Source organism: Mesorhizobium sp. B2-6-2 (assembly GCF_006440615.1).
Taxonomy (GTDB): Bacteria; Pseudomonadota; Alphaproteobacteria; order Rhizobiales; family Rhizobiaceae; genus Mesorhizobium.
In genome coordinates this window covers 1-56,300 of sequence record NZ_VFUG01000012.1, presented here as the reverse complement: position 1 = coordinate 56,300, position 56,300 = coordinate 1, and the positions used below count along the sequence as shown (strand labels likewise).

The 56,300-nt window shown below is 64.7% G+C and carries 50 protein-coding genes, 1 tRNA gene and 2 pseudogenes (1 of these 53 running past the window's edge); 33 read left to right on the top strand and 20 right to left on the bottom strand.

What is annotated here, in order from left to right:
- A protein-coding gene (locus FJ419_RS21655; RefSeq protein WP_140698015.1) for a heparinase II/III family protein crosses the window boundary here: on the bottom strand, nt 1-905 show its 5' portion. 820 nt of this gene lie to the left of the window's left edge; 905 of the gene's 1,725 nt are visible here — the first part of the coding sequence; the start codon lies at nt 903-905; its stop codon lies off the left edge, out of view.
- Nucleotides 906-1,066: 161 nt separating this feature from the next.
- Nucleotides 1,067-1,891, bottom strand: coding sequence for an AraC family transcriptional regulator (locus tag FJ419_RS21650; RefSeq protein ID WP_140698011.1), 825 nt, complete (start codon nt 1,889-1,891; stop codon nt 1,067-1,069).
- A 92-nt stretch (nt 1,892-1,983) separates the two neighbouring features.
- Between FJ419_RS21650 and FJ419_RS21645 the strand changes: the two genes are divergently transcribed.
- Nucleotides 1,984-2,919 (top strand): phytanoyl-CoA dioxygenase family protein, encoded by a 936-nt coding sequence (locus tag FJ419_RS21645; protein ID WP_140698009.1) that lies wholly within the window; start codon nt 1,984-1,986, stop codon nt 2,917-2,919.
- 381 nt (nt 2,920-3,300) lie between these two features.
- Here FJ419_RS21645 and FJ419_RS21640 read toward each other — a convergent pair whose 3' ends face one another.
- Together FJ419_RS21640 and htpX are read right to left on the bottom strand one after the other, a co-directional pair.
- Nucleotides 3,301-4,683 (bottom strand): RsmB/NOP family class I SAM-dependent RNA methyltransferase, encoded by a 1,383-nt coding sequence (locus tag FJ419_RS21640; protein WP_181170779.1) that lies wholly within the window; start codon nt 4,681-4,683, stop codon nt 3,301-3,303.
- The gene (gene htpX / locus FJ419_RS21635) at nt 4,674-5,711 is read right to left on the bottom strand and encodes a zinc metalloprotease HtpX (RefSeq protein ID WP_140698003.1); all 1,038 of its coding nucleotides are present in this window, start codon (nt 5,709-5,711) and stop codon (nt 4,674-4,676) included. Before htpX ends, FJ419_RS21640 begins: the two co-directional genes overlap by 10 nt.
- Before the next feature lie 104 nt (nt 5,712-5,815).
- On the opposite strand from htpX, the gene FJ419_RS21630 reads away from it, so the two are divergent.
- On the top strand, nt 5,816-6,037 hold the full coding sequence (locus FJ419_RS21630) for a DUF1674 domain-containing protein (protein ID WP_140544206.1): 222 nt from the start codon (nt 5,816-5,818) through the stop codon (nt 6,035-6,037).
- 354 nt (nt 6,038-6,391) lie between these two features.
- Here the strand turns inward: FJ419_RS21630 and FJ419_RS21625 are convergent, their stop codons facing one another.
- The gene (locus FJ419_RS21625) at nt 6,392-7,057 is read right to left on the bottom strand and encodes an HAD-IA family hydrolase (RefSeq protein ID WP_140697997.1); all 666 of its coding nucleotides are present in this window, start codon (nt 7,055-7,057) and stop codon (nt 6,392-6,394) included.
- 114 nt (nt 7,058-7,171) lie between these two features.
- On the opposite strand from FJ419_RS21625, the pseudogene FJ419_RS21620 reads away from it, so the two are divergent.
- The 3 genes and pseudogenes from FJ419_RS21620 to FJ419_RS21610 all read left to right on the top strand — a co-directional run.
- Nucleotides 7,172-7,330: pseudogene (locus FJ419_RS21620) on the top strand (transglutaminase family protein); the annotation flags it as partial.
- Nucleotides 7,331-7,622: 292 nt separating this feature from the next.
- Entirely contained in the window at nt 7,623-9,038 is a 1,416-nt protein-coding gene (locus FJ419_RS21615; RefSeq protein WP_140697994.1) for a pilus assembly protein, read from the top strand.
- A gap of 403 nt (nt 9,039-9,441) precedes the next feature.
- A complete protein-coding gene (locus tag FJ419_RS21610; RefSeq protein ID WP_140697991.1) occupies nt 9,442-10,710 on the top strand; it encodes a cyclopropane-fatty-acyl-phospholipid synthase family protein in 1,269 nt (422 codons plus the stop codon).
- A 12-nt stretch (nt 10,711-10,722) separates the two neighbouring features.
- Here the strand turns inward: FJ419_RS21610 and FJ419_RS21605 are convergent, their stop codons facing one another.
- Both FJ419_RS21605 and acs read right to left on the bottom strand, forming a co-directional pair.
- Nucleotides 10,723-11,490, bottom strand: coding sequence for an MOSC domain-containing protein (locus FJ419_RS21605; RefSeq protein WP_140697988.1), 768 nt, complete (start codon nt 11,488-11,490; stop codon nt 10,723-10,725).
- Nucleotides 11,490-13,445 carry an acetate--CoA ligase gene (gene acs / locus FJ419_RS21600; RefSeq protein WP_140697985.1) on the bottom strand — a complete coding sequence of 652 codons (1,956 nt, stop codon included), beginning with the start codon at nt 13,443-13,445 and terminating at the stop codon, nt 11,490-11,492. The genes FJ419_RS21605 and acs overlap by 1 nt, the downstream gene beginning before the upstream one ends.
- A 302-nt stretch (nt 13,446-13,747) precedes the next feature.
- Here acs and FJ419_RS21595 point away from each other — a divergent pair, with 302 nt between their 5' ends.
- Nucleotides 13,748-14,020, top strand: a complete 273-nt coding sequence (locus FJ419_RS21595) for an usg protein (protein WP_140697982.1) — start codon at nt 13,748-13,750, stop codon at nt 14,018-14,020.
- A gap of 287 nt (nt 14,021-14,307) precedes the next feature.
- Here FJ419_RS21595 and FJ419_RS21590 read toward each other — a convergent pair whose 3' ends face one another.
- The gene (locus tag FJ419_RS21590) at nt 14,308-15,342 is read right to left on the bottom strand and encodes an aldo/keto reductase (RefSeq protein ID WP_140697979.1); all 1,035 of its coding nucleotides are present in this window, start codon (nt 15,340-15,342) and stop codon (nt 14,308-14,310) included.
- A 40-nt stretch (nt 15,343-15,382) separates the two neighbouring features.
- Complete coding sequence (locus FJ419_RS21585; protein WP_140697976.1) at nt 15,383-16,570, bottom strand: MFS transporter; 1,188 nt, start codon at nt 16,568-16,570, stop codon at nt 15,383-15,385.
- 123 nt (nt 16,571-16,693) lie between these two features.
- Between FJ419_RS21585 and FJ419_RS21580 the strand changes: the two genes are divergently transcribed.
- On the top strand, nt 16,694-17,599 hold the full coding sequence (locus FJ419_RS21580; RefSeq protein WP_140697973.1) for a LysR family transcriptional regulator: 906 nt from the start codon (nt 16,694-16,696) through the stop codon (nt 17,597-17,599).
- Between the two features lie 58 nt (nt 17,600-17,657).
- Here FJ419_RS21580 and FJ419_RS21575 read toward each other — a convergent pair whose 3' ends face one another.
- The 3 genes from FJ419_RS21575 to FJ419_RS21560 all read right to left on the bottom strand — a co-directional run bounded on the left by FJ419_RS21575 (nt 17,658) and on the right by FJ419_RS21560 (nt 20,140).
- Nucleotides 17,658-18,707, bottom strand: a complete 1,050-nt coding sequence (locus FJ419_RS21575; protein WP_140697970.1) for an aldo/keto reductase — start codon at nt 18,705-18,707, stop codon at nt 17,658-17,660.
- Between the two features lie 207 nt (nt 18,708-18,914).
- Nucleotides 18,915-19,169, bottom strand: a complete 255-nt coding sequence (locus FJ419_RS21565; protein WP_140697967.1) for a type II toxin-antitoxin system Phd/YefM family antitoxin — start codon at nt 19,167-19,169, stop codon at nt 18,915-18,917.
- 308 nt (nt 19,170-19,477) lie between these two features.
- Complete coding sequence (locus FJ419_RS21560) at nt 19,478-20,140, bottom strand: YggS family pyridoxal phosphate-dependent enzyme (RefSeq protein ID WP_140697964.1); 663 nt, start codon at nt 20,138-20,140, stop codon at nt 19,478-19,480.
- A gap of 287 nt (nt 20,141-20,427) precedes the next feature.
- On the opposite strand from FJ419_RS21560, the gene leuS reads away from it, so the two are divergent.
- Nucleotides 20,428-23,055, top strand: coding sequence for a leucine--tRNA ligase (gene leuS, locus FJ419_RS21555; protein WP_140697960.1), 2,628 nt, complete (start codon nt 20,428-20,430; stop codon nt 23,053-23,055).
- Nucleotides 23,042-23,620, top strand: a complete 579-nt coding sequence (gene lptE / locus FJ419_RS21550) for an LPS assembly lipoprotein LptE (protein WP_140697957.1) — start codon at nt 23,042-23,044, stop codon at nt 23,618-23,620. The genes leuS and lptE overlap by 14 nt, the downstream gene beginning before the upstream one ends.
- Nucleotides 23,621-23,993: 373 nt before the next feature.
- Here lptE and fsa read toward each other — a convergent pair whose 3' ends face one another.
- Nucleotides 23,994-24,650 (bottom strand): fructose-6-phosphate aldolase, encoded by a 657-nt coding sequence (gene fsa / locus FJ419_RS21545; RefSeq protein ID WP_140547111.1) that lies wholly within the window; start codon nt 24,648-24,650, stop codon nt 23,994-23,996.
- Between the two features lie 90 nt (nt 24,651-24,740).
- On the opposite strand from fsa, the gene FJ419_RS21540 reads away from it, so the two are divergent.
- From FJ419_RS21540 to FJ419_RS21505, 8 genes and pseudogenes are all read left to right on the top strand, one after another.
- Entirely contained in the window at nt 24,741-26,924 is a 2,184-nt protein-coding gene (locus FJ419_RS21540) for a primosomal protein N' (protein ID WP_140697954.1), read from the top strand.
- A 32-nt stretch (nt 26,925-26,956) separates the two neighbouring features.
- Nucleotides 26,957-27,652: an aspartate/glutamate racemase family protein gene (locus FJ419_RS21535; RefSeq protein WP_140697951.1), complete on the top strand. Its 696-nt coding sequence runs from the start codon at nt 26,957-26,959 to the stop codon at nt 27,650-27,652.
- 93 nt (nt 27,653-27,745) lie between these two features.
- Nucleotides 27,746-28,140, top strand: a pseudogene (locus FJ419_RS21530) (DUF4345 family protein).
- A 235-nt stretch (nt 28,141-28,375) separates the two neighbouring features.
- A complete protein-coding gene (locus FJ419_RS21525; protein ID WP_140697948.1) occupies nt 28,376-28,936 on the top strand; it encodes a F0F1 ATP synthase subunit delta in 561 nt (186 codons plus the stop codon).
- The gene (gene atpA / locus FJ419_RS21520) at nt 28,936-30,465 is read left to right on the top strand and encodes a F0F1 ATP synthase subunit alpha (protein WP_140546138.1); all 1,530 of its coding nucleotides are present in this window, start codon (nt 28,936-28,938) and stop codon (nt 30,463-30,465) included. The genes FJ419_RS21525 and atpA overlap by 1 nt, the downstream gene beginning before the upstream one ends.
- A gap of 29 nt (nt 30,466-30,494) precedes the next feature.
- Nucleotides 30,495-31,376 (top strand): F0F1 ATP synthase subunit gamma, encoded by an 882-nt coding sequence (locus FJ419_RS21515; RefSeq protein WP_140697945.1) that lies wholly within the window; start codon nt 30,495-30,497, stop codon nt 31,374-31,376.
- Nucleotides 31,377-31,440: 64 nt separating this feature from the next.
- Nucleotides 31,441-33,024, top strand: coding sequence for a F0F1 ATP synthase subunit beta (gene atpD / locus FJ419_RS21510; protein ID WP_140697942.1), 1,584 nt, complete (start codon nt 31,441-31,443; stop codon nt 33,022-33,024).
- Nucleotides 33,025-33,124: 100 nt separating this feature from the next.
- Nucleotides 33,125-33,532: a F0F1 ATP synthase subunit epsilon gene (locus FJ419_RS21505; protein WP_140634255.1), complete on the top strand. Its 408-nt coding sequence runs from the start codon at nt 33,125-33,127 to the stop codon at nt 33,530-33,532.
- Nucleotides 33,533-33,652: 120 nt separating this feature from the next.
- On the opposite strand, the gene FJ419_RS21500 is transcribed toward FJ419_RS21505, so the two are convergent.
- The gene (locus FJ419_RS21500; RefSeq protein WP_140697939.1) at nt 33,653-35,167 is read right to left on the bottom strand and encodes a mannitol dehydrogenase family protein; all 1,515 of its coding nucleotides are present in this window, start codon (nt 35,165-35,167) and stop codon (nt 33,653-33,655) included.
- A 164-nt stretch (nt 35,168-35,331) separates the two neighbouring features.
- Between FJ419_RS21500 and uxaC the strand changes: the two genes are divergently transcribed.
- The 8 genes from uxaC (at nt 35,332) to FJ419_RS21460 (ending at nt 42,439) form a co-directional block, all read left to right on the top strand.
- A complete protein-coding gene (gene uxaC / locus FJ419_RS21495) occupies nt 35,332-36,735 on the top strand; it encodes a glucuronate isomerase (protein WP_140697925.1) in 1,404 nt (467 codons plus the stop codon).
- A 37-nt stretch (nt 36,736-36,772) separates the two neighbouring features.
- Nucleotides 36,773-37,750, top strand: coding sequence for a TRAP transporter substrate-binding protein (locus tag FJ419_RS21490; RefSeq protein ID WP_140697922.1), 978 nt, complete (start codon nt 36,773-36,775; stop codon nt 37,748-37,750).
- The gene (locus FJ419_RS21485) at nt 37,747-38,337 is read left to right on the top strand and encodes a TRAP transporter small permease (RefSeq protein ID WP_140697919.1); all 591 of its coding nucleotides are present in this window, start codon (nt 37,747-37,749) and stop codon (nt 38,335-38,337) included. The genes FJ419_RS21490 and FJ419_RS21485 overlap by 4 nt, the downstream gene beginning before the upstream one ends.
- Nucleotides 38,338-38,340: 3 nt before the next feature.
- The gene (locus tag FJ419_RS21480; RefSeq protein WP_140546130.1) at nt 38,341-39,621 is read left to right on the top strand and encodes a TRAP transporter large permease; all 1,281 of its coding nucleotides are present in this window, start codon (nt 38,341-38,343) and stop codon (nt 39,619-39,621) included.
- Nucleotides 39,622-39,632: 11 nt separating this feature from the next.
- Nucleotides 39,633-40,406, top strand: coding sequence for a FadR/GntR family transcriptional regulator (locus FJ419_RS21475; protein WP_140697916.1), 774 nt, complete (start codon nt 39,633-39,635; stop codon nt 40,404-40,406).
- 20 nt (nt 40,407-40,426) lie between these two features.
- Nucleotides 40,427-41,272: a 5-dehydro-4-deoxy-D-glucuronate isomerase gene (gene kduI, locus FJ419_RS21470; RefSeq protein ID WP_140697913.1), complete on the top strand. Its 846-nt coding sequence runs from the start codon at nt 40,427-40,429 to the stop codon at nt 41,270-41,272.
- Nucleotides 41,269-42,036, top strand: coding sequence for a 2-dehydro-3-deoxy-D-gluconate 5-dehydrogenase KduD (kduD, locus tag FJ419_RS21465; RefSeq protein ID WP_140697910.1), 768 nt, complete (start codon nt 41,269-41,271; stop codon nt 42,034-42,036). Before kduI ends, kduD begins: the two co-directional genes overlap by 4 nt.
- A 70-nt stretch (nt 42,037-42,106) precedes the next feature.
- Nucleotides 42,107-42,439, top strand: a complete 333-nt coding sequence (locus FJ419_RS21460; protein WP_140697907.1) for a cupin domain-containing protein — start codon at nt 42,107-42,109, stop codon at nt 42,437-42,439.
- Here FJ419_RS21460 and FJ419_RS21455 read toward each other — a convergent pair.
- Both FJ419_RS21455 and FJ419_RS21450 read right to left on the bottom strand, forming a co-directional pair.
- Nucleotides 42,436-43,533 (bottom strand): glycosyltransferase family 9 protein, encoded by a 1,098-nt coding sequence (locus tag FJ419_RS21455; RefSeq protein ID WP_140697904.1) that lies wholly within the window; start codon nt 43,531-43,533, stop codon nt 42,436-42,438. The two genes, FJ419_RS21460 and FJ419_RS21455, sit on opposite strands and share 4 nt — an antisense overlap.
- Nucleotides 43,534-43,731: 198 nt before the next feature.
- Nucleotides 43,732-44,358: a LysE family translocator gene (locus FJ419_RS21450; RefSeq protein ID WP_140697901.1), complete on the bottom strand. Its 627-nt coding sequence runs from the start codon at nt 44,356-44,358 to the stop codon at nt 43,732-43,734.
- A gap of 256 nt (nt 44,359-44,614) precedes the next feature.
- Between FJ419_RS21450 and recQ the strand changes: the two genes are divergently transcribed.
- Nucleotides 44,615-46,459, top strand: coding sequence for a DNA helicase RecQ (gene recQ / locus FJ419_RS21445; RefSeq protein ID WP_140697898.1), 1,845 nt, complete (start codon nt 44,615-44,617; stop codon nt 46,457-46,459).
- 30 nt (nt 46,460-46,489) lie between these two features.
- Here the strand turns inward: recQ and FJ419_RS31220 are convergent, their stop codons facing one another.
- From FJ419_RS31220 to FJ419_RS21430, 3 genes are all read right to left on the bottom strand, one after another.
- Nucleotides 46,490-47,533 carry a DUF1186 domain-containing protein gene (locus tag FJ419_RS31220; RefSeq protein ID WP_246679289.1) on the bottom strand — a complete coding sequence of 348 codons (1,044 nt, stop codon included), beginning with the start codon at nt 47,531-47,533 and terminating at the stop codon, nt 46,490-46,492.
- Between the two features lie 207 nt (nt 47,534-47,740).
- The gene (locus FJ419_RS21435; RefSeq protein WP_140697895.1) at nt 47,741-48,157 is read right to left on the bottom strand and encodes a hypothetical protein; all 417 of its coding nucleotides are present in this window, start codon (nt 48,155-48,157) and stop codon (nt 47,741-47,743) included.
- 282 nt (nt 48,158-48,439) lie between these two features.
- Nucleotides 48,440-48,529: transfer RNA gene (locus FJ419_RS21430), tRNA-Ser, on the bottom strand.
- Between the two features lie 341 nt (nt 48,530-48,870).
- Between FJ419_RS21430 and FJ419_RS21425 the strand changes: the two genes are divergently transcribed.
- The 3 genes from FJ419_RS21425 (at nt 48,871) to FJ419_RS21415 (ending at nt 50,652) form a co-directional block, all read left to right on the top strand.
- Entirely contained in the window at nt 48,871-49,569 is a 699-nt protein-coding gene (locus FJ419_RS21425) for a 50S ribosomal protein L21 (protein ID WP_140697892.1), read from the top strand.
- Between the two features lie 99 nt (nt 49,570-49,668).
- Nucleotides 49,669-49,938 carry a 50S ribosomal protein L27 gene (rpmA, locus tag FJ419_RS21420; protein ID WP_006327539.1) on the top strand — a complete coding sequence of 90 codons (270 nt, stop codon included), beginning with the start codon at nt 49,669-49,671 and terminating at the stop codon, nt 49,936-49,938.
- 126 nt (nt 49,939-50,064) lie between these two features.
- The gene (locus tag FJ419_RS21415) at nt 50,065-50,652 is read left to right on the top strand and encodes a GNAT family protein (RefSeq protein WP_140697889.1); all 588 of its coding nucleotides are present in this window, start codon (nt 50,065-50,067) and stop codon (nt 50,650-50,652) included.
- 184 nt (nt 50,653-50,836) lie between these two features.
- Here FJ419_RS21415 and FJ419_RS21410 read toward each other — a convergent pair whose 3' ends face one another.
- Nucleotides 50,837-51,700 carry an endonuclease/exonuclease/phosphatase family protein gene (locus FJ419_RS21410; RefSeq protein ID WP_140697886.1) on the bottom strand — a complete coding sequence of 288 codons (864 nt, stop codon included), beginning with the start codon at nt 51,698-51,700 and terminating at the stop codon, nt 50,837-50,839.
- Between the two features lie 142 nt (nt 51,701-51,842).
- Here FJ419_RS21410 and obgE point away from each other — a divergent pair, with 142 nt between their 5' ends.
- The 4 genes from obgE to FJ419_RS21385 all read left to right on the top strand — a co-directional run bounded on the left by obgE (nt 51,843) and on the right by FJ419_RS21385 (nt 56,216).
- Nucleotides 51,843-52,871 carry a GTPase ObgE gene (gene obgE, locus FJ419_RS21405; protein ID WP_140697883.1) on the top strand — a complete coding sequence of 343 codons (1,029 nt, stop codon included), beginning with the start codon at nt 51,843-51,845 and terminating at the stop codon, nt 52,869-52,871.
- A gap of 5 nt (nt 52,872-52,876) precedes the next feature.
- On the top strand, nt 52,877-54,016 hold the full coding sequence (gene proB, locus FJ419_RS21400; RefSeq protein ID WP_140697880.1) for a glutamate 5-kinase: 1,140 nt from the start codon (nt 52,877-52,879) through the stop codon (nt 54,014-54,016).
- A 76-nt stretch (nt 54,017-54,092) separates the two neighbouring features.
- Nucleotides 54,093-55,379, top strand: coding sequence for a glutamate-5-semialdehyde dehydrogenase (locus FJ419_RS21395; RefSeq protein WP_140697877.1), 1,287 nt, complete (start codon nt 54,093-54,095; stop codon nt 55,377-55,379).
- Nucleotides 55,380-55,628: 249 nt separating this feature from the next.
- The gene (locus FJ419_RS21385) at nt 55,629-56,216 is read left to right on the top strand and encodes a nicotinate-nucleotide adenylyltransferase (RefSeq protein ID WP_140698281.1); all 588 of its coding nucleotides are present in this window, start codon (nt 55,629-55,631) and stop codon (nt 56,214-56,216) included.
- The last annotated feature ends 84 nt before the right edge of the window (nt 56,217-56,300 follow it).

Below are 56,300 nucleotides of genomic sequence, written 5' to 3'. Positions count from 1 at the left end.
ATGCGGTCGTGGATGGTGGCGCCCATGCCGTTGAAGCGGGCGAGGCTGCCGTCCTGATGGCGAAAGAAACGCAGCGCCGGCAACATCCGGTCGATGGCGCCGATCAAGGCCGACGGCGGCGCCTCGGCCTGGTTGGCATAGGTCTGGCGCAACGGCAGAAGGTCGGCCAGCAGCTCCAGCACCGCCATCGGCTTGCGCGAGATGTGGCCGCCATCGGGCAGGATCTGATGCTCGAGCTCCTCGGCCAGGTTGCGTGTCGCGGCACGCAGCGCCGAGGCCGGCGCCGGCAGAGACAGCGCGGCGAAGGCGAGCGCGATGCGGGCGCGCAGCCTGGCCTCGCCATCCGGCATCTCGCGCACCATCGAGCGGAGGTAGCGGATCTGCACGGCGAGCGATTTCAGGAAGGCGCGATAGAAAGGAAATTCGGCGCCTTGCAGCACCACCGAGGAATGCTGCAGCCAGGCGATCACCCGCTTGGCCGTCGTTCCCGGCTCCCAGGCGATGCCGGAGATCTGGTTGCCATGCATGGCGATCCAGTCGGTCACCAGGGCTCTCGCGTTGGCGGCGGCGAGCTCGGTGCCGGTGGCGCGCATGTGGCGCAGCCAGCGGAAGCCATGCAACGATTTCTGCCAGCCACGATTGGGCACGTCGAGCTGAAAGGGCGACTTGCCGCCGGTCTCGACCATGTGGCCGGACAGCGGGTAGCGACCGTAATAGATCTCCAGCGCGATTTGCGGATCGGCGAGCCGCAGGTCCGGCGGCGCGATCAGGACGCGTTCGGGCGTGCGGCCGGAATAGCGCCAGCGATAAACCGGCCCGGCGCGGAGGCGCCGGCGCGTTTTGCGCCAGAACTCCCTCGCGACAAGCGTCCACAGACGCGTCGTGCTGCCGGCAACAAGTGCCAATAGCCCTCCTGATGTCCCCATAACCCAAGCACAAGCTTATGCGATTCAAGAACTTATGCGAAGGCGGATTTCGCCGAAGTGAAGCAATTCACGCGGCCGCGGCCGGGTCTTCCCTAAAAAGTCATGGCTTTCCGGGACATGCCGGCTGCGGGCGCGGCGGCTTATGCCCTTCTGTGGCGGTGGCGGAACTCGCTCGGCGAACAATCCTCCCGGTTGCGGAAAAGCCGGGAAAAGTAGAAGGCGTCGGCAAAGCCCACAGCCTGCGCCACCGCCTCGACGGGCGAATCGGTTGCCGCCAGCAGGTGCTTGGCGAGGTCGAGGCGGATGCGCAACTGGAACGATTTTGGCGACAAGCCGGTGTGCAGCGCGAACCTGCGCCGCAATGTCGCCGGCGACATGCCGAACTTTGAGGCAAAGGCGCTGAAATCGATCGGCTCGGCGGCGTGGTCGCGCAAGTCGTCGACGACCTCGCGGAAATCCGGATCGAGGTCGCCGCTGCTTCGGCCCAGTCCCTGCCGGGCAGCCTGCACGACCAGTCGATAGAGGGTGGCGGCGGCCTCCGCCTGGCTTAGCGGGGTGTCTCGGGAAAGTTCGGCATGGAGCCGATCGAACAGAAGGCACATGCCGCCGAGATCGGACAAGGGAACGACCGGGGCCGGCTCGACGATGAGCCGCGTGCGCGTGAAGTCTCGCGTGAGCGCGCCGCCGAAAAGCGCCCAGCACTCGCTCCAGCCCGGGCCGTCGGGTCCATAGGAATGGGCCGTGTCGGGGAACAACCAGAACAGGCTGGGCGCCACGATCGCCTGCCTGCCGGCGGCCCTGGTTTCCAGCCAGCCCCGGCCTTCTTGAACGAGAACGACCGCGAAGTCCGGCAGCTTTCGCCGGATGATGGCCCGGCTGACACGATGTTGGCCTATTCCCCGCACCGACAGCCCGCCCATCGCGGCCGGCGGCGATCGATACAGCGCATAGGGCGAATCCGGCATGAGCGAAAAGTCCAGTTGGAATTTCTGTCCATGGGAAGTGCCGCGAGACTAGGCCATTGTCCGCGCCAATTGAAGAACTCCGGATGATTGAAATGTCGATATCTTGCTTCGGGAAAGCTTCCACCGACGATCTTTCCGCGGTCGCCTTGACGGCCAACGGCAAGGCACTGTCCACGGCGCCGGACAGGCTGGGATATCTCTCGCCGACCGATCCGGCGGTCGGCGTCGAGGCCATTCGCCGTCTCTATGCGACGCAAGGCTATGTCTGGCTGAAGGGGCTTTTGCGGCGCCGCGACGTGATCGATCTTCGCGGCTTCGCGCTTTCGCATCTTGCCGCAAGCGGGTTGCTGAAGCCGGAGACCGATGCTTCGCTGGGCATGGCGTCCACCGGCGCGTTCGATCGCCAGCTCGCCGATCGCCGGCTGATGTCGGTGGTCCGTTCGAGCGCCTATGAAGGCTTTTGCGCGCAGCCCCGTCTGTCGCGGCTGATGGATGCGTTTGTCGGAGGCCTGTCCTACCTGCACAAGCGAAAGATCATGCGCTTCACCATGCCTGGAACCGCCACCGCCACGCCGGCGCATTACGACCTCGTCTATCTGCGCGGCGGCACAAACCGCGTGGTGACCGTCTGGATTCCGATCGGCGACACCTCCATCGACATGGGCGGGCTTGTCTATCTGGAGGGATCGCACGCCGTCGGCGCTACGATGGAGGCCCGCTTCAGCAGCGAAAATGCCGGGCTCGGCCCGGAGGAGCGCATCAGCGCCTACAACCGCAACATGAGCGAAGGCGGGTGGGTGTCGAAGGAGCTGCCGGCTATGGCGGAGCGGTTCGATACGCGCTGGCTCATGGCGGATTACGAAGCGGGCGACGTCGTGCTGCACTCGCCCTACATGATCCACGCCTCCACGACCAACCGGAGCGTCGATGGCCTCATCCGCCTGTCGACGGACATCCGCTATCAGAATGTCGACGACGAAATCGACGCCCGCTGGGGGAATCACTGGAGCCTCGACGACATGCTTTAGGGCGGGCTGGTATTCAGGTGAGGTGAGAGTATGGACGAGGGTTTCCTGGAGCGATCGGCACGTCAGATCTCCCTCTCGTTTCGATGCTGAGCCTCGCGATTGGCCGAAGCCTTCCGAACTTCGTCATCCACGGGCGGAGCGACGCGAAGCGGAGCGCAGACCCGAGGATCCATTCCGTGACCTTCGCCGAAGAGCGCAGCGGAGCAGAATTCTGCACCGTCGCAACGCTTCGACGTCACGGAATTCTATGGTCCTGCGCCGCGTCGCTTCGCTCCTTGCTCCGCCATAGAATGACGAGGTTCGAAAAGCCTCGGCTACTCACCAGAGCATGGCATTGCCCCGTGCGAGCAAAGCCACCCCTACGCTCAGTGCCAAGAAATCCTATCCAACCCGACGCATCCTGGCGGCGAAGAAGCCGTCGAGGCCCGATACTCCGGGCGATCCCAGGTCCATATCCGCAGGTGTAGTGCGCAACGTGCCCTCCGGCGTCAGGAACGGATCGATGCCGGCGAACTCGCCCAGACGGACTGGATCGGCGACGACGCCGGGGCTCCTGGCGAGGAAATCCCGATAAAGCTCCTCGCCTTCGATCGGGTCGAGCGAGCAGTTGGAAAAGACGATCCGGCCGCCGGGCCTGACGAGGCCAACGGCATGGGCAAGCAGCCGGCGCTGGAGGTCGGCTAGCTTCTCGACATCGGCCATGGTCTTGGTCCATGGCACGTCGGGGTGGCGGCGCACCGTGCCGGTCGAGGAGCAGGGCGCATCGAGCAGGACGGCGTCGAACAATTGCGCCGGCCGGTAATCCAGGAGGTCGGCCTGGACGAGCTCGGCGGCCAGGCCGAGGCGCTCGAGATTCTGGCCGAGCCGCGCCAGCCGGTTCTTCGAGGCGTCGATCGCGGTCACCTCGCCGCCGGCCAGGATAAGCTGCGCCGTCTTGCCGCCGGGCGCGGCGCAAAGGTCGGCGACGCGCTGGCCTCTGATGTCGCCGAACAGGCGTGCCGGCAGACTTGCGGCCGCATCCTGCACCCACCAGGCGCCGTCGGCGAAACCGGGGAGGTCGATGACATTGGCGGCGAGCTTTTCGACACGCACGGTGCCAGTCGGCAGCACGATGCCGCCGAGACGCTCGGCCCAGATCACCGGGTCGGCCTTGACGGTGAAGTCGACCGGCGCCTCGTGGCGATGGGCGGCAAGAATGGCGCGCGCCTTGTCGGCTCCGTAAGCGGCGGTCAGCCGCTCGGAGAACCATTGCGGCGCCTCACTGGTGGCGGCAAGCGCGGGGGCAAGCTCGGTCTCCTTGGCGCGCGCCAGCGAACGCAGCACGCCGTTGACGAGGCCGGAGAAACGCAGCGCTCGCGGATCGGACTTGGCGTGAGTGACGGCAAGGTCGACGGCGGCGCTGTCGGGAACATCGAGGAACAGGATCTGGGCGGCGGCGACATTGAGGATGTGCGAGAGCGCCGTGGCGTTGGCCGGCAGCGGCTTTTCCAGGCGCTTGGACAGCAGCCCGGCAATGGTCATGCGGTGGCGCAGCGCCGTGACCAGGATGGCGCGCACCAGCGCCCGGTCGCGGCCGTCCAGCGCCTTGTATTGCGGATGGCCGTGCTCGTTGTCAGTCAACCCGTCCAGCGCCGTGCGGGCATCGATAACGGCGGCAAGCAGCCGCGCCGCCGCCTTGCGCGCGGCAAGGCCGGCGACGTTCTCGTCACCAGCCTTGTGTTGCGGATTGCCTGAATGTCCGCGCCTCGGCGGCGTCACGACCAGGGACCCTTCGACCGGACATTGCGCGGCCCGGTCGGGTTGCGGCCCCAGGGATTGGGCTTTGGCGGTGCCGGCTCAGCCTCCTCTGGCGGCGGGTCCGCCGGCTTGCCCCATGGCCCCGCCGACGGCTCCTCGGGCTGGATGGGTGGCGGAGAAGCCTGGCGCCGGCCGGCCGGCGATGCGCCGCCCATCGCGCGCGCCATCTCCTGCAGCGCGGCGATGCGGTTCTCGGTGCTCGGGTGGGTCGAGAACAGATTGTCCATGCGCTCGCCATGCAGAGGATTGATGATGAAAAGATGCGCCATCGCCGGATTGCGCTCGGCATCCTCATTGGGGATCCGTTCGGCGCCGCGCGCGATCTTGTTGAGCGCCGAAGCCAGCCACAACGGGTTGCCGCAGATCTCGGCGCCGCGCCGGTCGGCTTCGTATTCGCGGGTGCGGCTCACCGCCATCTGCACGATCATCGCGGCGAGTGGCGCAACGATCATCGCTACAAGCACGCCGACAAAGCCGAATGGATTGTTGTTCTCGCGACTGCCGCCGAAGAAGAAGGCGAAATTGCCGAGCATCGAGATGGCGCCGGCGAGCGTCGCCACGATCGTCATGGTCAGCGTGTCGCGATGCTGCACATGGGCAAGCTCATGCGCCATCACCGCCGCGACCTCTTCATGGGAGAGCCGCTCGAGCAGGCCGGTGGACGCCGCAACGGCAGCATTTTCCGGATTGCGGCCGGTGGCGAAGGCGTTGGGCTGCGGGTTGTCGATCAGATAGGTCTTCGGTATCGGCAGGCCGGCCTGCTTAGCCAGCGCCTGCACGATCGCGTAGTATTCGGGCGCGTTCTTCGCGTCGACCTCGACGGCGCGGTTCATCGACAGCACCATCTTGTCGGCGTTCCAATAGCTGAACAGATTGGTGCCGGCGGCGATCAGAAGCGCGATGACCATGCCGCCCGAGCCGCCGATCAGATATCCGACGCCCATGAACAGCGCCGTCATCGCGGCAAGAAGCATGGCGGTGCGAAGCGTGTTCATCGTTTCATCCGTCTGGTCTGGTGGCGAATAGGGGTCGATCCTTCTGGCGTCATGGCTATATGATGGGAGACGCCGGTCGTCGTTTCAATCGGCGGGAGTATCGCATGACCGAAGAACCACGCAAAACCGGACCGATTGCGGCGACCGACGCGCAGCAAAAGACGCTGACGCCCGGAGCGCAGCGGGCGTTAGCAGAGGCTGAAGCCCGTCGTCAAAAGTATCGAGCGGCGGAAGCGCAGTTGCCGAAGGAAATCGGCGGTCGCGGCGGCAAGGAGCCCGGCCGCTACGGCGACTGGGAGGTAAAGGGGCTCGCCACCGATTTCTGACGAGAACCGGTTCCCGAGGGCAGAAATCGTGACCGGTTGGATAGTGGTCACGCAGATTGCATGCGCGGAATCAGCCACACCTTGGCGATTGGCCGAAGCCTCCGTGACGTCGTCATCCACGGGCGGAGCGACGCGAAGCGGAGCGCAGACCCGAGGATCCATTCCGTGACCTTGGCCGAGGAACGCAGCAGAGCAGAATGCTGCACCGTGGCAACGCCTCGACGTCACGGAATGGATTCTATGGTCTGCGCGCGTCGCTTCGCTCCTTGCTCCGCCATAGAATGACGATCGCGATGGGCGTTCGGCCAATCGCCTGCCGATAGCCTGCATCCGTCAAGGTCCCTGTACTGGGGACTAGGCCGCAGCCCGTGTCGGCGACAACGCGATGAAACCGGTATCGTCGACCGCAATGCCGATTTCGTCATAGGAACGGATTGTCGGGTGCGGCGTGACCAGCGGGTGGACATGCGTGGCGCTGATCACCACCACCGATGCGCCGGAGGCCTCGCCTGCCGCGATGCCCGCCGGCGCATCCTCGAAGACCAGGCAGTCGCGCGCCTCAACGCCGAGACGCTTTGCCGCCAAAAGGAAGCAGTCCGGCGCCGGCTTGCCGTGGGTGACATCTTCCGCTGTGATCATCATGGCGGGAACCGGAATGCCGGCCGCCTCGATGCGCAGCAGCGCCAGCTCGCGCGGCGCCGAGGTGACGATGGCCCAGCGCTCCGGCGGCAGCGATTCCAGGAATGCGACCGCGCCGGGAATCGGCACGATGCCTTCGAGGTCCTCCGCCTCGGCCTTGAGCAGCGCATCGGCTTCCGCGACGGCGTCTACCCCCGGCAGCCTCAGTTCCGCGATCGTCTCAATCGCGCGCTTGCCGTGGATCGTCGGCAGGAAGCTCGCCACGTCGAGGCCGTGACGCTCCGCCCATTTTGCCCACACCCGTTCCGCCGCGGCGATCGAGTTGAGCACCGTGCCGTCCATGTCGAATAGGAAGGCGGCGAATTTCGAGCCTGCAAACATCGGATGTCCTGGAGAATCGTTTTCGGGGAGGGGCGAAACGCAGAGCCCAGTTTAGACCGACCGGCACCGCCTGAGAAGACGGCGCCGATGGACTTCTCGGCCTGGATGGAAGTCGCGCGCGGCCGCGACGCCACCGACGTGCCGCTCCTGCACAGTTTCGGCCCGCACCGGCTCACCCTGTTCAAGGTCTGGACCTACGAGCAGGAAGGCAACCGCTTCAATCCCCCGCATCACGGCGTCGATCGCACCGCCAGCGCACAGATGCTGGGCTAGGGGCCGCTGCCTGTCTCACTGCAATCGCTGGTCCGCTTCGGCACAGGCCGTTTGTGCCGAAGCGGGAACGACCGCGACAGCCGCCGGCATCATGGTAAGGGCTTCATGAACGTCTGTCTGCCAGCGCATTTTCGTTTACTTCCGGTTCACCTTCAGATTTGCCGAAAGCCAGCAAAAACAACGGATTAACCTCTTGTTAATTGCCTTACGGCGGCCGTCGGCCGCGTATGGCCGAAATCCTGCAACGCCTCTGCCGAGCGGCACGGTGCCGAGGACAGTGGAGGCGGAAGGGATGCGGCAGTTCAGAGGTGTCGTTCGTGGGGTGGACGGCTTTGCCCGCAATCGCGAAGGCAATTTCGCGGTTCTGTTCGGAGCTGCCGCATCGGTCCTCGCGCTGGGGGTGGGATTCGCGGTCAATATCTCGCAACTCTACAATGCGAGGTCGAGCCTGCAGGGCGTCGTCGATGCCGCCGTAACCTCGACGGCCCGCGATCTCACCCTCGGTGTCATCGCGGAAACCGATGCCGACAAAACGGTGCAGGCGTTTCTCGACGCCAACAGCACGGCCGGCATCCTGCAGGCCAACCAGATCGTGCTTGACAAGCTCACGGTCAACAGGACGGCCAATACCGTACAGGCGGATGCGCATGTCGATGTCGGCCTCTTTTTTCCGCTGTTCAGCACCAGCAATATGCGCCGCGTGACTGCCTCGACCACGGCGCTCTATTCGGACAAGACCGTCGAGGTGGCGATGATGCTCGACGTCACCGGTTCGATGAGGCCCGACTGGCGCACCAGGACCGACAAGATCGGCGACCTGCAGACGGCTGCATCGCAGACGGTCAAGGATCTCCTGGATCAGAACCGGGATTCCAACGATCCCCGGATTCGCGTATCGATCATACCCTACGCCGAAGCCGTCAACACCGGCGGCCTGACCGACACCGTCTTCGTCGAGACCGAGGCGGGGCCGAAAGTGCCGCCGCCGATCGATGCCGCGGTGTCGGTTTCCGCCACCGTGTCCGACAATTGCGCAACCGAGCGCAAGGACAAGGATGGCTATGCCGATTATTCATCGGACGGGCCCTACACGCAACGCCGGGACAACCAGGGCAAGATCTATCTGGCCAAAGTCAACCGCGACTACCGCATGAGGCTTTGCCCTACGGCTGCGCTGGTTCCGCTGACTGCCGATGAGGACAAGCTGCTGACGGCGATCGATCATTTTCAGGCTGGGGGCGTGACCGCAGGTGGCATTGCCGCGCAATGGGGCTACTACATGCTCTCGCCATCCTGGCGCACGGCAATCTCAAGCGCCCGCCTGGGTGCCGGCCCCGCCAACTTCGATCGGAACAGGGTGGCCAAGATCGCCATTTTGATGACGGACGGCCAGTTCAACACCGCCTTTGCCGGCGGACGCGGCGCGTCGCGGTCGCAGGATCAAGGTCAAAAGTCGCGCGTCAATGCCGAAAACATCTGCGATAACATGAAACGCGACGGCATCGAGATATTCACCATCGGCTTCGATCTCAACGACCCGGCTATGTCCGCGACCGAACGCGATCAGGCCAAGTCGCTGTTGAAGGACTGCGCGACTGACGACACCTCGTCGCTCAAGCATTATTATGAGGCCGCCAACGGCGCCGAACTGAAACAGGCCTTCGGCGAAATCAGCCGCAATATCGAAAAGCTCACAATCAGCCGCTGACCTGCAGCGCCGACCGCAAAAGGAAAAGGCCGCCGCTTCTTGACGAAGCCGGCGGCCTTCCGTGTTTCCGTCCATGACGCGGCTTCCGGCGGCAACCCCATCGGGCTACCTGCCGCGCGTCTCGCGCCTTAACGGGAAGACTGCTTCCCGAAAGTGCAATCCGCTGAGCTCACGTTATGGAAAACGAAATCACTCGACATCGGATCACCTCCTTTCAGTTCGTTGAACACACACAGATGATGGGGTGCGTCGCGGCAAATGGCAAGGTGCCGCAACGGAATGGCTGGCGGGAAATCCCTGCCCGCGGTGTTTTTGGGCAACAGATCGGGATTGCGCTACGCAGGCCAGTTGGATGACAGTGGCGCCCGGGAGGGGCCCGCATTCGACGCATCGGGAGGTGAGAATGGACGCCGCCGACAAAGCCGCGCGGATCGCACGAACGGTCGTCGAGACGCTGAAACCGGGTTTCGCGGTCAAGCTCTGGACCGGCGAGCGCATCGGTCCCGCCGGCGGTCCTGTGCTCACCATCAACGACCAGGATATCGTCTGGCAATTGCTTCGCAGGCCGCGCTTCTCGACGCTGGTCGAGATGTGGATCTCCAAGACCGTCGACATCGAGGAAGGCACGCTGTTCGATTTCTATGCCTTGCCTTCGCAAGGCAAGCTCAAGACGAAGCTCAGATCGCTGCCGAAGCTGGCGATTTTGCGCGACCTGCCGGCGGTGCTTTTCTCGCGCAAACAAATGACGGCGCGCAGCGATCTTTCCGGCCGCAACCCTTATGTCAGCGGGTCGAACAAGGAAGCGATCCAGCACCATTACGACATTTCGAACGCCTTCTATCGGCTCTTCCTCGACGAGCGCATGGTCTATAGCTGCGGCTATTTCAGGGATTTCGCCAACGGCATCGACCAGGCGCAGATCGACAAGCTCGACCATATCTGCCGCAAGCTCAGGCTGAAGCCGGGCGAAAAATTGCTCGACATCGGCTGCGGCTGGGGCGCGATGCTGATCCATGCGGCGAAGCATTACGGCGTCGTCGGCCACGGCGTCTCGCTGTCGCAGGCCCAGACCGAGCTTGCCCGCGAGCGCATTCGCGCCGAGGGGCTGCAGGACCGTGTCACCATCGAGATAAAGTCCTATGCCGAGCTCTCCGGCAGCTTCGACAAGATCTCGTCGATCGGCATGTTCGAGCATTTGGGGATCGCCAACCACGCTGCCTATTTCTCGACTGTCCACCGCCTGCTGAAACCCGGCGGCATCTATCTGCATCACGCCATCACCCGGCGCAGCAAGGGCGACCTGAAGAAGACCCTGCGCAAGGGGCCGGAATACAAGGCCCTGATCAAATACATCTTTCCCGGCGGCGAGCTCGACACGATCGGCATGACTCTCGGCAATCTCGAGGCGCACGGCTTCCTCGTCTATGACGTGGAAAACCTGCGCGAGCATTATGCGCAAACCTGCCGCCTGTGGGCGGAGCGCCTCAGTGCACGCTTCGACGAGGCGGTCGCCGAGGTCGGCGAGCCCAAGGCGCGGCTGTGGCTGCTCTATCTGACGGGCTGCTCGATCACCTTCGAGCGCGCCTCGGCGCAGATTTTCCAGACCGTCGCCACCAGGCGCGCCCGCGGCCCGAGCGGCCTGCCGCCGATACGGGCGGATTTGTACCGGTAGGCCCGACCCGCTTCAGCCCATCAAGCGCATCGGCGCGCCGATCTCGATCCGTGCGGGCCGGTCGACCACGCAGTAGACGCCGAGATTGTGAGCGTTATGGCGCACCAAATTGCGCAGGATACCGGGGTCGGTGTCGAAGCCGTCCTGGGCGATGATGGTGAAGCCGCAGCGGCGGCAGGGTTCCGCGACGGTGAGCTTGAGATCGCCGACCTCGAGTTTCCTGCCGATCCATTCCGTTTCCGGAAAGGCGCCTTCGACCGGGTCCATCTCGACGACGATGTTGGGCCGGAAGCGGCGCGGATCGGGCGTGCCTTCGGGATGCAACGCCTTCAGCCTGGCCAGCGAGGCGGTGGTGAGCAGATGGATCGGCGCCTTGGCATAGCGGGCCTCGGTCAGCGGGCCGGCGTAGCCGGGCGCGACGTTCTGCGCGCCGAACGGCCGAATCGCAGCGTCGAAGCCGAGAAAGGCCGATACCGTGCGATCGCTTTCAGGATCCGGCGCCGGCAGCCATTCGCCGCCGGGCACCGCCACTTCGAGCCGCCATTCCTTGTTCACCGGGGCCTCGCTCAGCCTGGTGCGGATCAGCGGCACCTTGTGCCATTTGGCCTCGCGGTCGGGTCTGGCGATCTCGCCGTCGGAAGCATCGACCAGTCCGAACAGCCGGTCGCCGTCGACGCTCTTCAGCCCGACCGAGATGGCGTCGAGCCGTTCGCCGGCGAGCGAACTCGCCGGATAGCGCCAGAGCTGGCTGACGGTGCCGAGGATTGCCTCGCCGGTCATCAGCCCTTCTTGTTCTGCCGATTGGCGACGAGATCGTCGACCACGGCCGGATCGGCCAGCGTCGAGGTGTCGCCGAGCGCGCCGAAATCGTCCTCGGCGATCTTGCGCAGGATGCGGCGCATGATCTTGCCCGAACGGGTCTTCGGCAGGCCCGGCGCGAACTGGATCTTGTCGGGCGTGGCGATGGCGCCGATCTCCTTGCGGACATGCGCGACCAGCTCCTTGCGCAATTCCTCGCTCGATTGGGTGCCGGCCATCAGCGTGACATAGCAGTAGATGCCTTGGCCCTTGATATCGTGCGGGTAGCCGACGACGGCTGCTTCCGACACCTTGTCGTGGCTGACCAGCGCCGATTCCACCTCGGCCGTGCCCATGCGGTGGCCGGAAACGTTGATGACGTCGTCGACGCGGCCGGTGATCCAGTAATAGCCGTCGGCGTCGCGCCGGCAGCCGTCGCCGGTGAAGTATTTGCCCTTGTAGGTCGAGAAATAGGTCTGCACGAAACGGTCGTGGTCGCCATAGACGGTGCGCATCTGGCCGGGCCAGGAATCGGCGACGCAGAGATTGCCGTCGGTGGCGCCGTCCAGCACCTTGCCTTCGCCGTCGACCAGCTGCGGCTGGACTCCGAAGAAGGGGCGCGTGGCGGAACCCGCCTTGAGGTCGGTGGCGCCGGGCAGCGGCGTGATCATGATGCCGCCGGTCTCGGTCTGCCACCAGGTGTCGACGATCGGCACCTTGGCGTTGCCGACGACGTTGTAATACCACTCCCAGGCCTCCGGATTGATCGGCTCGCCGACCGTGCCCAGCACACGCAGCGACTTGCGCGAGGTTTTCTTCACATGAGAATCGCCGGCGCCCATCAGCGCGCGCAGTGCCGTCGGCGCGGTGTAGAAGATGTTGACCTTGTGCTTGTCGATCACTTCCCAGAAGCGCGACTGCGAGGGATAGTTCGGCACGCCCTCGAACATCAGCGTCGTGGCGCCGTTGGCCAAAGGCCCGTAGACGATGTAGCTGTGGCCGGTGACCCAGCCGACATCGGCCGTGCACCAGTAGATGTCGCCATCATGGTAGTCGAAGACATATTGGTGCGTCATCGAGACATAGACGAGATAGCCGGCGGTGGTGTGCAGCACGCCCTTCGGCTTGCCGGTCGAGCCGGAGGTGTAGAGGATGAAAAGCGGGTCTTCCGCCTTCATCTTTTCCGGCTTGCAGTCGGCCTTAACGGTCTGCGCCTCCTCGTGGTACCAGACATCGCGTCCCGGTACCCAGCCAGTCTTGCCGCCGGTGCGGCGCACCACCACGACCTTCTCGACCTTGGTGCCGGCCTTGGCGGCGACGTCAATCGCCTTGTCGGTATTGTCCTTGAGCGGGATCGGCTTGCCGCCGCGCAGGCCCTCGTCAGCGGTGATCACGATGGTCGATTTGCAGTCGTCGATACGGCCGGCCAGCGCATCGGGCGAGAAGCCGCCGAACACGACCGAGTGGATCGCGCCGATACGCGTGCAGGCGAGCATGGCATAGGCCGCTTCCGGGATCATCGGCATGTAGATGGTGACGCGGTCGCCCTTCTTGACGCCGTGCTTCTTCAGCACGTTGGCGAAGCGGCAGACATGGGCATAGAGCTCGTTATAGCTGATCTTGCGGTCGTCGTAAGGATTGTCACCCTCCCAGATGATGGCGGTCTGGTCGCCGCGCTTCTTCAAATGCCGGTCGATGCAATTGTAGGAGACATTGGTCTGGCCGTCCTCGTACCACTTGATCGAGACCTTGCCGTCGAAGGAAGTGTTCTTGACCTTGGTGAAAGGCTTGAACCAATCGATGCGCTTGCCGTGCTTGCCCCAGAACTTATCCGGATTTGTCACGCTGTCGGCATACCATTTGAGATAGGTGTCGTTGTCGATCAACGCGTTCTTCTTCCACGCCGGCTGGACGCGGTGGACATGCACATCGGACATTTCTTTGCTTTCCTCCCAAACCATCCACCGGCTTGCGCCGCCGGCGGCATCGCGGCGAAGCGGCCGCGAATTCGCGGGCATTATTAACAGTTCCGCGGTGACGGCAACATTAGACGTTGGATTCGCGTGGCGGGATGACGCAGGGGCAATTGGACCAGCCATTAGCACTCTCGCTTCGCGGCTGCTAACCAACTGTTTTAACGACAAAAATTTTGAAGAGCCGCGAAGAAATCCATAGACAGTTAAGCAACCGTGGGCACAATTCAGCGTTGGGAGGAAGGAGAATCAACCAAGGAAACGCAATGCGCGACAATTCCGAAATGGATCTGATGCTCAGGGGATACGGGCTGACTACGGCTAAGATCCTTTATCATTACCCCGATCACCCGCACCTGCTGCAAAGCTATGTCTGGCAGGACTATGACCTAGCTCCGGAATTCCCGGTGCTGATCCGCTTCATCGAGTTCTGGAAGACCAAGCTCGACGGACCGCTGCATTCGGTCACCTACACGCATCAGAAGCTCATCGCGCCGAACGAGTGGCGGAAGGTGGATGGGGAGTTCCTGGTGCACTGAGGCGGCGCAGAGTGTTTGGCGGAAACGCCCCTCGTTTCGTCATCCACGGCCGAAGCAAGAAGCGAAGCGACGCGGCGCAGACCCGAGGATCCATTTCGTGACTTCGACGCGTTGCAACGATCCGGAATTCTGCTCCGCTGCGCTCTAGGGTCGAGGTAACGGAATGAATCCTCGGGTGTTGCGACGCCGCTTCGCGGCTGCTCCGCCCGTGGATGACGAAGCTCGCAGGGGGTGTGGCTAATCGCATAAATCCACGATCGCCCTGGATATGGACTGCCGCGACTTAGTTACACCGCCGGCGGGTTCAGCCGGGCAAAGCCCTCTTGCCGCCGATAGGGGAAGTAGGGGTAAGGCGCCGTCACCGCGCTTGCTTCATCGAGCGCCCTGATCTGCGTCGGCGTCAACGCCCAACCGACGGCGCCGAGATTCTGGCGGAGCTGCTCCTCGTTGCGCGCGCCGATGATCACCGATGCCACGGTCGGCCGCCGCAACAGCCAGTTGATGGCGATTTGCGGCACGGTCTTGCCGGTCTCGGCGGCGACCGCCTCCAACGCATCGACCACCTTGAAGAGATGCTCGTCCTCGACCGGCGGGCCGAAATCGGCGGTGCCGTGCAGCCGGCTCCCTTCCGGCAAAGGTTGGCCGCGGCGGATCTTGCCGGTGAGCCGGCCCCAGCCGAGCGGGCTCCAAACCAATGCGCCGACGCCCTGGTCGAGGCCGAGCGGCATCAGCTCCCACTCATAGTCGCGCCCGACCAGCGAGTAATAGACCTGATGCGCGACATAGCGCGGGTAGCCGTGCTTTTCCGCCAGGCCGAGCGACTTCATCACCTGCCAGCCGGAGAAGTTGGAGATGCCGACATAGCGCAGCTTGCCGGAGCGCACGAGATGATCCAGCGTCGACAGCACCTCCTCGATCGGCGTCGAGGCGTCGAAGGCGTGGAGCTGAAGCAAGTCGATATAATCGGTGCCGAGGCGCTTCAGCGCCGCGTCGACGGAGCGGATCAGGCGCGAGCGGGACGAGCCCCAGTCGGCCGGGCCATCGCCCATCGGCAGCGCGGTCTTGGTCGAGATCAGCACTGCGTCGCGGCGGCCCTTGATGGCCTCGCCCAGCACCTCCTCCGAAGCGCCGTTCGAATAGACATCGGCCGTGTCGAAGAGGTTGACGCCCGCTTCCAGGCAGATGTCGACCAGCCGGCGCGCTTCCTTCGCGTCGCTGTTGCCCCAGTGGCCGAACAGCGGGCCGGAGCCACCGAAAGTGCCGGCGCCAAAGGAAAGGGCGGGCACTTTCAGGCCGGAGGCGCCGAGAGATCTATATTCCATGATTTTTCTCCTTGGGACGTCGAAGGCGGAGTTCAACCGATCAACACTGCGCCGTGACCGGCTTGCCGATCGCCCGGCCGCGTTCGAGACGCAGCGCCATGAGCACCACGCCGAGCGCGGCGAGCGGCACGAGGCCGGCAACGAGAGGGACGGCGCCGAGGCCGGGACCGTGATCGATGACGAAGCCGCCAAGCCAGGCGCCGATGGCGTTGCCGAGATTGAAAGCGGCGATGTTGAAGGAGGATGCCAGGCCCTGGCCGGCGCCCTCGGCCTTCTCCAGCACCCACATCTGCAGCGGCGCGACGGTGGCGAAGGCGGCGGCACCGAGCAGACCGACGGCGACGATCGCCGCGATGGGCTGGTGGATCGCAGCGGCCATGACGAACAACATCGCCGACAGCGCGACTAGCGTACCGATGACCGTCGGCACCAGATGGCGGTCGGCGAGGCGCCCGCCAAGCAGATTGCCCGCCACCAGGCCACCGCCGAAGACCAGCAGGATCGGCGACACGGCTGCCTCGGAAAAGCCGGTGACGCGGGTGAGGATGGGCGCCAGATAGGTGAAGGCGGCAAAGACGCCGACCCAGCTCAGCACAGTGGTCAAAAGGCCGAGCAGCACCGGCCGGCGGCCGAGCACGGCGAGCGTGCCTTCGGAGGTCTCCTCTTCCTTCGTGGTTGCGGGCTCGTCGCGCGGCACCAGCAGCGCGATCACAGCAAACGCGATCACGCCGACAAGCGTGACGGCCAGGAAGCTCGAACGCCAGCCATAGGCCTGGCCGAGCCAGGTGCCCAAGGGCACGCCGAGGATGTTGGCGACGGTAAGGCCGGTGAACATCAGCGCGATAGCCGAGGCCTTCCGGCTGGGCGCGACAAGGCTGGTGGCCACGACGGAGCCGACGCCGAAGAAGGAGGCATGGGCGAAGGCGGTCAGCACACGGGCCGCCATCAGCGTCCAGTAGTCGGGCGCCAGCGCACAGGCGAGGTTGCCGACGGTAAAGACCACCATCAGGGCAAGCAGCAAGGTCTTGCGCGGCAGGCGCCCGGTCAAGGCGCCAAGCAGCGGCGCGCCGACGACGACGCCCAGCGCATAGCCGGTAATGAGCAGGCCCGCGGCCGAGATCGAGACGCCGAGATCGGCGCTGACATCGAGCAGCAGGCCCATGATGACGAATTCGGTGACGCCGATGCCGAAGGCGCCGGCGGTAAGGGCATAAAGAGCAAGAGGCATGGCTGCGGTCCGGTTGATCAGGAAAGGGACGCTCAGTCCCGCGCCCCGACACGCAAGATCGTGATCCCCCAAGCTGTGAACCAGCCTTGCATCAGGCATATTTTCTGTGAAATAGATTCACGAATGGCGAGACCGGACATCAACCGCTCCGGCGAGATAGAAGTGTTCGTCCGCGTCGTCGAGACAGGCAGCTTCTCGGCCGCGGCGCGGGCGCTGCGTATGACGCCGTCGGCGGTGAGCAAGCTGATCGCGCGGCTGGAGGCGCGGCTTGGCGCGCGGCTGATCAGCCGCTCGACGCGCAAGCTGCAGCTGACGCCGGAAGGGGCTGCCTTCCATGACAGCGGCCTGCGCATCCTCGCCGATCTCGACGCGGCCGAGCGCGAAGCGGCGGCGGGTGCTGCGCCGCGCGGCAGGCTCAGGGTCAACTCCTATGTGCCGTTCGGCCAGCACCGACTGATGCCGCTCTTGCCGCGCTTCCTGGAAAATTATCCCGAGATTTTCGTCGAAGCCGTGCTGACCGACAGTGTCATCGACCTTCTTGAAGAGCGCGCCGATGTCGCCATCCGCGCCGGGCCGCTGCGCGAGTCACGCCTGGTTGCGCGCAAGCTCGGCCAGAGCCGGATGGTCCTGGTCGCGTCGCCTGCGTATCTTGCAGCGCGCGGCAGGCCACGCGCATTGTCCGACCTCGTTCGCCACAATATGCTGGCCTTCGGTTTCGCCAGGCACATAGAGGGCTGGCCGTTTGTCGATGCGACGGGCAAATCGATCATCATGCCGATTGTCGGAAACATGTCGCTGACCGACGGCGAAGCGATGCGGCGAACGACGCTGGCAGGAGCCGGCATAGCGCGGCTGGCGCGCTGGCATGTCGAACCCGACATCGCCGCCGGGCTGCTCGTGCCGTTGCTGGAGGAGTTCAATCCCGGCGACGAGGAGCCGACGCATGCCGTCTATGCTGGCCAGGGCAAGCATCTGCCGGCCCGCGTCCGAGCCTTCCTCGATTTTCTCGCGGAAACCGTTCGTCTCTGAATGAGGAAAGAGCCGCGCGCCAATGGCACGCGGCTCCGACCTGTCTGCCCGAACGGAATTACGCCTTCGGCACGAACGGCGCGGGGCGCCGGCCGGCGCCTTGCCGCTCCAGCATCCAGCCGGGATATTCGGCGGGCAGCGCGCTTACCTCATCGAGCCTGGCGAGGTCGTCGGCGTCGAGCTTCAAGCCGGTTGCGGCGAGGTTCTGCTCGAGCTGGTCCATGCGGCTGGCGCCGATGAGGACGCTCATGACAAAAGGCTTTGCCAGCACATAGCCCAGTGCCACGGTGGCGACGCTGACATCGTGCTTCCTGGCGACCTCGCGCATGACGGCAACCGCCGCCCAGGCGCGGTCCTCATTGACCGGCGGGAAGTTGAAGGAAGCGCGGCGGCCCTCGCCATTGCCGGGCGCGCCGGGGCCGTATTTGCCGGAAAGCAGCCCGCCGGCCATCGGCGACCAGACCATCAGGCCAAGCTTTTCCTCGTTGATCAGCGGCACGATCTCGCGCTCGAGATCGCGGCCGGCGATCGAGTAGTAGGACTGGATGGTCTCGAAGCGGGCGAAGCCCTTGCGCTCCGCGATGCCCAACGCCTTGGCGATGCGCCAGGCCTGCCAGTTGGAGACGCCGACGTAACGCACCTTGCCGCTGGCGACGAGATCGTCGAGCGCGCGCAGCGTCTCGTCGATCGGCGTGACCGTGTCGGTGCCATGCAATTGGTAGAGGTCGATATGATCGAGCTGCAGCCGCTTGAGGCTGCCGTCGACCGAATCCATGATGTGGCCGCGCGAGGAGCCGCGCTCATTGGGCCCGTTGCCCATGGCGCCATGCACCTTGGTGGCGATAATAACATCCGAACGTTTCACGCCGAGATCCTTGAGCGACTGTCCCAGCAGCTGCTCGGACTGGCCGAAGGAATAGACATCCGCCGTGTCGAAGAAATTGACACCGGCGGCGATCGAGCGGCCGACGATCTCGTTGACGCCCTTCTGGTCGAGGCTGGCGATCAGGCCCCATTGGGCATTCTCGCCGGCGGCGCCGAAGGTCATGGTGCCGAGGCAGAGTTCGGAAACGAACAGGCCGGTGTTGCCGAGCTGATTATAACGCATGGTGAGATTCCCCGAGAAAGGAGTGAATGTGCACCAAGCAAATAGGAACGGCCCGTTTCGTTTCAAGCGCTGACGCGAGCGCGGTGGTCAACTTGATGTGAAGTTGCCAATCAGCGGATCTTGAACATCAGACTTCCCAGGGCCAGGAGGTCGGTTTCGGCAGTCGCCTTTGTACGTCTGAAACAACGTTCGTATCGAGCAGATACATCAGAGGTCGACGTCCCGGATCATCGTATCCGAGCGGCGGGTGATTTCCTTATCAAACTCATCGTCCCAGCCGGGGCCGGTCAGAAGATACTCGGCGAGCGATTTTTTCTTCTCGGCCAGGCGGTCGTAGTCCTCGGCGGACAGCACGACCGCTGGCCGTTCGCCGCGAAGCGTCACCGTTTGGGGGCCCTCCGTCCTCGCGCGCTGGACCACTTTTGGAAAATTGTTCTTCGCGTCCTGAAGATGCCAGTTCATCCGCAGCTCCTAGTTCCCCGACATGGGGATTTTGAAAGGTTGCCGTTTGTCTTGTGCAAGGTTTTCCGTTCATGTCCGTGGAGATTGGCTGACGCCGCCCAACCTCGTCATTCTATGGCGGAGCAAGGAGCGAAGCGACGCGCGCAGACCATAGAATCCATTCCGTGACGTGGAAGCGCCGCCACGGTGCAGAATTTTGCTCCGTAGCGATCCTTGGCGAAGGTAACGGAATGGATTCCAGGGTCTTCGCGACGGAGCTTCGCTCCTGCTCCGCCCTAGAATGACGATCGCGATAGCGGGTGATGGCGTCACCGGTTGCCGAAGATCGCCGACCCTACCCGGACGCTGGTCGCGCCGAAGGCGATGGCGGTCTCGTAGTCGCCGGACATACCCATCGAGAGCTTCGCGACACCGGCCTCGCGGGCGAGCTTTTCCAGCAGCGCGAAATGCGGGCCGGGGTTCTCATCGGCCGGCGGGATGCACATCAGGCCCTCGATGGCCAGACCATGCACGTAGCGGCAGCGTTTGACGAAGGCGACCGCCTCGCGCGGCTCGATGCCGGCCTTTTGCGGCTCGGATCCGGTGTTGACCTGGACATAGAGTTTTGGTGAGCGACCCTGCCTTGCCATCTCCTTGGCCAGCTCGGCGGCGATCTTCTCGCGGTCCACCGTTTCGATGATATCGAAAAGCGCAACCGCTTCCTTGGCCTTGTTGGATTGCAGCGGGCCGATCAGGTGCAACTCGATATCGGCAAATGCCTGCTTCAGCGCCGGCCATTTGCCTTGCGCTTCCTGCACGCGGTTCTCGCCGAAGACGCGCTGGCCCGCCTCGATGACGGGGCGGATGTCCTCTGCCGCGAAGGTCTTCGACACCGCCACAAGCGTGACGGCGCCGGCCGCTCGCTTCGCCTCGCGTTCGGCGTTCGCGATCGTCGCCCTGACCGCGTGAAGCTGCTCTACGGCGTGCGTCATGCCCTATCTTGCCCATAGTTTTCATGGCCGGCCGGCTCGCCGCAGTTGACGGGTCCGGCAATCCATGGTGAACACCGCGACGACATTGTCTCGGCTGCCGGCCTAGGCGTGTCGGTATTCAGGTGATGCCGGCCTGCAAATGCCGGTTTCCTGCGCTTCCGGTGCTCACGTACTTGAGTACGCCCCGCCCCGGTTCTCGGAACCCGTCATTTCGGCTCGGCCTGACCTGAATATCGACACGCCTTAAATCCAGCACCGCGCACCTGCTTTTAAGTGAAAAACATCCGATGGCAACCGAACGATACAATCCGCGCACGTCAGAGCCCAAATGGCAGAAGGCCTGGGCCGAAAAGAAGCTGTTCGAGGCCCGCAACGACGACCCGAAGCCGAAATACTACGTGCTCGAGATGTTCCCCTATCCGTCGGGCAAGATCCATATCGGCCACACCCGCAACTACACGATGGGCGACGTCGTGGCGCGCTACAAGCGCGCCAAGGGGTTTAACGTGCTGCACCCGATGGGCTGGGACGCGTTCGGCATGCCGGCCGAAAACGCCGCGATGCAAAACAAGGTCCACCCCAAGGACTGGACCTACGAAAACATCGCGGTCATGCGCGAGCAGCTCAAGATGATGGGCCTGTCGCTCGACTGGGCGCGCGAGTTCGCGACCTGCGACGTCGACTATTACCACCGCCAGCAAATGCTGTTCCTCGACTTCGTCGAGAAGGGGCTGGTGACGCGCAAATCCTCCAAGGTCAACTGGGACCCGGAGGACATGACGGTGCTCGCCAACGAGCAGGTCATCGACGGCCGCGGCTGGCGCTCGGGCGCGCTGGTCGAGCAGCGCGAGCTGACGCAGTGGTTCTTCAAGATCACCGACTTCGCGCAGGATCTGCTGGACTCGCTCGACGGACTCGCGGACTGGCCCGAAAAGGTCAAGCTGATGCAGCACAACTGGATCGGCCGCTCGGAAGGGCTGCTGATCCGCTGGCCGCTGGCAAAGCCGGTCGGCGACACGAACGAACTGGAAGTCTACACGACCCGGCCCGACACCATCTTCGGCGCCTCCTTCATGGCGGTCGCCGCCGACCATCCGCTGGCGAGAAAAGCCGCCGAGAACAATGTCGAGCTGGCGAAGTTCATCGAGGAGGTCCGCCACATGGGCACCTCGGTGGCCGCGCTCGAGACGGCCGAGAAGAAGGGCTTCGACACCGGCATCCGCGTCGTCCATCCGTTCGACGAGAACTGGACGCTGCCGGTCTATGTCGCCAATTTCGTGCTGATGGAATACGGCACCGGCGCCATTTTCGGCTGCCCGTCGGGCGACCAGCGCGACCTCGACTTCGCCAACAAATACGGCCTGCCGGTGATTCCGGTGGTGATGCCGGAAGGCGAAAACCAGGGGAGCTTCCAGATCATCGAGGAGGTTTATGACGGCGACGGTGTGATGATCAATTCGCGCTTCCTCGACGGCATGAAGCCCGAGAGGGCGTCCGATGAAGTGGCAAAGCTCCTGGAGCAGAAAAGCATCGGCGGCCGGCCGATGGCGGAGCGCAAGGTGAATTTCCGCCTGCGCGACTGGGGCATCTCGCGCCAGCGCTACTGGGGCTGCCCGATCCCGATGATCCATTGCGAGGCCTGCGGCGTCGTGCCGGTGCCGAAGGCCGACCTGCCGGTGAAGCTGCCCGACGACATCGAGTTCGACCGCCCAGGCAACCCGCTCGACCGTCATCCGACATGGCGGCATGTCAAGTGCCCGCAATGCGGCCGCGATGCGCGGCGCGAGACCGACACGATGGACACCTTCGTCGATTCGTCCTGGTATTTCGCGCGCTTCACCGCGCCGTGGGCAAACGAGCCGACCGAGCCGAAAGCGGCCGACGAATGGCTGGCGGTCGACCAGTATATCGGCGGCATCGAGCACGCGATCCTGCATCTGCTCTATTCGCGATTCTTCACCCGCGCCATGCGCGAGACCGGTCACCTGAACCTGGCCGAGCCGTTCAAGGGGCTGTTCACGCAGGGCATGGTGGTGCACGAGACCTACCGCGTCGGCGGCCCGTCCAACAATGGGCGCTGGCTGTCGCCGAGCGAGGTCAGGCTCGAGGACGTCGACGGCAAGCGCCGCGCCGTCGAGATCGCCACCGGCGAGGAGGCAACGGTCGGCGCGCTGGAGAAAATGTCGAAGTCGAAGAAGAACACGGTGAGCCCGGAAGAGATCACCGACGGCTACGGCGCCGACACGGCACGCTGGTTCATGCTGTCGGACTCGCCGCCGGAGCGCGACGTCGAATGGACCGACGAGGGCGCGGCCGGCGCGCACCGCTTCGTGCAGCGCATCTGGCGCCTGGTGCAGATCGCGGCCGAGCAGCTGCCCGGCGTGAAGCCGGCGGCGGCGAGGGATGGCGATGCGGGCGCCGTTTCCAAGGCGGCGCACAAGATCCTGAAGGCGGTCGGCGAGGACATCGAGAAGCTCGGCTTCAACCGTGCGATCGCCCGCATCTACGAGCTCGCCAATGCGCTGGCCGCGCCGCTCGCCGACGTTGCCGAAGGCAAGGCCGATGACGCGCTGAAGGGCGCCTGCCGCGAGGCGGTGGAAATCCTGGTGCACATCATTGCGCCGGTGATGCCGCATCTGGCGGAGGAATGCTGGCAGGAGCTGGGCGGCGCCGAAATGGTCGCCGAACGACCCTGGCCGGTCTACGATCCGGCGCTGGTCGTCGACAATGAGATCGTGCTGCCGGTGCAGGTCAACGGCAAGAAGCGCGGGGATTTGACAATTGCGCGCGACGCGGATCAAGGTGCCGTCGAAAAAGCGGTGCTGGCTCTCGACTTCGTGCAAAAAGCACTGGAAGGTAAGGCTCCGCGCAAGGTTATCATCGTGCCGCAGAGGATCGTCAATGTCGTTGCCTGATCCGGTGAAGTCAGAAGCGATCCGCCTGCGCGGCCGCGTGGCGCTCTGCGGCATGGTCGCCGCGCTGGCGCTGGTCTCGGCCTGCACCGTGCGGCCGCTCTATTCCAGCCAGCCGCTGTCGCCCGGATCGCTCAGCGCCTCCGCCGAGCTCGGCTCGATCTCGATCAAGCCGGTCAACACCCGCTACGCGCAGCAGGTGCGCAACAACCTGATCTTCGCCTTCGGGCAAGGCTCGGGCGAGCCCGCCGCGCCGGCCTACACGCTCGATCTCGGCGTCACCGAGCTCGTCGAATCGGCGGCCATCGTGCAGGTGCAGACTCAGGAAGACGAGCCGACAGCGGGCACGGTCACGCTGACCGCCAACTACGTGCTCAGGGACACCGCGACCAACACGGTGATTGCCGTCGGCAAGCGCTCGATCCCCTCGTCCTTCGACCGGCCGCGCCAGGAATTCGCGGCTTACCGCGCACAGATCGATGCCGAGAACCGCGCCGCGCGGGAGCTTGCCGATCTGCTGCGGCTGTCGATCGCGCAGGATCTAGCCAAGCATGGCAGGAAGGCCTAGCGCCTCGTTGGGGATTGGCTGAAGCCTCCGAACCTCGTCATCCTAGGGCGGAGCAGCCGCGAAGCGGCGTCGCGTAGACCCTAGGATTCCGTTACCTCAGCCTGAAGGTGCAGCGGAGCAGAATTCTGCACCGTTGCGACGCTCGTATGTCACGGAATGGATCCTCGGGTCTGCGCGCGTCGCTTTGCTTCTTGCTCCGCCCGTGGATGACGATCGCGATGGGCCTTCCGGCCAATCGCCACGGCCGGCGACCTGCAAAGGCATAGGCACTTTGCCACGAAAAAAGGCCGGTTGCCCGGCCTTCTTCGCTACTTTTGCCTTGTACAATTTCGGACGGAAAATCGTCACAGACTTTCCTGGAATTACTCCCGCCTCAGCCGATCTTCTGGCCGGTCTTGGCCCAGTCGGCGAGGAAGGCGGCGAGGCCCTTGTCGGTCAGTGGATGATTGACCAGCGCCTTCAGCGTCGCCGGCGGCGCGGTCACGATATCGGCGCCGATCAGCGCGGCCTGCTTGACGTGGTTCACCGTGCGCACCGAGGCGGTCAGGATCTCGGTCTTGAAATCGTAGTTTTCGTAGATCTGCTTGATTTCCGAGATCAGCTCCATGCCGTCCGAGCCGGTGTCGTCGATGCGGCCGACGAAAGGCGAGATGAAGGAGGCGCCGGCCTTGGCGGCCAGCAACGCCTGGTTGGCCGAGAAGCAGAGCGTCACGTTGACCATGCGGTCCATCTCGGTGCGGATGGTCTTGCAGGCCTTCAGGCCGTCGAGCGTCAGCGGCACCTTGATGGCGATATTCGGCGCAATCTTGGCCAGCACCTTGGCTTCCGCCATCATGTCCTTGTACTCGGTCGCCACGACCTCGGACGAAACCGGACCTTCGACGATGTCGCAGATCTGCTTGGTGACCTCGATGATCTTGCCACCCGATTTCAGGATCAGCGAGGGGTTGGTGGTGACGCCATCGAGCAGCCCCAGATCGTTGAGCTCCTTGATTTCCTTGATGTCAGCGGTGTCGACAAAAAATTTCATGGCGGTCTCCTTGGGGATTGCCGGGCGCCAGCCAGGCAGATGCGAGGGTCCCCTTTGATCTAGACCAAAGTCAGGGCAAGGTCACGCCTGATGATGCAAGATTCGCCCTTTGTCGCAGCCGCGCCCGTGCTGGTGCCGATGCCGGCCGAACGGCCCTACACCTATGCCGTTCCGCCCGGCATGCGCGTGGTGCCGGGCTCGATCGTGCGCGTGCCGCTCGGGCCGCGCCAGGTCGCAGGCATCGTCTGGGACGGCGCCGTCGAAACCGTCGATGCGAAGAAACTGCGGCCGATCGAGGAGGTGTTCGACTGCCCGCCGATCGACAGGGCGATGCGCCGCTTCGTGGACTGGATCGCGCAATACACGCTGTCGGCGCCCGGCATGGTGGCCCGCATGCTGCTGCGCGCGCCGGAGGCGTTCGATCCGGAGCCGTGGATCGAAGGGCTGCAGCGCACGCTGGCCGGGCCCGACCGGCTGACCGATGCGCGGCGGCGAGTGCTCGAAACCGCGGAGGGCGGCCTTGCCTGGACGCGCTCGGGGCTGGCGCATGCAGCGGGCGTGTCCTCGACCGTCATCGACGGGTTGCGGGCACAAGGCGTGTTCGAGACGGTGATGATCCCGCCGCGTCCGGTAGTGGCGGCGCCCGATCCCGGCCATGCCATGCCTGAATTGATGCCTGACCAGAAAGCGGCGGCGGAGAAACTGCGCGCCGCTGTCGCCGCTGATGCCTTCAACGTCACGTTGCTCGACGGCGTCACCGGATCGGGCAAGACGGAAGTCTATTTCGAGGCGATAGCGGCGGCGCTCGAGAAGGGCAGGCAGGTGCTGATCCTGTTGCCGGAAATTGCGCTCACCCATGCCTTCCTCGAACGTTTCCAGGACCGGTTCGGCGCCAAGCCGGCGGAGTGGCACTCCGACCTGCCGCCCCGGATGCGCGAACGCGTCTGGCGGCAGATCGCGGAGGGCGGCGTGCGCGTCGTCGCCGGCGCGCGTTCGGCGCTGTTCCTGCCGTTCAAGGAACTCGGCCTGATCGTCGTCGATGAGGAGCACGATCCCGCCTACAAGCAGGAAGACCGCGTCTTCTACAATGCGCGCGATATGGCCGTGGTGCGCGGCCATATCGGTGCTTTCCCGGTCGTGCTCGCCTCGGCGACGCCCTCGGTGGAAAGCCGGGTCAATGCCAGCCAGGGCCGCTACGACCGGGCCGTGCTGTCGTCACGCTTCGCGGAAGCCGCGCTGCCCGACCTGAAGTCGATCGACATGCGGCGCTCGCCGCCGGCCCGCGGCGGCTTCCTGTCGCCGGTCTTGCTGGAGCAGATGCAGGGCACGCTGGAGAGGAAGGAGCAGTCGCTGCTCTTCCTCAACAGGCGCGGTTATGCGCCGCTGACGCTCTGCCGCGTCTGCGGCCACCGCTTCGGCTGCCCGGTCTGCTCGGCCTGGCTGGTCGAGCATCGGTTTCGCGGCCAGCTCGTCTGCCATCATTGCGGCCATAACGAGCGGCGGCCGGAAGCCTGTCCGGAATGCGGCACGCTCGACCATCTGGTGGCATGCGGCCCAGGCGTCGAGCGCATCGCAGAGGAAGTGGTGGGGCATTTCCCCGATGCCCGCACCATCGTGCTGTCGTCCGATCTTCTCGGCGGCGTGCGCCGGCTCAGGCTCGAGCTCGAGGCCGTCGCCAATGGCGAGGCCGATATCGTCATCGGCACGCAGCTGGTCGCCAAGGGACACAATTTCCCCGGCATGACGCTGGTCGGCGTGGTCGATGCGGATCTGGGATTGGCCAATGGCGATCCGCGCGCCGCCGAGCGCACTTTCCAGCTGCTCAGCCAGGTGACGGGGCGCGCCGGCCGCACCGGCAAGAAGAGCCTTGGCCTTTTACAGACCTACCAGCCGGACCATCCTGTGATGCGGGCTATCGTCTCGGGCGATTCGGAAGCGTTCTACGAGCGCGAGATCGCCGAGCGCGAACGGGCGGCGCTGCCGCCCTTCGGCCGGCTCGCCGGCATCATCGTCAGCGCCGCGACACGCGGCGAGGCGGAAAGCCATGCGCGGGGTTTAAGGCGCGCGGCGCCGCAGGCTGCCGACCTCTTCGTGCTCGGCCCGGCCGAGGCGCCCTTGTCGCTGATCGGCGGCCGTCACCGCTTCCGGCTGCTGGTGCAAGGCGAACGGCGCGCGGACATGCAAGGCTTTATTCGGGCCATGCTGGCGAATGGACCGAAGCTGCGCGGCTCGGTCAGGGTGCAGGTCGACATCGACCCGCAGAGCTTCCTATAAGCTGAGAGACAGTCCCAACGGAGTGCCCGCCTATGAAAACCCTCGGCCTGATCGGCGGCATGAGCTGGGAATCGACGGCGATCTATTACCGCCTGCTCAACGACATCGTGCGCGAGCGGCTGGGCGGGCTGCATTCGGCCAAGCTGTTGTTGTGGTCGTTCGATTTCGCCGAGATCGCCGAACGCCAGCATGCGGGCGACTGGGAAGGCGCGGGCGTCCTTCTGGTGGAAGCCGCGCGCAAGCTGGAGGCGGGCGGCGCCGAGGGCCTGGTGATCTGCACCAACACCATGCACAAGCTGGCCGACGCGGTGCAGGCGGCCATATCGATCCCGCTCATCCATATCGCCGACGCCACGGCGCATGCCGTCCTCGATGCAGGGGTGAAGCGGCCGGCGCTGCTCGCGACACGCTTCACCATGGAGCAGGATTTCTACAAGGGCCGTCTCGCCGACAAATACGGCCTGGAACCCGTGGTGCCGGACCAGGCCGGCCGCGACATCGTGCACCGGGTGATCTATGACGAGCTCTGCCAGGGCATCGTCAAATCCGAATCGAAATCCGCCTATCTCGACGAGGTCGGCCGGATGCGGCGCACCGACCGGGTGGACGGCATCATCATGGGCTGCACCGAAATCACCATGCTGATCGGCCAGGGCGATTTCGACGTTCCAGTCTTCGACACCACGCGCATCCATGCCGCGGCCGCGGTCGATTTCGCGCTCGCCTGATGCGCTGTACCTAATGTGCCCGCCGTCCACTGGCGCGCCTTCATTCCCTGGCTAGAATGCCGCTGTTTCAGAACAAGAAATAGGGGGGATTTTATGGACTTCGCGTTTCCGTGGCCGGCGAGCAAGGGTGAGTGGCTGGCCTGGTCGAGCGCCGTCGTGACCTTGGCGCTCGGCCTGTTCCTGTTCCTGGCGCCGGGCTTGCGTTTCGCGTGCTGCGCCTGCAGCCGAGGCCCGAGAAAGCGGCTGCGATCGCCGAGGGACGCGGCCGCATGTCGGGCTTCTATCTTGGCGTCAGCCTGTGCTGCATCCTTCTGGCGCAGCCGCTGCTTTATATGGCGCTGGGCTTCTCCTGGCTGTTCACCGCCTTCGGCCGGCTCCTGTCGATGATGTCGGACGGCGCCAACACCCCTTTCAACTGGGTTTCGATCGTGGTTGAATTGGCGCTGGCGGCGCTGCCGCTGGCCTTTGCCTTCGGCTTTGTACCGTGAATCCGGCGCTTGGGGTTGGCCCCAGCCGCCTGATGCGACAAAAGTGCCTGAAAACCATGCCGGACGATGCATTGCGGTCTTAAAAAGCCTGTGCTAGACGGCAATCGACTTTCGACCGGGGATAGCGGAAGCCGCGCCTCCGTGCTTGGAAAAATGCAGTAAGGTCAAAGATTTAGCCAGAGTTTTCGCTCGCGCCAACAATCTGCGGCCTGTCAGACAAGAGAAAAGACGGTCCGTGGCCCAATCGTCATCGCCAATCTCAGCTGTCGCCGAACGCTATGCAGGCTCGCTGTTCGAGCTTGCGCTGCAGGACAATTCAGTCGCCAAGGTCGAAGCCGACCTCGCCAGCTTCGAGGCAATGCTCAACGGCAGCGACGATCTCGCGCGGCTGATCAACAGCCCGGTGTTTTCCGGCGAGGACCAGGCAAGGGCCATCGCCGCCATCGCCGACAAGGCCCAGATCACCGGCCTGGTCGGCAATTTCCTGCGCGTCGTCGCAAAGAACCGCCGCCTGTTCGCGGTGCCGGGCATGATCAAGGCGTTCCGCCAGATCGCCGCCGACCATCGCGGCGAGGCGTCCGCCGAGGTCACCTCGGCGCATGCGCTGACGGCCGCGCAGCAAGATGAACTCAAGGCGACGCTGAAGGGCATCGCCGGCAAGGACGTGGCCATTGCCATGACCGTCGATCCGTCGCTGCTCGGCGGGCTGATCGTCAAGATGGGCTCGCGCCAGATCGATACGTCGCTCAAAACCAAACTCAATTCGCTCAAGCTTGCACTGAAAGAGGTCGGCTGATGGACATCCGCGCCGCGGAAATTTCCGCAATTCTGAAAGACCAGATCAAGAATTTCGGCAGGGAGGCCGAGGTCTCCGAAGTCGGCCAGGTTCTGTCCGTCGGTGACGGCATCGCCCGCGTCTACGGCCTCGATAACGTCCAGGCCGGCGAGATGGTCGAATTCCCGGGCGGCATCCGCGGCATGGCGCTGAACCTCGAAGCCGACAATGTCGGCGTCGTCATCTTCGGTGCCGACCGCGACATCAAGGAAGGCGACACCGTCAAGCGCACCGGCGCCATCGTCGACGCGCCTGTCGGCATGGGCCTGCTCGGCCGCGTCGTCGACGCGCTGGGCAATCCGATCGACGGCAAGGGCCCGATCAAGGCAACCGAACGCAAGCGTGTCGACGTCAAGGCGCCCGGCATCATCCCGCGCAAGTCGGTGCATGAGCCGATGTCGACCGGCCTCAAGGCCATCGATGCGCTGATCCCAGTCGGCCGCGGCCAGCGCGAGCTGGTCATCGGCGACCGCCAGACCGGCAAGACCGCCATCATCCTCGACACGATGCTGAACCAGAAGTCGGTGCACGACAACGGCCCCGAGAAGGAAAAGCTCTACTGCGTCTACGTCGCCGTCGGCCAGAAGCGCTCGACCGTCGCGCAGTTCGTCAAGGTGCTGGAAGAGCGCGGCGCGCTCGAATATTCCATCATCGTCGCCGCCACCGCGTCCGATCCGGCGCCGATGCAGTTCCTGGCGCCGTTCACCGCCTGCACCATGGGCGAATATTTCCGCGACAACGGCATGCATGCGCTGATCAGCTATGACGATCTGTCGAAGCAGGCGGTCGCCTACCGCCAGATGTCGCTCTTGCTGCGCCGCCCGCCGGGCCGCGAAGCCTATCCGGGCGACGTCTTCTACCTGCACTCGCGCCTGCTCGAGCGCGCCGCCAAGCTCAATGACGACAATGGCAACGGGTCGCTGACCGCGCTGCCGATCATCGAGACGCAGGCCAATGACGTGTCGGCCTACATCCCGACTAATGTGATCTCGATCACCGACGGCCAGATCTTCCTCGAAACCAACCTGTTCTTCCAGGGCATCCGTCCGGCGGTGAACGTCGGCCTGTCGGTGTCGCGCGTCGGCTCCTCGGCGCAGATCAAGGCGATGAAGCAGGTCGCCGGCTCCATCAAGGGCGAGCTCGCGCAGTATCGCGAAATGGCTGCCTTCGCGCAGTTCGGCTCCGATCTCGACGCGGCAACGCAGCGTCTGCTCAATCGCGGTTCGCGCCTGACCGAGCTGCTCAAACAGCCGCAATTCTCGCCGCTCAAAGTCGAGGAACAGGTCGCGGTGATCTTCGCCGGCGTCAACGGCTATCTCGACAAGCTGCCGCTGAACCAGGTCGGCAAGTTCGAGCATGGGCTGCTCAGCCATATGCGCTCGGCCGGCAAGGACGTGCTCGACGGCATCCGCAAGGAGAAGGCGCTGTCGGACGATTTGCGCGCCAAGCTCAAGGCCGAGATCGACGCCTTCGCCAAGACCTTCGCTTGAACGAAGCTGGACGGGATCGGGTTTGAAGCATGGCTTCGTTAAAAGACCTTCGTAACCGTATCGCCTCGGTCAAGGCGACGCAGAAGATCACCAAGGCGATGCAGATGGTCGCCGCGGCGAAGCTGCGTCGCGCGCAGGAAGCGGCGGAAGCAGCTAGACCCTATTCCGAGCGCATGGGCGCGGTCCTGGCCAACATCACCCAGGCGATCGGCGGCGGCGGCGATGCCCCGGCGCTGATGACGGGCACCGGCCGGGACGATGTGCATCTGCTCATCGTCTGCACGGCCGAGCGCGGCCTGTGCGGCGGCTTCAACTCGCAGATCGCGCGCCTCGCCCGCGATCACATCCGCAGGCTGCTGGCCGACGGCAAGCAGGTGAAGATCATCTGTGTCGGCAAGAAGGGCTATGACATCCTGCGCCGCGACTACGCTTCGATGATCCTGGAGCGTGTCGACCTGCGCGAGGTGAAGACTCTCGGCTTCGCCAATGCCGATGCGATCGCGCGCAAGGTCATCCACCTCTTCAACGATGGCGGCTTCGACATCTGCACGCTGTTCTATTCGCAGTTCAAGTCGGTGATCAGCCAGATCCCGACGGCGCAGCAGATCATCCCGGCGGCCGGGTCGACCGCTCCCGAGGCGACCAATGGCGGCAATGCCGTCTACGAATACGAGCCGGAGCCGGGCGAGATCCTTTCCGACCTCATCCCGCGCAACATCGCCGTGCAGATCTTCCGCGCGCTGCTGGAGAACGCGGCCGGCGAGATGGGCGCCAAAATGAGCGCGATGGACAATGCGACGCGCAACGCCGGCGACATGATCAACAAGCTGTCGATCACCTACAACCGCCAGCGGCAGGCGCAGATCACCAAGGAACTGATCGAGATCATTTCGGGCGCCGAGGCGCTCTAATCACGCGCCGCGCGGGATACCGGCGGGCGGCGTGAACAACGGATAGACGAAAAGGGCAAAGACGATGGCGAAAGCAGCTACCCCGAAGACCGCCGCCAAGGCGGCACCGGCCCCCAAGGCGGCGAAGGCCCCGGCAGCAGCCGCGAAGGACGCCGCTCCGGCGAAGAAGGCGGCCGCTCCGGCCAAGGCTGCGGCTCCGGCCAAGGCGGCGAGCGTATCGACGAAGCGGGTCGGCGCCGCCGGCAAGGTCCGCCAAGTCATCGGCGCTGTCGTCGACGTGCAGTTCGAGGATCACCTGCCGGCCATTCTGAACGCGTTGGAGACCGACAATGTCGGCAACCGCCTGGTGCTCGAGGTGGCCCAGCATCTCGGCGAGAACACCGTGCGCTGCATCGCCATGGACTCGACCGAAGGTCTCGTTCGCGGCCAGGAGGTCTATGACACCGGCGCGCCGATCTCGGTTCCAGTGGGCCCCGGCATGCTCGGCCGCATCATCAACGTCATCGGCGAGCCGGTCGACGAGGAAGGCCCGGTCGACGGCGTCGAAATGCGCGCCATCCACCAGCCTGCCCCGGCCTATGTCGACCAGTCGACGGAAGCGCAGATCCTGGTCACCGGCATCAAGGTTCTCGACCTTTTGGCGCCTTATGCCCGCGGCGGCAAGATCGGCCTGTTCGGCGGCGCCGGCGTGGGCAAGACCGTGCTGATCCAGGAGCTGATCAACAACGTCGCCAAGGCTCACGGCGGCTTTTCGGTGTTCGCCGGCGTCGGCGAGCGCACCCGCGAAGGCAACGACCTCTATCACGAGTTCATCGAATCGGGCGTCAACAAGAAGGGCGGCGGTGCCGGCTCCAAGGCCGCGCTCGTCTACGGCCAGATGAACGAACCGCCGGGCGCGCGCGCCCGCGTCGGCCTGACCGGCCTCACCGTCGCCGAATATTTCCGCGACCAGGGCCAGGACGTGCTGTTCTTCGTCGACAACATCTTCCGCTTCACGCAAGCGGGGTCGGAAGTGTCGGCGCTGCTCGGCCGCATTCCTTCCGCCGTGGGCTACCAGCCGACGCTGGCCACCGACATGGGCGCGCTGCAGGAACGCATCACGACCACGACCAAGGGCTCGATCACCTCGGTGCAGGCGATCTACGTTCCGGCCGACGACTTGACCGACCCGGCGCCGGCGACGTCCTTCGCCCACCTCGACGCCACGACCGTGCTCAACCGGGCGATCTCGGAAAAGGGCATCTATCCGGCCGTTGATCCGCTGGATTCCACCTCGCGCATGCTCGACCCGATGGTCGTCGGCGAGGAGCACTACCAGGTCGCCCGCCAGGTGCAGTCGATCCTTCAGCGCTACAAGTCGCTGCAGGACATCATCGCGATCCTGGGCATGGATGAGCTGTCGGAAGAGGACAAGCAGACGGTTGCACGCGCCCGCAAGATCGAGCGCTTCCTGTCGCAGCCGTTCTTCGTCGCCGAAGTGTTCACCGGATCGCCGGGCAAGCTGGTCGACCTCGCCGACACCATCAAGGGCTTCAAGGGTCTTTGCGCCGGCGACTACGACCACCTGCCGGAAGCCGCCTTCTACATGGTCGGCGGCATCGACGAGGCGGTCGAGAAGGCGCAGCGCCTGGCGGCTGAAGCGGCATAAGAAAGCGAATAGCGAATAGGGAGTAGCGAATAGGGAGCAACGGGTTTGGCGAGTTTCTTCACTACTCGCTACTCGCTATTCCCTACTCGCTAAATTGAACATGGCTGAAGCTTTCAAGTTCGAACTGGTCTCGCCGGAAAAACTGCTCGTTTCCGAGCAGGTCGAGTCGGTCGTCATCCCGGGCGCCGAAGGCGAGATGACGGTGATGGCGCAGCACGCGCCGGTCATGACAACCATCAAGCCCGGCGTCGTCACGATAAAGACCGCGGGCGGCAAGGAAGAGCGCTTCGTCGTGTTCGGCGGTTTCGCCGACATCCTGCCTTCCGGCTGCACGCTTCTTGCCGAATCGGCAACGCATGTGAACGACATCGATCGCGCCGATCTGGCTCGCCGGATCCAGGAGGCCAAGGAAGACGCGGCCGACGCCAAGGACGACGAGAGCCGCAGCAAGGCCGAGCAGTTCCTCAGCCAGCTCACCACGCTGGAAGGCGCGCTGCTGCCGGCCTGAAGTCGGCTGCCGGGAAGCGTTTTACGAAGCGGGGCTAGCCCCGCTTTTTTGTTTTTGCTGTTTGCGAGACAGTTTCGCGCTGCATGGGGCGCAATCCCTGGCGGGTAGGCGGGCGAATAGCTATTCGGCCAGCCTGGGCGGCTCGCTGCCGATGCCGAGCGCGGCGAGAGCCAGTTTCGGGCCGCCCTGCTTGAAGTGGACGAGGTGCGTGGTGACAAACTCGATCAACCTTTGTCGTTCCGCGTGGGCTTTGGCAAAGCCAGCGAGGTCGAACACGGCCTCGGCCATTGTCGTCGTCGGCAGATTGCGGCCGAACAGCTCGTTAAGGGCAGCATCGAGAGGGTCGGTGAAGTGGCCCTCGGGCAAAGTCCCGCCGCGTGCGGCGCAGGCGGCGATCCAGGCGGCGACAACCAGCGACAGATGTTCCGGCAGCAAGCCGGTCTCCAGCCGGGCGAGGGCGGAGGCGACGATGCGTTGCGGCAGCTTCTGGCTGCCGTCATTGGCGATCTGCGCAGTGCGGTGGGCAAGCGCGGTGTTGGAAAAGCGTTCGGCGAGCTCGGCCGTGTAGGCGCTTGTGTCGAGCCCGGCATCCTGCGGAAGGGTTGGAATGGCCTCGGCCCAGAGCCTATCGACGAACTGCCGGATCGACGGATCGGCAAAGGCGCGGTCGACCGTAGCGTGGCCGCTGAGCAGGCCGAGATAGGCGATGCCCGAATGCGCGCCGTTGAGCAGCCTCAGCTTCATGTCCTCGAAGGGGCCGACGTCCTCGACCATGGTGACGCCGAATTTCTCCCAGGCCGGCCGCCCGCCGGGAAAGTCGTCCTCGATCACCCATTGGCGGAACGGCTCGGTCATCACCGGCCATGCGTCATCGATGCCGAGCTCGCCAGCGATGCGGGCGCGATCGGCGTCCGTGGTCGCCGGCACGATGCGATCGACCATGGAGGACGGGAAGGCCACTTCATCGGCGATATGGCCCGCCAACGGCTGGTCGCCAGAGCCTGTCTGGGCGTCGCGCAATTTCGCGAACGCGATCAACAGCCGATGCAGGGTGGCGCCGTTGGCCGGCAGGTTGTCGCAGCAAAGCACGGTGAAAGGAGGCGTGCCCGCCGCGCGTCGGCGCGCAAGCGACTCGGCGAGAAATCCATGCGCCGTCTTCGGCGATCCGGGGTTGGCGAGGTCGTGGACAATATCGAGGTGCGCGCTGTCGAGCGCGCCGTCGGCTGCCCTGAGATAGGCCTTTTCCGTGATGGTGAGCGTGACGATGCGGATGCGCGGATCGGTGAGCGCGGCGAGCACCGCGCCAGGGTTCTCCGGGGCGACGAGCAAGGACTGGATCGAGCCGATCACCTGCAGCTGTTCGCCGGCGCTGTCCCTGATTGCAAGGGTGTAGAGCCCGCCTTGCGGCTTGAGAGCATCGCGCGTGTCGGGGCTGCGCAACGAGACGCCGGTGATGCCCCAATCGCTTTCGCCATCCGCCAGACAGGCATCGACATAGGCGGCCTGGTGGGCACGGTGAAAGGCGCCGACGCCAAGATGGACGATGCCGGGCGCGACGGACTTGCGGTCGTAGCGAGGCACCAGAACTTCGGCCGGCAGCTCCGCAAGGGTGGCGTTGGACAGGCGGCCGTTCATGGAAGCTGGTCTCCGATCGGAAAACGACGGCAGCGACCTAACACCCGCTGTCGCCGTGCACAATGGCCGGGTTCCATTCGAAAGTCATCATACAACTGCATAATATTTGTATGTTGACATTATCTCTGGCCGATCTACCAATAGCGAAGCCTGGGAGGAGCCGCGTGGCCGCATTGACCGATCCGGACCTGTTGTTTTCGCCGGAAACGCGATCATTGGCGCGCGCCCTTTACGCGGGCGTGAAGGACCTGCCGATCGTCAGTCCGCACGGCCACACCGACCCGCGCTGGTATGCGCTTAACGAACCGTTTTCCGACCCGGCGCAGCTTTTGATCGTGCCGGACCATTACATTTTCCGCATGCTGTTCAGCCAAGGCGTGCGGCTGGAGGAACTCGGCGTCCCGACGCTCGACGGCGCACCCGTCGAAACCGACGGCCGGGCGATCTGGCGACGCTTCGCCGAGCATTATTATCTCTTCCGCGGCACGCCGACGCGGCTGTGGCTCGACCATGTGTTCGAGCATCTGTTCGGCATCGGGGAGCCGCTTACCGCGGCCAGCGCCGACCGCATCTACGACATGATCGCCGCGCTGCTGCAACGCGACGACTATCGGCCGCGCGCGCTGTTCGAACGCTTCAACATCGAGGTGATCGCGACGACCGAAGGCGCGCTCGAGGATCTCAAATGGCACCGGACGATCCGCGACAGCGGCTGGAAGGGCCGCGTCGTCACCGCGTATCGGCCCGACGCCGTCGTCGATCCCGATTTCGGGGGCTTCGCGGCCAATCTGGATAGGCTCGGCGAGATCACCGGATGCGACACCGGCACGTGGTCCGGATATCTCGATGCGCATCGAAAGCGCCGCGCCTATTTCAAGGAGTTCGGCGCGACCTCGTCCGATCACGGCCATCCGACGGCCGAGACCGCCAATCTCTCCGACGCGGCGGCGCAGGAACTGTTCAACCGCATCCGGCGCGGCTCCGAGGATGAGCGCGAGCGAAAATTGTTCCGCGCCCAGATGCTGACCGAGATGGCCAAGATGAGCCGCGACGACGGCCTGGCGATGCAGATCCATCCTGGATCATGGCGCAATCATTCGCCTTCCCTTTTCCAGAAATTCGGCCGCGACAAGGGCTTCGATATCCCGACCCGGACCGATTATGTGGCGGCGCTGAAGCCGCTGCTCGATTGCATCGGGCTGGAGCGCGACCTCACGATCATCCTGTTCACGCTCGACGAGACGAGCTATGCGCGCGAGCTGGCGCCGCTCGCCGGCGTCTATCCGGCGCTCAAGCTCGGGCCGGCCTGGTGGTTCCACGACAGCCCGGAAGGGATGCGCCGCTTCCGCGAGATGACCACGGAGACGGCGGGCTTCTACAACACCGTCGGCTTCAATGACGACACGCGCGCCTTCCCGTCGATCCCGGCGCGTCACGACGTCGCGCGGCGTGTCGACTGCGCCTTTCTGGCGCGCCTCGTCGCCGAGCATCGCCTCCGGGAGGAGGAGGCGCATGAGCTGGCGCGGGAGCTTGCCTACTCGCTTGCCAAGAAGGCGTACCGACTCTGAACCAAGGTATTCGTGAATTTTTGAAGGGAGGAAAGACATGTTGCGTATTTCGAGATTGCTGGCGGCGACATTCGCCATCGGGTCCTTGATGATCGAAGCCGCGCAGGCCGAAACCGTCCTGCGCTCTTCGGACACCCATCCGGACGGCTATCCGACAGTCGAGGCGGTCAAATATATGGGCGAGCTGATCAAGCAGCGCACCAACGGGCGCTATTCGATCGAGGTCTATCATTCGGCGCAGCTCGGCGAGGAAAAGGATACGATCGAGCAGACCCAGGCCGGCGTCATCGACCTCGATCGCGTCTCCATGGGGCCGTTCAACGGCATCGTGCCGGAAACCGCCGTGCCGTCGTTGCCCTACATCTTCCGCTCGGTCGAGCATATGCGGCATGTCATGGACGGGCCGATCGGCGACCAGATCCTGAAGGCGTTCGAGGCGCACGACCTTGTCGGACTCGCCTTCTACGATTCCGGCGCGCGCTCCTTCTACAACACCAAGAAGGACATCGCGTCGATGGCAGACATGAAGGGCATGAAGTTCCGCGTCATCCAGTCGGACGTGTTCGTCGACATGGTCAATGCGCTTGGCGCCAACGCCACGCCGATGGCCTATGGCGAGGTCTATTCGGCGCTGCAGACCGGCGTCATCGACGGCGCCGAGAACAACTGGCCGAGCTTCGAATCCGCCAAGCATTACGAGGTCGCCAAGCACTACACGCTGGATCAGCACCAGATCGTGCCGGAGGTGCTGGTGATGTCGAAGGCAAGCTGGGATAAGCTGGCGCCGGAAGACCAGGCGATCGTGCGCCAGGCGGCCAAGGACAGTGTCGTCAAAATGCGCGAGCTGTGGGACGCGCAGGAGAAGAAGTCGCGCGACATCGTCGAGAAGGCCGGCGTCAAGATCAGCGAGATCGACAAGCAGCCGCTGATCGACGCCATGAAGCCGGTCTACGACAAATATCTGTCGACGCCCGAGCTCAAGGACCTCGCCGCCCGTATCCAGGCGACGAAATGACCGGGATCGGCAACGGGCCCGGCGGCACGGAGGCTTCCGCGCTGCCATCCAGCCGGTCGGGTCCGAAAGGCTTCTGGCTGCGGGTGGAACGGGCCCTTTCCGGGCTTGCGCGGTTGGCCTTATGGGTCAGCGGCACCGGGCTGACGCTGATGACCGTCATCATTTTCTGGCAGGTTTTCTCGCGCTACGTGCTGAACCGCTCGCCGAGCTGGACCGAGTCCTCATCCGTGCTGCTGATGGGCTGGTTCATCTTTCTCGGCGCCGCCGTCGGCGTGCGCGAGCGCACGCATCTCGGCTTCGACGTGCTGCTCTATGTCTTGCCTGCCTCGGCCAAGGCGGTGCTGCGCAGCATTTCCGATCTCGTCGTGCTGGCCTTCGGCGCCGGCATGATCGTCTATGGCGTGCAGCTGGCCAGGCTGACCTGGAACACGGTGATGCCGTCGCTCGCCTTGCCCGGCGGCGTCAGCTTCCTGCCGGTCATTCTGGGAGGCGGGCTGGTCTGCCTGTTTTCACTCGAGCGGCTGGCGGGGCGCTTTGCCGGGCTGCCGGTCGATGCCGACATCTACGCGACCGGCGAGGAGCTCTGAACCATGGCGCTGATCGTGCTTTTCGGCACTTTCGTCTTCCTGCTGGTTATCGGCACGCCGATCGCGTTCTGCCTCGGCGTCGCCAGCTTCGCGACGATCCTCACGATCGGCCTGCCACCCGTCGTTGTGTTCCAGCGGCTCAATTCCGGCGTCAGCGTCTTTTCGCTGATGGCCATTCCGTTCTTCATCTTCGCCGGCGACCTTATGGTTCGCGGCGGCATCGCCGCCCGCCTGGTGGCATTGGCCGGGTCCCTGGTCGGCCACCTGCGCGGCGGCCTGGGCCAAGTCAACATTGCCGCGTCGACCATGTTCGGCGGTATTTCCGGTTCGGCGGTGGCGGATGCCTCAGCGGTCGGCGGGCTGATGATCCCGCAGATGAAGGCGCGCGGCTATGGCGTCGACTATGCCGTCAACATCACCTCCGTCGGCGCCATCATTGCGCTGCTGATCCCGCCGTCGCACAACATGATCATCTATTCGATCTCGGCCGGCGGCCGCATCTCGATCGCGGATCTTTTCACCGCCGGCGTTCTGCCGGGGCTGTTGCTGGCCCTGTCGCTGATGGTCACCGCCTATGTGGTGGCAAGCCGGCGCGGCTATCCGACGGAACCCTTTGCCGGTTTCGGCCGGGCCTTGCAGCTGCTTGTCGCCGCCATTCCCGGCCTGATCCTGATCGGCATCATCTTTGGCGGCGTCCGCTCCGGCATCTTCACCGCCACCGAAAGCTCCTGCATTGCCATCGTCTATGCTTTCCTGGTGACGTTGATCATCTACCGCTCGATGAGCTGGAACGATTTTGTCACCGCGACCACGGCGGCGGTGCGCACGACAGCGATGGTGCTGATGATTATCGGCTGCGCCGCGGCCTTCGGCTGGCTGCTGGCCTATCTGCGGGTTCCGGCGGCGCTTGTCGCGTTTTTGCAGTCCGTGTCCGACAACAAGCTGGTCATACTGCTCCTGATCAATGTCGTCCTGCTCATCCTCGGCACATTCATGGATATGTCGCCGCTCATCATCATCACCACGCCGATCTTCCTGCCGGTGGTGATGGCCTATGGCGTCGATCCCGTGCATTTCGGCGTCATCCTGATCCTCAATCTCGGCATCGGCCTCTGCACGCCGCCGGTGGGCGCGGTGCTGTTCGTCAGTTGCGCCATCGGCCGCATTCCCATCTGGACGGCAATGCGCTCGATCTGGCCGTTCTATGGAGCAGCCTTCATGGTGCTGATGCTTGTAACCTACATACCGGAAATCTCATTGTGGCTGCCGAGCCTGTTTCACTAGGAGGGCGCCACGTGTCCCAAACAGTTGCCGACCTCAGGGTCGAACGCAAGCCGAAACTGTCGGAGACCGTGGTCGCGGCGATCCGCAAGCAGCTCTTGGCAGGCGAGATTCCGCCCGGACAGAAGCTGCCGACCGAAGGCCAGCTGACGGAGACCTTCGGCGTCAGCCGCACGGTCATCCGCGAGGCGCTGGCCAAGCTTGCCGCCGATGGCCTGGTCGAAGCGCGGCAAGGCGCCGGCGTCTTCGTCAGCGAGCACATCTCGACGAGCTTCGGCGTTTTGGCCGCCGACATGGGAGCCAAGGATTCGGTCGCGCTCAACGTGCTCGAGGTCCGCCTCGCGATCGAGATCGAATCGGCGGGCCTGGCCGCCATCCGCCGCAACGCCGCCCAGGAGGCCGCGATCCAGGAGGCCTTCTTCGAGTTCGAGCGGCTGCTGCTCGCCAGCCAGCCGACCGGCCCGGCCGACCTCGCCTTCCACCGCGCGATCGCCAGCGCCACCAACAACCCGTTCTATGTCGAGATGCTCGATGTGCTGGGATGCCGCGCCATTCCCTGCGACGTGACCTCGCCCTGGTCGACAGAGCTCGTCCAGTCGGACGAGTACCAGCGCGGCCTGCAGCGCGAGCACCTCGTCATTCTCAACGCGATCTCGGCAGGCGATGCCGAGGCCGCGCGCGAGGCGATGCGCACGCACCTGACCCGCAGCCAGCAGCGCTACCGCGAGCGGCTGCAGGCCAGACAGGCCTATTATGCCAATTCGCTGAAAGCCGCATCGACCGAGTGACCATCAGACAAGGCCTAGAAATGGACCAGACACAATTTTCCTCGCGCTTCGCCATCGATCCCATCGCCGCCGCGGCCATGGGAACAGACGAGCTGCGCCACCATTTCCACGTCGAGGGGCTTTTCCAGCCGGGCCTCGTCAGCCTGACCTACACGCATTACGACCGCATGATCGTCGGCGGCGCCATGCCTATCGACAAGATCCTGCCGCTCGAGGCGATCAAGCCGACCGGAACCAAGGCTTTCCTCGACCGCCGCGAACTGATCGCCGTCAACATCGGCGGCGCCGGCACCGTCACGGCCGACGGCATGGCTTACGAATTGGCGGCGCGCGACATGGTCTATCTCGGCATGGGCGCCGAGCAGGTGTCGTTCGCCTCGGCGGAGCCCGACAGGCCGGCAAAATTCTACCTGCTTAGCGCACCGGCGCATCGGACCTATCCCAGCCAGTTGATCCGCATCGGCGACGCCAGGCGGCTCGACCTCGGCAGCCAGGCGACCAGCAACGAACGCTCGATCTTCCAGTTCATCCACGCCGACGGCGTCAAGACTTGCCAACTCGTCGTCGGCATCACGCAGCTCGCGCCAGGCTCGGTGTGGAACACCATGCCCTGCCACGTGCATGACCGGCGCATGGAAGCCTATCTCTACTTCGATCTGCCGGAAGGGCAGCGCGTCTTCCACTTCATGGGCGAACCGGACGAGACGCGCCACATCGTCATGCGCAGCGAGGAGGCGGTGCTGTCGCCGGGCTGGTCGATCCATTCGGGCGCCGGCACATCCAACTACGCCTTCATCTGGGCGATGGCCGGAGACAATGTCGACTATACCGACGTCGATCAGGTGGCGATGGATCGATTGCGGTGAGCGATCTTTCCGCATTCAGCCTCACGGGCAAGCGCATTCTGGTCACCGGCGCCAACACCGGCATCGGGCAAGGCATCGCCGTGTCGATCGCGCGCGCCGGCGGCCTGGTCGTCGGCGTCGGCCGTTCGGCGATGGATGACACCGCCGGGAAAGTCGCGGCCGCGGGCGGCAGCTTCGAAGCGGTAAGGACCGATCTCGGGGACCCTGCCGAGGCGGCCGCCATGCTCGACCGGGTGTGGAGCGAGAGCGGCCGGCTCGACGGCCTCGTCAACAATGCCGGCATCATCCGGCGCGCCGATGCGATCGACCTGAGCGAAACCGACTGGGACGAGGTAATGGACGTCAATTTGAAGACGGTCTTTCGCCTGTGCCAATGCTTTGGCAGGCGCGTGCTGGCCGAGCCCGGACGGCGCGGCAAGATCGTCAACATCGCCTCGGTGCTGAGTTTCCAGGGCGGCATTCGCGTCGCTTCCTATACGGCCTCGAAGCACGGCGTGCTCGGCCTCACAAGGCTGCTCGCTTGCGAATGGGCGGCAAAAGGCATCAACGTCAACGGCATCGCGCCGGGCTATGTCGAGACCAACAACACCGAAGCCTTGCGCGCCGACCCGGACCGCAGCGCCGCCATCCTCGGGCGCATTCCGGCAGCACGCTGGGGCCGGCCCGACGACATCGGCGACGCGGCCGTGTTCCTGCTGGCGCGGGCGTCGGACTATATGCATGGCGCGGTGGTGCCGGTCGATGGCGGCTGGCTGGCGCGGTGACCGTCTCCCGCCGGAAAACCGCGCCGCACCTTTCCTGGATTTACTTTACAAGCCGAACGGAAGCTGAGCGATGACCGATATTTTTTCCCATGCGGGCGAAAAAGCCTGGGAGCCGACGCCGGACGGCAACAGGCGGCGCGTGCTGGTGCATACCGATGAATTGATGATGGTCGAGTTCGCCTTCGACAAGGGCGGCGTCGGGGCGCTGCACTCGCATCCGCATGTCCAGGCAAGCTATGTCGCCGAGGGTCGCTTCGAGGTCACTGTCGACGGCCGATCGGAGATCCTCGAAACGGGCAGCAGCTTCATCGTGCCGTCCAATCTCGTGCATGGCGTCAAGGCGCTGGAGGCCGGGCGGCTGGTCGACAGCTTTGCACCTTGCCGGGCCGATTTCCTCGGTTAGGACAGGTCGGCGGTTCTATCGAACGCCGATTGCGCCGGAGCGGTTTCACGCCTTTCCGGAACCGCTGCGATCGCCATGTGATCGCGGCGGCCTGCCGCGAGCAGGCGATGCGCGGCTTCGAGTATGGCCTCGACCGGCGCGTCGGCGACATTGGCCGAACGGCCTCGCCTCGGCGCCGTGACGACTTCGACCGCGTTTGAAAGGGGGCGCCAGCGCTCCACATTGGCGCCGTTGTTGACGATCACCGCCGGCGTCATGACGGCGGCCATCAGATGCGCCAGTCCGCCCTCCATGCCGATATAGGCGACCGCCATCTCGCCCAGCGCAAGCAGGAGATCGTCGAAGCTTGCAATATCCGGCGCCAGTTCCGGACCGGCCACCTGGAGGCGGCCTTCCCTCGCGAGGAGCGCCGGTGACGTCGGTCCGCCGCCGGGGGTCGCCAAATACAGCACCCGGTAGCCGGCATCGATCAGATTGCCGGCGACGGCCACCACCTGATCTTCGCTCATGCACTTCCTGCCCTGGGCATTGCCGCCAATCAGGACGAGCGGACGGCCGCAACCGCCGCGCAACTGGCGCGCCAGACCCCGCGCGGCGTCCGGCACATCGAGCCTGTGGTCGAAAGGCAGGTGCCGCCCCGCCAAGCGCTCGACCAGCCGATGGTAGCGCCAGGCACTGTGTTCCGGCCGCAGCGTCAACCGCGTGCCCCAGCGCAGCGACAGAAGATGGCCGGCAAAGTTCGCTTCGTAGCGAATGCCTCGGCCTGTGAGTTGCAGAGCCGTGAGCATCAGGCCCGGCACGCCGGTGCGCAGATCGACGACGATGGTCTTGCGGCCGCGCGGGGCGAATTCGGCGAGGATGGCGGAAAGCGGCGTCTTCGTCCTGAAGTCATCGACGAGATGCGCGACGTGCTTGCGCAACACATGAGAGAGCGATGAGCCGCGCATGGCGCCATAGACGACACGGCTTTGCGGAAAGGCCGTTCTTGCCGCCCGCAGGGCCGGAATCCGTAGCAAGCCGTCGCCAAGCGCGTCGTTGCGGGCGTAGAAGATGAGCACGGGCGCGGACGAATCCATGGCGACGGCGGATTCCATTGCTGTGGTGTCGGAGAAGCGGGACGACTGCGGAAGACTAATATCAGCAAGCCCCCCGGCCGAGTTCTGCAAGAATATGCTTGGTTTCTTTTATAAAGAAAGACCGATCTCGTCACCCCGCCGACGCCGGCCATGCGGGCCTTCTGTCGCGAATTCGGCTATGACATGCCTGCCTGGACCGCCGCCGGGTGAAGCGTTTCAGCGCTGCTGCAGCGCCAGGCGTATGCCGAGCGCGCAATAGATGCCGCCGACCACCTTGCCCTGCCATTTCAACACCGCCGGATTGCGGCGCAGCAAGGAACCCAGGCCGCCCGCGCTGACGGCGAAGACGATCGTGCTGAAGAGCCCGAGCAGAACAAAGATGATGCCCAGCAGCATCAGCTGCAGCATCACGAAACCGCCTTGCAGATGCACGAATTGCGGCAGGAAGGCCAGGAAGAACAAAGCGGTCTTCGGATTGAGCACTTCGGTCAGGATCGCCTGCCGGAAGGCTTTGCCCGCCGAGATGGGCAGCATCCTGGCCGCCAGATCTGCCGGCGCCTTTTCGAGAATGGCGCGGATGCCGAGATAAACGAGATAGGCCGCGCCGATATATTTGACGATGCTGAACAGCATCGCCGAAGCGGCGATGATGGCCGAGATGCCGACGATTGCCATGATGGTGTGGATCACGTCGCCGGCGGCGACGCCGGCCCCGGTGGCGATGCCGACCTTCGTGCCCGAGCTCGTCGCCCGCGCCACCGTGAGCAGCGTCGCCGGCCCCGGGATGAAGACGAAGCCGAACACGACCGCTATGTAGGTGACGAGCGTGGCGGGATCGATCATGCCAAGGTTCCTTTTGCGTCGGCCGCCGGCAGCGGTCGGCTCAAAATCATAGCATCGGAGAATGCGTCGGCGGAACTCTCCAGCCGATGGGCCAGCGATGACTTTTCGATGACGGCATCGGCGTGAGGCGGCAGGTTTCCGGCGAAGCGCGGTTGTGGCCTGATGAGCGCTGCGCTACTCCAAGGCATCACGCGGTGAATCAGTTGGCTGGTCTTCACATAAACCCGAAAACGACCTCCTGTCCGGTGTCTGCCTGATGCCGGCACAGGCAGCAGGCCTGCCGGCCGAGGATCATAAGCGGCGCGTCCTGAAGGACGTGTTCGGCTTCGACGATTTTCGCCCCGGGCAGGCGACCGTGATCGAGGCGTTGCTGTCCGGGCGGCATGTGCTGGCGGTGATGCCGACAGGTGCCGGCAAGTCGCTCTGCTATCAGGTTCCGGCGCTGGTCAAAGGCGGGCTCACCATCGTGGTGTCGCCGCTGGTGGCGCTGATGCAGGACCAGGTCGCCGCCTTGCGCCTTGCCGGCGTGGCCGCCGACACCATCAATTCCTCGCTCGACCGCGACGCCAATGTCGCGGCCTGGCGCCGCGTCGCGTCCGGACAGACGCGGCTGCTCTACATGGCGCCGGAGCGGCTGATGACGGAGCGGATGCTGGAAGCCCTGTCCCGGCTCGATGTCGGTCTGATCGCCATCGACGAGGCGCATTGCATCTCGCAATGGGGACCGGCCTTCCGGCGCGAATATGAAGACCTGTCGCAGTTGCGCGGCGTGTTTCCGCAGGTGCCCATCATCGCGCTTACGGCAACGGCGGACGAGGCCACGCGCGCCGACATCGAAGCGCGGCTGTTTGCGGGGCGCGCCGAAACCCTGGTGCTGGGCTTCGACCGGCCCAACATCAAGCTGGCGATAGAGCCCAAGCAGGACAGCAAGCGCCAGCTGATGCGCTTCATCGAGCGGCACCAGGGCAAGAGCGGGATCATCTATTGCCTGTCGCGCCGCAAGACGGAGGAGATGGCGGCTTTCCTGGAGAAGAACGGCGTGCGCGCGCTCGCCTACCATGCCGGCATGAGCAAGGAGGCGCGGGAGGCGAACCAGAACACCTTCATGAGCCTGTCGGGCGTCGTCATGGTGGCGACCATCGCCTTCGGCATGGGCATCGACAAGCCCGACGTCGCCTATGTCTTCCACACCGACCTGCCCGGCAGCCTGGAGGCGTACTACCAGGAGATCGGCCGCGCCGGCCGCGACGGCCGAGCGGCGGAAGCGCACATGCTCTACGGCGCCGGCGACATCCGCACGCGCCGGATGTTCATCGACGACGAGGATACCTCGCCCGAGCACAAAAGACGGGCGCATCGCCGGCTCGACACGCTGATCGGCTATTGCGAGACGGCGCAGTGCCGGCGCCAGGTGCTGCTCGGCTATTTCGGCGAGGAGGCGCAAGCCTGCGGTAATTGCGACAACTGCCTCGACCAGGCGCCGCGCGCCGATGGCGGGACGGAGGCGCGGATCATCCTCGCGGCCGTCGCGCAGAGCGGCGAGCGCTTCGGCGCCGCCCATGTCATCGACATCCTGCTCGGCCATGAGACCGAAAAGGTGCTGGCTAGAGGCCATCAGCAGCTCGCCAGCTTCAGGACCGGCATCATGCACCGAAAGCCGGTCTGGCTGTCGCTCATCCGGCAACTTGTCGCCGGCGGCTTCCTGGTGCCGGATCCCGACGGCCATGGCGGCCTCGCCATCTCGGAAAGCGGCCGCGCGCTCGGCCGCGGCGAGGTTGCGTTCGAGTATCGTGTCGAAGGCCGGGATCGTCTGGCGCGCGGCAGGAAGCGGGCGGCGCAGGGTTCCGCCATGGGCGGCGAGGGGGTGGACACTTCCTTGCTGGCGACGCTCAAAACGCTGCGGCTGCGGCTCGCCAAGGAACGCCAGGTGCCGGCTTATGTGGTGTTTTCCGACCGCACCCTGATCGATATGGCCGAGCGCCGTCCGCGCGACCTCGACGACTTCGCCGAAGTGAACGGCGTGGGAGGGGCGAAGCTCAAGGAGTTCGGGGAGATCTTCGTCAGCGCGATCGCGGCGCATGAGGCGAGCGGGTCGAACTGACGAACGGGTTTTCCTTGACGCGTCACCCCGTCATTCCGCGATTGCCAAGCAGCATTTCTTGAATTTCTTGCCGCTTCCACAAGGGCACGGATCGTTGCGCCCGATGTCGCGCCAGGGGTTGGTGGCCGGTGTGATGCTGGAGAAGGCCAGGTCCAGCCGTGAGGCTTGCCCATCCTCGTCCTCGTCAAGATCGAAATCGTCGTCGCCGAACTCGAAATCATCGTCGCTGAACTCGAAGTCGTCGTCATCGCCAAGGCCGCGGGTCCAATCCAGCGCCACAAGGACATCCTCGATGTAACTCAGACTGGCGCGATCGAACCGGTCGATGTCGCCGGGTTGCTGCTCGGCTTCCCGCAGGTCGCTTTCGAAATCACTGCGCTCAAGCACATCTTCCGGGATAAGGCCCTCATCCCAGGCGCTGTAGGCAAGCGGAACGAGGTCTCGCAGGGCAAGCATCGAGATGGCTTGCAGCCAGCCGACCCACGCGTAATCCCAGTCGTCGGCCAGCCTCTCTTTGTAGAACCGTTCCACGAAATCCCTTGTCCGGTCGCGCTCGATGCGACCTTCCCAGGTCAAGAAGGTCACCGCGCCAAATGCCGCGTCGCGGATGAATTCGTCGGCGGAGCGGTCGGCAATGATGTCGAACAGCGCGCCGGCGTCGCCGTCGAATACGCCTACGATGATGCGCGACAGGGTTTCGGTTATGGCGTCGCCAAGCAGCCAGTCGGCCTCCTTCCCAGGGCGGCGCAGCAGACGCAGCAAAGGTTGGCATGCCTGGGTGTCGCGGGCGCCGCCGAGGATATACACGCCCCTGAAGAGCAGCATCTCTTCATCGTCCGACAAAGGCTGTCCGTTGGCGGCGCGTTCAAGGACGGCGCGCAGCGCAGGCGCTGATTCTTCTATCCTGATCGTGCAGACCACGATTGCGAGATTTGGCACCTGCCGTTCGGTCGCCACGGCGTGGAGATAGCGGTCTATCGGATACAACTCGAAGTCGCCGCTGTCGTTGGAGAGCAGTTTTTCCAGGTCTTCTTTTTTCATCGCATTCAGTCGCGTCGATAGAGCCCACGGCATGCTATCGATCCTTCAGCCGCTCGGTCAACGGGTGGCGACCAGCCTATTCGCCAATCGATCTGCTTGACTCGACCCTGCAATCGGTTGAGCCGGCTAGAGTGGTTCTTCACAGGAACGGCGAACCACTCTATCCCTTTAGTTCTTACGCAATTGCGGGCGGACGGCTGCGGCGAAACCGCGGAGCCCAACCGCCTTTCCTGGAATTGTTCAACGCCAAAGGCACAACCGGACGTCCTTCCCGACATAGCAGGCGCCTTCGCGGCGAAGCTCTCCCCAATCTCCTGCCTCGCCGTGCGTGTCGCGAATGTCAGCGTTCGCATAGCCTGCCCAAAGATCGCCGTCCTTGTAGACAACCGCCCAGTAATCTTTCGACATTTCACCGGCCCCGCTATGCGTGTCGGGATAGTCGATGCCTGCGAAAACCTGACGAGGCCCCTGGATGTTGAAATCGCCGCCCTTCTCGATTTGGTAGGAGCATCTTCCGGAGATGCGGGTCTGACCGTGAACGACAAGCAGGCAGCGGCCCCATTTATAGCCGCTCGGCAAACGATGCTGCGGTTGCGCATGCGACGGTGAAAGGGAAAACGCAATTGCAAGGGCAACCGCGATTGTTCGCGCGATCATCTTGTCCCCCGTTGTGAAGCCGCGACCGGGCATTGTTAGATTTCGCCCCCGAGCGCATGTCGAATGGGCCTGCGCAATGACTCGCCGAGATCATACTACTATCGATCACGGTCGGATTTTTGTCACGTGAAGGCTTGGGAATTCGCGAGGCCGACGTGGCGCGGTGAGGGATGTAAGCAGCTCTCAGGCCGCCCTCCTTCGCTGAAGCTTCGGACGGCACCCTGCTTCGCGCTGAAAGGAATTCGCCAGACTTGTCCTGCGAAGCGCGCAGCGCGAGCAGGATGGCGGAGAGGGAGGGATTCGAACCCCCGATACCCTTGCGAGTATGCCGCATTTCGAGTGCGGTGCATTCGACCACTCTGCCACCTCTCCGCGAGGTCATGGTCGGCCGTTGCCGGCGCGGCGCACTAGATAACGGCTGACCGCTCCGGTTACAAGGCCCTATTCCACCGATTTCCGGCTTGCGCGAAAAGCGATTGCGACGGGACGGACCGATATTTGCCGGCAACGTCGCACGCGGCCTCTCCAAGGACAAGCCGCCCAAGGACAAGCCGCTTGCCTTGACTCCGGCGCAACCTTCGGTTAGGGACAGCCCGCATTCGGCGTGGAGGCTCTTCCGCGCCGCTTGTTTTTTGAACCCGCAGACTGACAAAAAGACGGCCGAACCGCCCGACGCGGTTCATCGAGGCCGACCGAACAGCGAAAGGCAAAAAATGTTCGCAGTCATCAAAACGGGCGGCAAGCAGTATCGCGTCGCCGCCAACGATCTCCTGAAGATCGAGAAACTCGAAGCCAAGGTCGGCGATATCGTCGAGATCGGCAATGTGCTCGCGCATGGCGAGGGCGAGAATGTCACCTTCGGCGCGCCGTTCGTCGACGGCGCTCTGGTCACGGCGGAAGTCGTCGAGCAGGGCAAGAACCGCACCGTCATCGCTTTCAAGAAGCGCCGCCGCCAGAATTCGCGCCGCAAGATCGGCCACCGCCAGCTTTTGACCACCGTCAGGATCGCCGAGATCCTGTTGGGCGGCGCCAAGCCGTCGAAGAAGGCCGCGGCCAAGGCAGAGGCCAAGGTCCCCGAAGCCAAGGCGGAAGTCGTCGCCGAGGCAAAGGCCGAGACCGCTCCGAACGAGGCCAAGGCCAAGAAGGAGCCCAAGTCTGAGGCCGCTTCCGGCGAAGAGGCAAAGGCTGCGCCGCTGTTCAAGGCGCCGAAGGGCGAGCCGGACGACCTGACGGTCATCAAGGGCATCGGCCCGGTCGCGGCGAAGGATCTCGCCGAGCAGGGCATTGTCACCTTCGCGCAGCTCGCCAAGCTTTCCGACAAGGATGTCGCCAAGATCGACGAGCACATGCCGTTCAGCGCCGACCAGATCAAGGACTGGCGCGAGCAGGCCAGGGAACTGGCGAAGAAGTAATTTTTCCGGCGACGATCGTCGCCGGCACGGACTTGAAACGGAACGCGAACGCGTTCATAAGACCATTCAAGCGTCTTTGGGCGCATCGGAGTTAGTCAAATGGCACACAAGAAAGCTGGCGGTTCGTCGCGCAACGGTCGCGATTCGCACTCCAAGCGTCTGGGCGTGAAGAAGTTCGGCGGCGAAGCCGTCATCCCGGGCAACATCATCATCCGCCAACGCGGCACCTCGTGGCATCCCGGCGTCAATGTCGGAATGGGCACGGACCACACCCTTTTTGCGCTCGAAGCCGGCGCAGTCACCTTCAACAAGAAAGCCAACGGCCGAACCTACGTATCGGTGAACCCGATTACCAAAGCAGCGGAGTAGCCGGTTCCGCACCATAACACCGGCGCCCATCTCGGGAACCGGTGTCTGGCCAGGCCAGAAAAGGATCAGGAGAGATGGGTTTGCCCTCTCTCCTTTTTCATTTTTTTCTTGCCCTGGAGGACTAAAATGGTTGCCGAAGCGGAAGACACCGAAGACGAAAGTTACGCGATCGATTGCCCGGTGCTGGCCACCGAGCGTCTGGGTATGCGCGCCCCGCGCGAGAGCGATCTCGAGCAACTCGTCACGCTGGCCGACAACCGGCATGTCGCCGAAATGCTTGCCCGCATGCCGCATCCCTATGGCGAGGCCGAGGGCCGCACCTTCCTCGCCATGGCGGCGTCGCGCCGCGCCGGCATCGTCTATGCCCTGACGCTCAAGGATACCGGCACCTTCGTCGGCTGCGCCGGGCTCAACACCACCGATCGCGGCCTGGAACTGGGCTACTGGATCGGCGAGCCTTACTGGAAGCGCGGCTATGCCACCGAGGCCGCGCACGCCCTGGTCGACCTCGCCTTCCAGCGGACCTCGATCCAGGTGCTGCATGCCTCGACAAGGGTGATCAATCCGGCCTCGCGCCGGGTCATCCACAAATGCGGCTTCCAGTATGCCGGCCAGGGCATGCTGAACTCGATCGTCGCGGGGCAGGTGCCGGTCGAGCGTTACAGGCTCGACAGGAAGACCTGGACGAGCCTGAGGAATTGGATGCATTTTTGACGATTGCTTCGCAGGGCTGGGCAAGCGCCCCTCACCCGGATCGCCAACCGAATTGCGAAGGGCAATTCGGGGCAATCCGACCTCTCCCCAAGGGGTGAGGAGCAGGTAAGCGCCGGCGCCAATCTCTTCTCCCCTCGGGGAGAAAGGTGGCCGCGTAGCGGCCATATGAGGGGGAGTTCAGAATTCAGCCCAGCTCGGCCCAGAGCGGCAGGTGATCGGAGCCGACGGCGTCCCGGTCGGACCATAGCCGCTTCAGCGATCTGGCCAGCGAGGCGCTGGTGAAGATGTAGTCGATGCATTTGTGGCGGCTTTTGTCGTCGGGGCGGTCGGGATCGACCCAGGTGACGAGGTCGGCGACGGCAAGGCGCTGGGCGACGTCGACGGCAAGATCGGCGGTCAGCGGCGTGCCAAACTCATGGTCCGGGCGGCCGGCGAGTTCGACATATTCCGGCGAGCCCGGCAGCATGTTGAAGTCGCCCATGACGATGAAGGCTTCCGGATAGGGCAGATCCGGCAGGCCAATCTCGGGAATGCCCGACAGCCCGCCGCCTTCGAGCGCATAGTTCAAGAGGCGCTGGCGCAGGAAGCGGATCTGGCTCTGGCGCTCGACCGGGCTGCGGTGGTCGAGATGGGTGGAATAGAAGCGGATGAAGCCGAGCGGCGTCTCGATAAGCGCCTCGAGCGCGCCGCGCTGGAAGTTCATGGCCTCGAGGCTGCGGCTGCGCGGCAAAAGGAGGTTGCGCGACAAATGAATGGGCGTCTTCGACAGCACCATGTTGCCGAGCTGGAAGGAAGTCGAGATGGCGCGGCCGTTCTCCAGGCGCGAGCCGATATTGACCTCGAAATTGCTGCCATAGGCGGCAAAATAATCGGGCAGCGCCTCGCTGATCTCGGCCACCATGTCGCGGTCGCCGTTGCGCGGGTTGTTGCGGGTCACTTCCTGCAGCGCGATCACGTCGGCGCCGCGCACGGCGTCGGCGATGCGCCCGACATCGTATTTGTGGTCGAGGCCGATGCCGTACTGGATGTTGTAGGAAACGATCTTCATTCCCGCGCCCCTTCAGTCCCCGCCAGTGCTACCGCGTGCGCGCCGAAAGGGCATCCGGCGCTTTAGTCGCAAATCGGCCTCGCCCTCGGCTCTGCCTTGGTTTAGAGCAATCCCGCAAGAGCAATAGCAGAAACTTGAAACGATGAAATTCCTCGACCAAGCCAAGGTTTACATTCGTTCCGGCGACGGCGGTGCCGGTTCGGTGTCGTTCCGGCGTGAAAAATTCATCGAGTTCGGCGGGCCCGATGGCGGCGATGGCGGCCGCGGCGGCGACGTGTGGGCGGAAGCAGTCGACGGGCTGAACACGCTGATCGACTATCGCTATCAGCAGCATTTCAAGGCCAAGACCGGCATGCACGGCATGGGCCGCAACATGACAGGGGCCAAGGGCGCCGACATCACGCTGAAGGTGCCGGCCGGCACGCAGATCTTTGCCGAGGACAATGAGACGCTGATCTGCGACCTGACCGTCGTCGGCCAGCGCTTCCTGCTTGCCAAGGGCGGCAATGGCGGCTTCGGCAACCAGCATTTCAAGACCTCGACCAACCAGGCGCCGCGGCGCGCCAATCCCGGCCTGCCGGGCGAGGAGCTGAGCATCTGGCTGCGGCTCAAGCTGATCGCCGACGCCGGCCTGGTCGGCCTGCCCAATGCCGGCAAGTCGACCTTCCTTGCGGCCGTCACCGCGGCCAAGCCGAAGATTGCCGATTATCCGTTCACCACGCTCTATCCCGGCCTCGGCGTCGCCCGCATCGACGGCCGCGAGTTCGTGCTCGCCGACATCCCCGGCCTGATCGAGGGGGCGCATGAGGGGGTGGGCATCGGCGACCGCTTCCTCGGCCATGTCGAGCGCACGCGCGTACTGCTCCACCTCGTCTCCGCACAGGAGGAAAACCCGGGCAAGGCCTACAAGACGGTTCGCGCCGAGCTCGATGCCTATGGCAATGGGCTGACCGACAAGGTCGAGATCGTCGCGCTCAGCCAGGTCGACATCCTCGACGCGGAAGCACGCAAGAAAAAGGCGGCCTCGCTGAAGCGCGCCGCCGGCCGCGCGCCGATGCTGGTCTCGGCCGTCACCGGCGAAGGCGTCGAGGCCGTGCTGCGCGCGCTGATGGCGGTGGTCGCGGAAGCGCGCGATGCCGTTCCGGCTCCCGTCGACACGCGCTGGCGATAAGACCGATGAAATCGCTGAAATCATACCGGCGCATCACAGTGAAGATCGGTTCGGCGTTGCTCGTCGACCGCGCGACAGGTTTGAAGCGCGACTGGCTGACCTCGCTTGCCGACGACATCGCGGTGCTTGCCGGTGCCGGCGCCGAAGTGCTTGTCGTCTCCTCGGGAGCCATCGCGCTCGGGCGCACTATCCTGGGCCTCGGCAAACGCGCGCTGAAGCTCGAGGAGAGCCAGGCGGCGGCCGCCGTCGGCCAGATCGCGCTTGCCGGTGCCTGGTCGGACGCGCTTGGCAAGGACGGGCTGAAGTCGGGCCAGATCCTTTTGACATTTGGTGACACCGAGGAGCGTCGCCGCTACCTCAACGCGCGCGCGACGATCTCGACCCTGCTCAAGATGAAGGCGGTGCCGGTCATCAACGAGAACGACACGGTGGCGACCTCGGAAATCCGCTACGGCGACAATGACCGGCTGGCGGCGCGGGTGGCGACGATGATGGGCGCCGACCTGCTGGTGCTGCTTTCCGACATTGACGGGCTCTACACGGCGCCGCCGGCCAAGGATCCGCAAGCGAAGTTCATCCCGGTGGTCGACCGCATCACGCCGGACATCGAGGCGATGGCGGGCGCGGCCGCGTCCGAACTGTCGCGCGGCGGCATGCGCACCAAGCTCGATGCCGGCAAGATCGCCAATGCCGCCGGCACCGCCATGATCATCACGTCCGGCACCAGGCTGTCGCCGCTGATGGCGATCGAACGCGGCGAACGCTCGACCTTTTTCAGGCCGAGCCCCAATCCGGTGAAGGGTTACAAGACCTGGATCGCCGGGCAGCTCGAACCGGCCGGCCGGCTCACCGTCGATGCCGGCGCCGTCGGTGCGCTCATGTCGGGCAAGTCGCTGCTGGCTGCCGGCGTCAAGCTGGTCAGCGGCAATTTCTCGCGCGGCGACACGGTGGCGATCCTATCTCCGGAGGGCCGCGAGATCGCGCGCGGGCTGGTTGCGTACGATGCCGCCGATGCCGTAAGGATCGCAGGCCTGAAGACGGCCGAGATCGAAAACGTGCTCGGCTACGAGGCGCGTTCGGCGATGATCCATCGCGACGACCTTGTGGTAAGCGTTGCCGGCGACCAAGTATTGGCCGACGACTAGAGCAATTCCGGGAAAAGTGTGAAGCGGTTTTCCGTTCGGGTTGCGTGGAATAAAGAGATGGGCGGAGGGATGAACCATGCTGAAGCTGCATGAAAAGTCCGGCGAAGACACCGTGGCGCTGATGGCCGATATCGGCCGTCGCGCTCGCGCCGCCGCCCGACCGTTGGCCGTCGCTTCCGCCAAGGCCAAGAACGATGCGCTGGTTGCCATGGCCGAAGCCATCCTGCGCAACGAGCAGGCCATTCTCGACGCCAACGCCATCGATACGTCGAATGGCGAGGAGGCCGGCCTGTCGGGTTCGTTCATGGACCGGCTGAAGCTCAATCACTCGCGCATCAAGGCCATGGCCGACGGTATCCGAGAAATTGCAGCGCTCAAGGATCCGGTCGGCGATGTCATCGCCGCCTGGGACCGGCCGAACGGGCTCCATATCGAGCGCGTGCGCACGCCGCTCGGCGTCATCGGCGTCATCTATGAGAGCAGGCCGAACGTGACGGCGGACGCCGGCGCGCTTTGCCTCAAGGCGGGCAATCCGGTGATCCTGCGCGGCGGTTCGGACTCGCTCAATTCCTCGGCCGCGATCCATGCCTGCATGGTCGAGGGTCTGAAGGCCGCCGACCTGCCGCAGGACGCCATCCAGCTGGTGTCGACCACCGACCGCGCCGCCGTCGGCGAGATGCTGAAAGGTCTCGGCGGCAATCTCGACGTCATCATTCCGCGCGGCGGCAAAAGCCTGGTCGGGCGCGTGCAGACCGAGGCGCGTGTGCCGGTCTTCGCGCATCTGGAAGGCATCTGCCATCTCTATGTCGACCGCTCGGCCGATCTCGACACGGCGGTGAAGATCGCCGTCAACGCCAAGATGCGGCGCACCGGCGTCTGCGGCGCGGCCGAGACCTTGCTGGTCGACCGCGCGGTGGCCGCCACGCATCTGGTGCCGATCCTGGAGGCACTGCGCGCCGCCGGCTGCGAGATCCACGCCGATGCCGAAGTGATGAAAGCTTTCGCCGACGCCAGCCCGGCGACCGATGCCGACTGGGTGACGGAATATCTCGACGCCGTCATCGCGGTGAAGCTGGTCGACGGCGTCGCCGGCGCGATCGAGCACATCGAGACGTTTTCCTCGCACCACACCGAGGCGATCGTCGCCGAGGATACGGCTGCGGTTGAGCGCTTCTTCAACGAGATCGATTCGGCGATCCTCTTGCACAATGCCTCGACGCAGTTCGCCGACGGCGGCGAGTTCGGCATGGGCGCCGAGATCGGCATCGCCACCGGCAAGATGCACGCGCGCGGACCGGTCGGCGTCGAGCAACTCACCTCGTTCAAATACCGCGTGCGCGGGTCTGGACAGGTGAGGCCTTGAAGTCGTTTGCCTTAAAGGGTTGAAGCTTGCGCCCAGGCCCCCCCCTCTGGCCTGCCGGCCATCTCCCCCTCAAGGGGGGAGATTGGCAGCTTCGGCGCCGGCGCTCGGCTCGCAACGCCGGCGATTGGCGAAAGTCGCGGCGACATCTGATCTCCCCCCTTGAGGGGGAGATGCCCGGCAGGCCAGAGAGGGGGGCCTAGCACCATGCTTTCGTCCCCTCAGCCCATCGTTCCCGCCCGCTACCTTCGCATGCCGCACGCCGCCAGGGGGCTGACGGTCGGTCTGTTCGGCGGCTCGTTCAATCCGCCGCATGCCGGCCATGCGCTGGTCGCCGAGATCGCGTTGAGAAGGCTCGCGCTCGACCAGCTGTGGTGGATGGTGACGCCCGGCAATCCACTGAAAAGCGCGCGCGAACTGGCGCCGCTCGCCGAGCGTGTCGAGCTGTCCGAAAAGATCGCCAGGAACCCGAAGATCAAGGTCACCGCCTTCGAGGCGGCGCAGCATGCGCGCTACACCGCCGACACGCTTGCACTGGTCAAGGCGCGCAACCCGGGCGTGGATTTCGTCTGGATCATGGGCGCGGATAGTTTGCGCGACTTCCACCGCTGGCAGCGCTGGCGCGAGATCGTGCTGACCTTCCCCATCGCAGTCATCGACCGTCCGGGCGCCACGCTCTCCTTCCTGTCGTCGGTCGTTGCCAAGACCTTCGACTATGCCCGTATCGACGAGGGCGACGCGCCGCTGCTTGCCCGCATGCCGGCACCGGCCTGGACCTTCATCCACGGTCCGCGTTCGTCGCTGTCTTCCACCGCAATCCGCAACGCGGCGGAGGGGTAGGCGCCCTCCTTCTCCCCTTGTGGGAGAAGCGCAACCATTAGCTCAGGCGGCGTGTTTTGCGGGTGGACTTTTGCTCCACGGAGT

Excerpts from the sequence above, each read along its gene's own strand:
- FJ419_RS21415 (WP_140697889.1), top strand. The coding sequence starts at position 50,065 with ATGGTTGCCGAAGCGGAAGACACCGAAGACGAAAGTTACGCGATCGAT.
- rpmA (WP_006327539.1), top strand. The coding sequence starts at position 49,669 with ATGGCACACAAGAAAGCTGGCGGTTCGTCGCGCAACGGTCGCGATTCG.
- leuS (WP_140697960.1), top strand. The coding sequence starts at position 20,428 with ATGGCAACCGAACGATACAATCCGCGCACGTCAGAGCCCAAATGGCAG.
- FJ419_RS21625 (WP_140697997.1), bottom strand. The coding sequence starts at position 7,057 with ATGTTTGCAGGCTCGAAATTCGCCGCCTTCCTATTCGACATGGACGGC.
- FJ419_RS21455 (WP_140697904.1), bottom strand. The coding sequence starts at position 43,533 with ATGGAATCCGCCGTCGCCATGGATTCGTCCGCGCCCGTGCTCATCTTC.
- FJ419_RS21410 (WP_140697886.1), bottom strand. The coding sequence starts at position 51,700 with ATGAAGATCGTTTCCTACAACATCCAGTACGGCATCGGCCTCGACCAC.
- fsa (WP_140547111.1), bottom strand. The coding sequence starts at position 24,650 with ATGAAATTTTTTGTCGACACCGCTGACATCAAGGAAATCAAGGAGCTC.
- FJ419_RS21500 (WP_140697939.1), bottom strand. The coding sequence starts at position 35,167 with ATGAACGGCCGCCTGTCCAACGCCACCCTTGCGGAGCTGCCGGCCGAA.
- FJ419_RS21615 (WP_140697994.1), top strand. The coding sequence starts at position 7,623 with ATGCGGCAGTTCAGAGGTGTCGTTCGTGGGGTGGACGGCTTTGCCCGC.
- FJ419_RS21565 (WP_140697967.1), bottom strand. The coding sequence starts at position 19,169 with ATGAACTGGCATCTTCAGGACGCGAAGAACAATTTTCCAAAAGTGGTC.
- FJ419_RS21505 (WP_140634255.1), top strand. The coding sequence starts at position 33,125 with ATGGCTGAAGCTTTCAAGTTCGAACTGGTCTCGCCGGAAAAACTGCTC.
- recQ (WP_140697898.1), top strand. The coding sequence starts at position 44,615 with ATGCCGGCACAGGCAGCAGGCCTGCCGGCCGAGGATCATAAGCGGCGC.
- FJ419_RS21395 (WP_140697877.1), top strand. The coding sequence starts at position 54,093 with ATGCTGAAGCTGCATGAAAAGTCCGGCGAAGACACCGTGGCGCTGATG.
- acs (WP_140697985.1), bottom strand. The coding sequence starts at position 13,445 with ATGTCCGATGTGCATGTCCACCGCGTCCAGCCGGCGTGGAAGAAGAAC.
- FJ419_RS21630 (WP_140544206.1), top strand. The coding sequence starts at position 5,816 with ATGACCGAAGAACCACGCAAAACCGGACCGATTGCGGCGACCGACGCG.
- FJ419_RS21585 (WP_140697976.1), bottom strand. The coding sequence starts at position 16,570 with ATGCCTCTTGCTCTTTATGCCCTTACCGCCGGCGCCTTCGGCATCGGC.
- lptE (WP_140697957.1), top strand. The coding sequence starts at position 23,042 with ATGTCGTTGCCTGATCCGGTGAAGTCAGAAGCGATCCGCCTGCGCGGC.
- FJ419_RS21450 (WP_140697901.1), bottom strand. The coding sequence starts at position 44,358 with ATGATCGATCCCGCCACGCTCGTCACCTACATAGCGGTCGTGTTCGGC.
- FJ419_RS21595 (WP_140697982.1), top strand. The coding sequence starts at position 13,748 with ATGCGCGACAATTCCGAAATGGATCTGATGCTCAGGGGATACGGGCTG.
- obgE (WP_140697883.1), top strand. The coding sequence starts at position 51,843 with ATGAAATTCCTCGACCAAGCCAAGGTTTACATTCGTTCCGGCGACGGC.
- FJ419_RS21535 (WP_140697951.1), top strand. The coding sequence starts at position 26,957 with ATGAAAACCCTCGGCCTGATCGGCGGCATGAGCTGGGAATCGACGGCG.
- FJ419_RS21490 (WP_140697922.1), top strand. The coding sequence starts at position 36,773 with ATGTTGCGTATTTCGAGATTGCTGGCGGCGACATTCGCCATCGGGTCC.
- FJ419_RS21435 (WP_140697895.1), bottom strand. The coding sequence starts at position 48,157 with ATGATCGCGCGAACAATCGCGGTTGCCCTTGCAATTGCGTTTTCCCTT.
- FJ419_RS21610 (WP_140697991.1), top strand. The coding sequence starts at position 9,442 with ATGGACGCCGCCGACAAAGCCGCGCGGATCGCACGAACGGTCGTCGAG.
- FJ419_RS21540 (WP_140697954.1), top strand. The coding sequence starts at position 24,741 with ATGATGCAAGATTCGCCCTTTGTCGCAGCCGCGCCCGTGCTGGTGCCG.
- FJ419_RS21650 (WP_140698011.1), bottom strand. The coding sequence starts at position 1,891 with ATGCCGGATTCGCCCTATGCGCTGTATCGATCGCCGCCGGCCGCGATG.
- atpA (WP_140546138.1), top strand. The coding sequence starts at position 28,936 with ATGGACATCCGCGCCGCGGAAATTTCCGCAATTCTGAAAGACCAGATC.
- FJ419_RS21645 (WP_140698009.1), top strand. The coding sequence starts at position 1,984 with ATGTCGATATCTTGCTTCGGGAAAGCTTCCACCGACGATCTTTCCGCG.
- FJ419_RS21575 (WP_140697970.1), bottom strand. The coding sequence starts at position 18,707 with ATGCGTTATAATCAGCTCGGCAACACCGGCCTGTTCGTTTCCGAACTC.
- FJ419_RS21590 (WP_140697979.1), bottom strand. The coding sequence starts at position 15,342 with ATGGAATATAGATCTCTCGGCGCCTCCGGCCTGAAAGTGCCCGCCCTT.
- atpD (WP_140697942.1), top strand. The coding sequence starts at position 31,441 with ATGGCGAAAGCAGCTACCCCGAAGACCGCCGCCAAGGCGGCACCGGCC.
- FJ419_RS21485 (WP_140697919.1), top strand. The coding sequence starts at position 37,747 with ATGACCGGGATCGGCAACGGGCCCGGCGGCACGGAGGCTTCCGCGCTG.
- FJ419_RS21515 (WP_140697945.1), top strand. The coding sequence starts at position 30,495 with ATGGCTTCGTTAAAAGACCTTCGTAACCGTATCGCCTCGGTCAAGGCG.
- FJ419_RS21560 (WP_140697964.1), bottom strand. The coding sequence starts at position 20,140 with ATGACGCACGCCGTAGAGCAGCTTCACGCGGTCAGGGCGACGATCGCG.
- FJ419_RS21605 (WP_140697988.1), bottom strand. The coding sequence starts at position 11,490 with ATGACCGGCGAGGCAATCCTCGGCACCGTCAGCCAGCTCTGGCGCTAT.
- FJ419_RS21385 (WP_140698281.1), top strand. The coding sequence starts at position 55,629 with ATGCCGCACGCCGCCAGGGGGCTGACGGTCGGTCTGTTCGGCGGCTCG.
- FJ419_RS21580 (WP_140697973.1), top strand. The coding sequence starts at position 16,694 with ATGGCGAGACCGGACATCAACCGCTCCGGCGAGATAGAAGTGTTCGTC.
- kduI (WP_140697913.1), top strand. The coding sequence starts at position 40,427 with ATGGACCAGACACAATTTTCCTCGCGCTTCGCCATCGATCCCATCGCC.
- htpX (WP_140698003.1), bottom strand. The coding sequence starts at position 5,711 with ATGAACACGCTTCGCACCGCCATGCTTCTTGCCGCGATGACGGCGCTG.
- FJ419_RS21480 (WP_140546130.1), top strand. The coding sequence starts at position 38,341 with ATGGCGCTGATCGTGCTTTTCGGCACTTTCGTCTTCCTGCTGGTTATC.
- proB (WP_140697880.1), top strand. The coding sequence starts at position 52,877 with ATGAAATCGCTGAAATCATACCGGCGCATCACAGTGAAGATCGGTTCG.
- FJ419_RS31220 (WP_246679289.1), bottom strand. The coding sequence starts at position 47,533 with ATGCCGTGGGCTCTATCGACGCGACTGAATGCGATGAAAAAAGAAGAC.
- FJ419_RS21460 (WP_140697907.1), top strand. The coding sequence starts at position 42,107 with ATGACCGATATTTTTTCCCATGCGGGCGAAAAAGCCTGGGAGCCGACG.
- FJ419_RS21425 (WP_140697892.1), top strand. The coding sequence starts at position 48,871 with ATGTTCGCAGTCATCAAAACGGGCGGCAAGCAGTATCGCGTCGCCGCC.